Here is a 55,997-nt window from a genome sequence, read left to right on the forward strand (position 1 = left end):
CCCCCCGGCGCACGGGCTGCACCGAGTGCGGCGCGTGCATGACCGGGTGTCGCGTCGGGGCGAAGAACACGCTGGTGAAGAACTACCTCTACCTGGCCGAGCGCAACGGTGCCGAGGTGTGGCCGATGACCACGGTCAACCGGCTGGCCCGGGGCTCCGACGGCCGGTGGCGCATCGGGACCGAGCGCACCGGTTCCAAGCTCGGCAAGGGCGGGCGGGTGTTCACCGCCGACCAGGTCGTGATGGCGGCCGGGACCTGGGGGACGCAGAACCTCCTGCACCGGGCGAACGAGCGCGGCGACCTCCCGCTGCTGTCGGCGAAGCTGGGGGAGCTGACCAGGACCAACTCCGAGGCCATCACCGGCGCGCAGCGCTACCGGACCTCGCCGGATCAGGACTTCTCCCGCGGTACGGCGATCACCTCGTCGTTCCACCCCGACGAGGACACCCACATCGAACCCGTGCGCTACGGCAGGGGCAGCAATGCGATGGGGTTCCTGCAGACCCTGCAGACGACGGGCGCCGAGTCCACGCCGCGCTGGCGGCAGTGGCTGCGGACGGTGGTACGGCGCCCGCTGACGGCGCTGCGGCTGCTGTCGGTGCGGCGCTGGAGCGAGCGCACGGTGATCCTGCTGGTGATGCAGAGCCTCGACAACTCGCTGACCACCCGGCTGCGGCGGGGTCTGTTCGGGCGTCGCGGGATCACCTCGCAGCAGGGCCACGGGTCGCCGAACCCGACGTGGATCCCGGCGGGCGAGGAGGCCACCAAGCGGGTGTCCGACAAGATCGACGGGATCCCCGGGGGCACCTGGGGCGAGTTGTTCGACATCCCGCTGACCGCGCACTTCATCGGTGGGTGCCCGATCGGCGAGGACGCGGGCAACGGGGTGATCGACCCCTATCACCGGGCGTACGGGCATCCCTCGCTGTCGGTCGTGGACGGTTCGGCGATCACGGCGAATCTCGGTGTGAACCCGTCGTTGACGATCACCGCCCAGGCCGAGCGCGCCTTCGCGCTGTGGCCCAACAAGGGCGAGGCCGATCCGCGCCCGGAGCAGTCCGAGGGTTACCGCCGCGTCGAGCCGGTCCCACCGAAGAATCCCGCGGTCCCGGCCGAGGCCCCGGCCGCCCTGCACACGCCCCGGTGAATGCGAGGTGCGTGGTTCGGTTCGCGTGCCGGGTCCTGTGGCGGAACCTCAGCCGGGGCCCACCCGTAACCCGGCCGCCGCCCCCATGGAGGCGCGTTGCGCCACGGTCAAACCAGCAGCTGTCCTCGCGAGGCCCGCGCCTGAGGACCCGCCGGGTCGGTCCGCGTGCTCGGTGGGAAGCGGCTAACGCCGCTTGCCCGACGTCGAGCCCAGCTTGAGTGGGTGCTCCCGTCGATTCGTAGTTCTTTGGGGCGGCATGGTGACCCGAAGGGCCTGTGGAGCCGGTCACCTGGGACAATGGCCGTGGATTCCCGTACGGCCAGGAAGGTTCGACCACGTGTCCGGCACCCCAAGCAGCAGCCGCGCTCCGCAGACCCACACCGGCGAGGGGCCGGTTCTGGTGGTCGACTACGGCGCCCAGTACGCCCAGCTGATCGCTCGGCGGGTGCGTGAGACGCAGATCTACTCCGAGGTCGTGCCGCACGACACGCCGGTCGACGAGATCGTGCGTCGCGACCCGGCCGCGGTCGTGCTCTCCGGCGGTCCGGCCAGCGTCTACGCCGAGGACGCGCCGCGCGTCGACGGGCGGTTGTTCGACACCGGCATCCCGGTGTTCGGGATCTGCTACGGCTTCCAGGCGATGACCTCGGCCCTCGGCGGCACCGTCGAGCACACCGGCGTCAGCGAGTACGGGCGCACCGACCTGTCGATCACCGGGCAGGGCGGTGCGCTGCACGAGGACCTGCCCGGCCACCACCCGGTGTGGATGAGTCACGGCGACTCCGTGAGCAAGGCACCCGAGGGCTTCACGGTCACGGCGGGCAGCAGGGACACCCCGGTCGCCGCGTTCGAGGCTCCGGAGCGCGGGCTCGCCGGAGTGCAGTACCACCCGGAGGTGGCCCACTCGCCGCACGGTCAGGAGGTGTTGCGGCGGTTCCTGCACGACATCGCGGGCATCCGTCCGCGTTGGACCACCTCCTCGATCGTGGAGGACACGGTGGCCGCGATTCGTGAGCAGGTCGGTGACCGACGTGCGATCTGCGCGCTGTCCGGGGGAGTGGATTCGGCGGTGGCCGCCGCGCTGGTTCAGCGCGCCATCGGCGATCAGTTGACCTGCGTGTTCGTTGATCACGGTCTGCTACGTGCGGGCGAGCGGGCCCAGGTGGAGCGCGACTTCGTCGCGGCGACCGGAGTGCGGTTGGTCGTCGTCGACGCGGTCGATCGGTTCCTCGGCGAGCTGGCCGGGGTCGCCGACCCGGAGGAGAAGCGCAAGATCGTCGGGCGCGAGTTCATCCGCACCTTCGAACAGGCGGCCAGGGACTCGCAGGCCGAGGCCGGTGAGGCGGGCGAGCAGGTCGACTTCCTCGTGCAGGGAACGCTCTACCCCGACGTCGTGGAGTCCGGCGGCGGCTCCGGGGCCTCCACCATCAAGAGTCACCACAACGTCGGCGGCCTGCCCGAGGACCTGCAGTTCGGGCTCGTCGAGCCGCTGCGCGCGCTGTTCAAGGACGAGGTGCGCCGGGTCGGTCTGGAGCTCGGTCTGCCCGAGACGATCGTGCACCGCCAGCCGTTCCCCGGCCCCGGACTGGCCATCCGCATCATCGGCGAGGTCACCGCGCAGCGGCTGGAGACCCTGCGCGCGGCCGATTCCATCGCCCGCGAGGAGCTCACCGCCGCCGGGCTCGACCGCGACATCTGGCAGTGCCCGGTGGTGCTGCTGGCCGACGTGCAGTCGGTCGGAGTGCAGGGTGACGGGCGCACCTACGGTCATCCGGTGGTGCTGCGGCCGGTTTCCAGCGAGGACGCCATGACCGCGGACTGGACGCGGTTGCCCTACGAGGTGCTGGAACGGGTCTCCACGCGCATCACCAACGAGGTGCCCGAGATCAACCGGGTGACCGTCGACGTCACGTCCAAGCCCCCGGGCACCATCGAGTGGGAGTGACCGGCCGGGGGTGACCCGGTCGGCGGTTCACGATTCTGCCGGGGTGCGCCACCGCAGGTCGGGGAAGCGTCCGGAGCCCCTGTCGAAACTGATCACTTCCCCACCGTGTTCCTGTGCCAGGGCCGCCAGTGCGGCGCCGGGCATGAGGCTGCCGGTGGCTTCGCCTGCTTCGCACACCGCGTACAGGTGGTCGAGGTGCTCCTGCGATACCGCGTCCGCGGTGATGTCTCCCGGTCGGGCGCGTACGGCGCTGGTGAAGCGTGTCGCCTCGTCGAGCGGAGTGGGGACGGCGGAGATGCGCGTGTCCGTGGTCAACCGCAAGAACGACCACCACACCGACCACGGCACCGTGAAATGCTCTTTGCGTGACCACAGTTCGTTGAGCCAATGTCGAGCTGTCTCGTGATCGGGGTGATCCTGTCGGTGTCCTGGCAGGACCACGTTGACGTCCAGAACCTTCACCGGGAGCCCCCTCCGGGCCGCGTGGCGTCCTCATCGGTGAACAGTGCGGCGATGTCGCGCCCGGACCGCAGGTTGATCGTCGCGGGAGGTGGCGTGCCTCCGTCGAAGACGGGTACTTTCGGTGGCTCCGGTTGTTCGGACGAACTCATCAGTTCCCGACGCAGGCTTGCTTCGACGAACTGGCCCGGAGTCTGACCGCACTGCCGCGCGCGGTGCTTGGCACGCTCGAGTAGTCGTTCGTCGATCGACATTGTGGTGCGCACAGCATCAGTCCAGCGCATCAAGAGCATCAACCCCGCGTCTTTTTTTGATTACTGCGTGGATTGACCCTTCCGCGTCCAGCGAGGTGCCCGAGATCAATCGGGTGGCCGTCGACGTCACGTCCGAGCCCCGGGGGTGCCATCGAGCGGGAGGGGCCGGTAATCTGAAATCTGATACCGTTGTCCCATGAGGCTGATGACGGCGACGGAGGCGTCGCGGGGGTTCTCCTCCGTGCTCGATGAGGCCGAGCACGGAGAAACCATCGTGATTACCCGGGACGGGCGACGTGTCGCGGAAATCCGGCCGGCCAGTACGGGCAATGCTGACGCGTTGCGGGCGTTCGCTCGTGACTGGGGAGCTGAGCACGGCAGCGATCCCGAAGGCGCTCGTGCCGCGCCGGCGGAGTTGGACGCTCTCGACGATGTACTCACGGATGACTCGGACCGATGGAACGAGTAATCCTGGATACCGGTGTGCTCATCGTGGGGGAAGGGGATCACGGACGTTTCGAGACGCTGCTCGATGGCATCGAGGACGTCGCGATCGCGGGGGTCACTGTCGCGGAGTTCCTGACCGGGGTGCTGCGTGCCGACACCTCACACCGAGCCGCGCTGAGGAAGCGATGGTTACGCGGGATCGTGGAGCGTGCTCCGGTTCTGGAATACGGATATACGACGGGTGAGGCACATGCTCATCTGTTGGACCACGTGCGTGTCGCCGGTAGACCACGTGGCCGTCATGACCTGATTATCGCCGCACACGCACGTGAGACGGGGCGAGGTGTGCTCACCACCGACAGGAAGGGCCGTTTCGGTGATCTGCCCGGTGTGATCGAAGTGGAGCGCTGAACGGCTCTCCGACCCGTCCGACCTCTTCATCGGTCGCGACGGCGCAGCGACGCGGCGAGCACGAGGACGCCGCAGCCGAGCATGCCGATCGCCAGCACCCACTGCAGGCTCCACGGCACTCCGACCAGCACGTAGAGCGTGACGAGCAGGGCCAGCACGCCCGCGGTCAGGGTGATCGGGTCCGGCCCCGCGCGCCGATTGGTCGAGGTCTCTCGGGCAGCGGGAGTCTGATCAGTCACGGAGAACCTCCACATTGCCGGTGCCCGCGTGGAGATCGAGCACGAGTTGTCCTCCGCCGCGGCCGTCGGCACCTTCGTCGAAGGCCGCGGCGCTGACGCCGTCGCCCTGGCGCTCCTGCCCCAGGCAGTTCACGTTCCCCATGTCGGCGGAGCACTTCGCTCGGACGTCCACGTTCGGGGGCAGGTGGACGCTGATGTTTCCCGCACCGACGTCGCCGCCGGTGGTGATCGTGCGCCCCTCGGGGAAGCGCAGGTCGTCGAGATGCAGTTCGATGTTGCCCACCGATTTTCGGTAACTGTCCCGGAGTCCGGCGACATCTGCCGGGCGCACCTGCTGGTCACCGACCCCGTACCAGGTGTCCGTGGGCAGCGCGTTGAACGCCAGGGCCAGCACGGCCATCGGGACGGCCAGCACGATCAGACCACGGCCACCGCGCAGGAACGCTCCCGCGAGCATGCCGATGCCGAGCACTCCCAGTCCCGTGGCCGTGGTGATCACGGGAGGCAGGCTGAAGGCGGTCCCGAAGCCGAGGGCCAGCAGCGTGACCGCCAGGGTCACGAGCGTGACCGAGTGCCGGCGCGGGCGGGACGGTGCGGGATCGGGAGGGGAGTCATCGGGTTCGGGCAGGTCCCAGGCGAAGGAGGCTGTGCCGAGCGGATCCCAGGAAGGGGGTTCCTGCCGGTCGGGTTCGGTGGTCTCGGTGGATCCGGACCGCACCGTGGGATACACCCAGGTGTTGTTCGCCCCCTCGACCGTGGGTCCGGCCGTGGGTCCGGCCGTGGGTCCGGCCGATGATTCGGAGGGCGGTTCGGTCGCGGATTCGGCCGGCTCGTGATCCCCGTAGTTGCGGTGCAGCAGATACAGCGCCAGTCCACCGAGAACGAGCCCGACCAGCCCGGGTACGTCGCTGACGACGTACGAGCACGGAATCAGCAGCAGCGCGAGCAGCACGATCGTCGACGTGGACGTCGACGATCCCTCTTTCGGCAGCAGCAGCCATCCCAGCAGGTACAGCAGGATCCCCGCGCCGCCGTAGAAGGTCGTCACGACGAAGGCGACCCGCACCAGCACGGGATCGATGCCGTACCGGTGCCCGATGGCGGCCGAGACCCCGCCGAGCTTGCCGCCCCGACTCGGGCGCACCGGCCTGCTCGCCCAGAAATCTCGCAGCGTGTCCTCGACACCGGGTTTCGTCCCTGGCCTACTCATGTCACCCACTGTCCGAGGCCGCGTCCCTCCGGACATCGGGGGCCGCCCCTGAGACGACCTGTAAACATCACCCCCGTGCCCGGGGGTGTTCCCCGATGTTCCCGGGCACACGAGCGTGTGACCATCGACAGCGTGCACCCCCGGCTGAAGAGCAAGGTGAGGCGGACGGACCCGCGGCAGCGCCCGTCCGCGACCGTGCCGTACCGGCGTCCGGGATCGAGGCGGCGAGTCGCGCGCGGGGAGGGCCTGCCGGAGTCCGGCAGGCTCCGCAGGAGGCGCTCCGGGCGTGTGCTGGCGGGGGTTTCGGGAGGTGTGGCCGAGCACCTGGGCGCTTCCGTGTTCTGGGTGCGTGCGGTGTTCGTCGTGCTGGCCGCCCTCGGTGGGTCCGGGATCCTCGCCTACGGACTGCTGTGGATGTTCGTGCCGCAGAGCTCGGGGAACGAGCCGGAGCCGACGCCGAAGGAACGCCAGCAGGGTTTCGGGATGCTCGTGCTGGGCGTCGGCCTGGCGGTGACGATCACGTCGGTGGGGACCGGCGCGGTCTGGTTCGTCGGTCCGCTCGGCGTGGTGCTGGTCGGCGCGGCCGTGGTGTGGCGGGAGGCCGACGAGTCCCAGCGCGGGCGGTGGCGGCAGGGTGCTCGTATCGGCGTGGCCGAGGTGATGGTCGGGGGCGGTGGTCGCGCCGCCGTCCTCCGCATCGTCATCGGTGTCGGGCTCGCGGTGGTGGGCCTGGGGCTGTTCCTCGGCGGCAACGCCACCCTCGACGAGATGCGCTTCGCGCTGCTGGCCGTGTTGACCACGCTGGTCGGCGTCGCCGTCCTGACGGTGCCGTGGTGGGTGCGGCTGGTGCGGGATCTCAACGTCGAGCGCGCCGGCCGGATCCGGTCCCAGGAACGCGCCGAGATCGCCTCCCACCTGCACGACTCGGTGCTGCAGACGCTGGCGCTGATCCAGAAGCAGTCGGGGGACTCGCGCGAGGTGTGGCGGTTGGCCCGCGGCCAGGAGCGCGAGCTGCGGCACTGGCTGTACGGGTCGCAGGGGCACGGTCGCAGCGACGACGAGCGGGGAGACGGTGCCGCGACGTCGAGCCGGACGCTGTCGGAGGAGCTCGGCCGGGTCTGCGGTGAGGTCGAGGACACCTTCGCCATCACCGCCCAGCACGTCGTGGTCTCCGACTGCGACGTCGACGAACCGATCGCCGCGATGCTGGCCGCGGCCAGGGAGGCGCTGGTCAACGCCGCCAAGCACGCCGGGGTCGACGAGGTCAGCGTCTACGGGGAGGTCACCGACGACGCCGTCGAGGTGTTCGTGCGGGACCGGGGCGCCGGGTTCGATCCGGAACGGGTCGCCGTCGATCGGCACGGACTGGCCGACTCGATTCGGGGCAGGATGGAACGTAACGGTGGCAGTGCCAGGGTGCGGACCGCACCCGGCGCGGGGACCGAGATCCAGTTGGCTGTTCCCCGGCACTAGGTCGGGGACGACGAAGGAGGCGTGCGGTGACGAGTACGAACGACGAGGGCGGACCCCGGCCGGTCCGCGTGTACCTGGTCGACGACCACGCCTTGTTCCGCACGGGGGTGCGCGCGGAGCTGGCCGGAGCCGACGACAGGGTCGAGGTGATCGGCGAGGCAGGGTCGGTGGCCGAGGCGGTGGCCGGGATCGGCCACTTCGCCCCCGATGTCGTGTTGCTGGACGTGCACATGCCCGACGGCGGTGGCGCGGAGGTGCTGCGCCGGGTGCGCGAGAGCCACCCCGACGTGGTGTTCCTGGCGTTGTCGGTCTCCGACGCCGCCGAGGACGTCATCACGGTCATTCGTGGCGGTGCGCGCGGGTACGTGACGAAGACGATCTCCGGGCACGAGCTCGCGGAGGCGATTCTGCGGGTCGCCGGTGGGGACCCGGTGTTCTCCCCGCGGCTGGCCGGGTTCGTGCTCGACGCTTTCTCCCGGGGCACGAGCGCGGAGTCGGTCGGCGATCCCGAACTCGACCTGCTCACCCCTCGCGAGCGTGACGTGCTGCGGCTGCTCGCCAGGGGCTACGCCTACAAGGAGATCGCCTCCGAGCTGTTCATCTCGGTCAAGACGGTCGAGACCCACGTTTCCAGCGTGCTGCGCAAGACCCAGCTGTCCAACCGCTACGAGCTGTCCCGCTGGGCCACCGACCGCCGCCTGGTGTGATCGGCGGCCGAATCCGGAAGCGGTGATGCTTCCGGCGGCCCGGTCGTCACCTCCGGACGCACGGCGATCAGCACCCCGACGGCGAGGGCGACCAGCAGGGCGCCGAGCGCGGCGAGCGTCCAGCCGTCCGGGTGCGGCAGTGGCTGGCCGCGCAGCGCCTGCCAGGTGATGAGCAGGACCAGTCCCGCGTGACCGCTCGCGGCGATGCGCGTCGGGCGGAGCCTGACGAGGGGTCGCGAAGCCGCCGCGACCGGCGCGCGGCCAGTTCCAGGGCCAGTACCAGGAGTGGGAGGGCTTGCAGGGCGTGGATGCCGACGAAGTGCGGGATTCGCAGGTCACCACCGCTGAGGATCCACCCGGTGAGCGAAGTGGTCGTGCCGTCGGTGCCACCGACCCGCGCGCTCCGATGGCGGATGAGCCGTTCCCGGAGCGGATCGTTCGCAGCTGGTCGGGAGGCGGAACGACCAACGAGGAGCGCGACCGCCATCCCGAGAGTGAACCGGCGGTTCACGCCCTGGTCGCGGGGCGGGGCGTGCTGGTGGGGCGCTGCTCGCGAGCGGCGGTCCTGGTGCGGCTCAGGGCGACGCCGACCAGCACGACGACCATGCCCGCCACCACGCGCCACCCGAACCGCTCGTCGAGGACCAGCCAACCGAGCACGATCGAGACCACCGGCATCAGGTAGGTCACGGTGGAGGCGGTGGTGGCCCCCTCGTCGGAGATGATCCGGTAGTGCAGCGCGAACGCCAGGCCGGTGCCGAGGATTCCCAGCGTCGCGACGGCGAGCAGGGGCGCGAGTTCCGGCTCCACGGCGCGCATCCCGTTCACGGGCAGGGTCAGCAGTCCGAGTCCGGTGGCCGTGGTCAGCTGCATCGCCGCCAGTGCCAGCGAGGGCAGCTTCCGGCCCTCGTCGGACCCGGTGACGTAGTGTCCGATGTAGACGAACCCGATGCCGTAGCTCACCGCCGCCGCCAGGCACGCGAGCACGCCCCAGCCGAACAGTCCACCGCTGTTCCAGGGCGCCAGGATCAGCAGCACGCCCGCGAAGCCGAGCAGCAGTCCGGACAACCGCCGTGGCGACAGCGATTTCTCGGTCCCGAAGGCCACCCCGATCAGCAGGGTCCACAGCGGTGTCGTCGCGTTGAGGACACCGGTGAGCCCGGAGTCCACGGTCTGCTCTCCCAGCCCGAACAGCACCCACGGCAGGGCGTTGGCGAACAGCGCGGCGACGGTGATCCGCCCCCACAGCTTGCGCGAGTGTCCGCGAAGGCCGATTCCGCTCGCCGCGCACAGCAGCAGCAGGACCACGGCGCCGAACAGGATGCGCGCGAAGGCGACCTGGGTGGGGGTGAGCGCCTCCAGTCCGATCTTGATCAGGAGGAAGCTCGCTCCCCACATCAGCGCCAGTGCACCGATCCGCAGGTAGTTGGCCGGGTTGTTCACGGGGCCTCCCGAGTCGCCACGATGTTGCGGTTTCCACGGTGCGGGTTCACCAGAGGTAAGCACAAGTGAATACTGCTGTACTGACCTTTGAGCTCTGCTGTATCGTTGGTACATGTTGGATGTGCGTCGGATGCAGGTCCTGCGGGCGGTGGTCACCAGTGGTTCGCTCAGCGCCGCGGCGACCAATCTGGGCTACACGCCGTCCGCGATCAGCCAGCAGATCTCCGCGCTGGAGCGGGAAGCGGGTACGTCACTGCTGGAGAAGGTCGGACGCGGCGTGCACCCGACCCCGGCGGGCAACCTGCTCGCGGACCGGGCGGCGGCCCTCTCGGACCTGCTCGGCACGGCCGAGGCCGAGCTCGCCGACATCCGTTCGGGGCGTACCGGTCTGCTGCGCCTGCGGTTCTTCCAGAGCGCGAGCGTGGCGCTCGTCCCGCCCGCCGTGGCGAAGTTCCGCGCCGCGCACCCGGAGGTGCGACTGGACCTGCGGATGGTGGAGCGCAAGGTGCTCGACGAGGTCGCGGGTGGAGAGGCCGACATCGCCGTGCTCGTGGTGGGTAGGGAGGTCCCGGTGATGCACGGGGTGCGCGTGATCCACCTGGTGGACGAGCCCTACCGCGTCGTCCTGCCACGGGAAACACCCGTTGGCCGCCGAGGAGGCCGTGGACCTGACCCACCTGTCCGGGGAGTCCTGGGTGCACGGTGGCCTGCTGCCGGGGCCGTGCAGCGAGTCGCTGGAGGAAGCCTTCGCCGCGGCCGGTTTCACTCCGCACGTGGCCTTCGACGCGGACAGCCCCGCCGCCGCGCAGGGATTCGTCGCCGCCGGAATCGGGGGTCGCGCTGCTGCCGCGCCTGGGACTGGATCTCGTGCATCCGGATGTGGTCGTGCGGCCGGTGCGTCGTCCGGAGCCCGTCCGGCGCCTCTACGTCGGCGTTCGCGAGGCCGTCGCCGACCAGCCGGCCAGTCGGACCATGCTCGACGCCCTGTTCGAATCCGCCGGAACCTAGGGCGGAGCCCGGGGCGGCACGTCGTTACCCGGTTTCGCGCGAAACCGGGTAGCCACCACGGACGCCGGTGATGGTTATGGCTCTCCCCCTAGAGCGACTTCTCGGTGTTGATCCGGGGCTTGCCGTTCTCGACGACGATGCCCATGAGGTGGCGTTCGAGGCTCTTGTCGCCGTCCTCCGTCTTGTAGCGCAGGTTCACCACCACCTTGTTGCTCTTGATCGCCCTGGGCTTGCCGAGGACCTTGACGTCCTTGACCTCACCCCAGAACTCCTCGTACTCGTCCTTGCCGACCTGCCTGAGCTTCGGCCCCAACAGCGACCACGACTTGTCCAGTTCGTCGGGCACCAGCGAGAAGTACTTCTTGACGACGGCCTCCTTCTCGGCGGTGGAGACCTTCTTGGCCGGTGGTGCTGGGGGGCGCGCTGCTGGTGCTCGGCGGAGTGCTGCTCGTGGTGGGAGCCGAGGAGGTCGTGGTGGGGGCGGCCGAGGTCGTGGCCGGCGCACTCGTGGTCACGGGTGGAGGAGCCGGACGGGGTGAGGATGACGACTGCGCGTTCGAACGGTTCCGGAGAACCCCCGAAGGCGTTGGCGGCCAGGACGCCGATCAGGACGGCGGCCACGAGCGCGATCGCCCACACCGCGATGGTGCGTGATCGATTCCGCCCGCGCTCCTCGGGCGGGGCGGCCTGAACCGACCCGTGTCGGGTCGGGCCGCCGCACGGGCGCAGCGGCTAGCCGACCCGACACGGGTCGGTCAGGCCGCCCCGCCCGAGGAGCGCGGGCGGCGAATCGATCACGCACCATCGCGGTGTGGGCGATCGCGCTCGTGGCCGCCGTCCTGATCGGCGTCCTGGCCGCCAACGCCTTCGGGGGTTCTCCGGAACCGTCGAACGCGCAGTCGTCATCCTCACCCCGTCCGGCTCCTCCACCCGTGACCACGAGTGCGCCGGCCACGACCTCGGCCGCCCCCAACCACGACCTCCTCGGCTCCCACCACGAGCAGCACTCCGCCGAGCACCAGCAGCGCGCCCCCCAGCACCACCGCCAAGAAGGGTCTCCACCGCCGAGAAGGAGGCCGTCGTCAAGAAGTACTTCTCGCTGGTGGCCCGACGAACTGGACAAGTCGTGGTCGCTGTTGGGGCCGAAGCTCAGGCAGGTCGGCAAGGACGAGTACGAGGAGTTCTGGGGTGAGGTCAAGGACGTCAAGGTCCTCGGCAAGCCCAGGGCGATCAAGAGCAACAAGGTGGTGGTGAACCTGCGCTACAAGACGGAGGACGGCGACAAGAGCCTCGAACGCCACCTCATGGGCATCGTCGTCGAGAACGGCAAGCCCCGGATCAACACCGAGAAGTCGCTCTAGGGGAGAGCCATAACCATCACCGGCGTCCGTGGTGGCTACCCGGTTTCGCGCGAAACCGGGTAACGACGTGCCGCCCCGGGCTCCGCCCTAGGTTCCGGCGGATTCGAACAGGGCGTCGAGCATGGTCCGACTGGCCGGCTGGTCGGCGACGGCCTCGCGAACGCCGACGTAGAGGCGCCGGACGGGCTCCGGACGACGCACCGGCCGCACGACCACATCCGGATGCACGAGATCCAGTCCCAGGCGCGGCAGCAGCGCGACCCCGATTCCGGCGGCGACGAATCCCTGCGCGGCGGCGGGGCTGTCCGCGTCGAAGGCCACGTGCGGAGTGAAACCGGCCGCGGCGAAGGCTTCCTCCAGCGACTCGCTGCACGGCCCCGGCAGCAGGCCACCGTGCACCCAGGACTCCCCGGACAGGTGGGTCAGGTCCACGGCCTCCTCGGCGGCCAACGGGTGTTCCCGTGGCAGGACGACGCGGTAGGGCTCGTCCACCAGGTGGATCACGCGCACCCCGTGCATCACCGGGACCTCCCTACCCACCACGAGCACGGCGATGTCGGCCTCTCCACCCGCGACCTCGTCGAGCACCTTGCGCTCCACCATCCGCAGGTCCAGTCGCACCTCCGGGTGCGCGGCGCGGAACTTCGCCACGGCGGGCGGGACGAGCGCCACGCTCGCGCTCTGGAAGAACCGCAGGCGCAGCAGACCGGTACGCCCCGAACGGATGTCGGCGAGCTCGGCCTCGGCCGTGCCGAGCAGGTCCGAGAGGGCCGCCGCCCGGTCCGCGAGCAGGTTGCCCGCCGGGGTCGGGTGCACGCCGCGTCCGACCTTCTCCAGCAGTGACGTACCCGCTTCCCGCTCCAGCGCGGAGATCTGCTGGCTGATCGCGGACGGCGTGTAGCCCAGATTGGTCGCCGCGGCGCTGAGCGAACCACTGGTGACCACCGCCCGCAGGACCTGCATCCGACGCACATCCAACATGTACCAACGATACAGCAGAGCTCAAAGGTCAGTACAGCAGTATTCACTTGTGCTTACCTCTGGTGAACCCGCACCGTGGAAACCGCAACATCGTGGCGACTCGGGAGGCCCCGTGAACAACCCGGCCAACTACCTGCGGATCGGTGCACTGGCGCTGATGTGGGGAGCGAGCTTCCTCCTGATCAAGATCGGACTGGAGGCGCTCACCCCCACCCAGGTCGCCTTCGCGCGCATCCTGTTCGGCGCCGTGGTCCTGCTGCTGCTGTGCGCGGCGAGCGGAATCGGCCTTCGCGGACACTCGCGCAAGCTGTGGGGGCGGATCACCGTCGCCGCGCTGTTCGCCAACGCCCTGCCGTGGGTGCTGTTCGGGCTGGGAGAGCAGACCGTGGACTCCGGGCTCACCGGTGTCCTCAACGCGACGACACCGCTGTGGACCCTGCTGATCGGGGTGGCCTTCGGGACCGAGAAATCGCTGTCGCCACGGCGGTTGTCCGGACTGCTGCTCGGCTTCGCGGGCGTGCTGCTGATCCTGGCGCCCTGGAACAGCGGTGGACTGTTCGGCTGGGGCGTGCTCGCGTGCCTGGCGGCGGCGGTGAGCTACGGCATCGGGTTCGTCTACATCGGACACTACGTCACCGGGTCCGACGAGGGCCGGAAGCTGCCCTCGCTGGCACTGGCGGCGATGCAGCTGACCACGGCCACCGGACTCGGACTGCTGACCCTGCCCGTGAACGGGATGCGCGCCGTGGAGCCGGAACTCGCGCCCCTGCTCGCCGTCGCGACGCTGGGAATCCTCGGCACCGGCCTGGCGTTCGCGCTGCACTACCGGATCATCTCCGACGAGGGGGCCACCACCGCCTCCACCGTGACCTACCTGATGCCGGTGGTCTCGATCGTGCTCGGTTGGCTGGTCCTCGACGAGCGGTTCGGGTGGCGCGTGGTGGCGGGCATGGTCGTCGTGCTGGTCGGCGTCGCCCTGAGCCGCACCAGGACCGCCGCTCGCGAGCAGCGCCCCACCAGCACGCCCCGCCCCGCGACCAGGGCGTGAACCGCCGGTTCACTCTCGGGATGGCGGTCGCGCTCCTCGTTGGTCGTTCCGCCTCCCGACCAGCTGCGAACGATCCGCTCCGGGAACGGCTCATCCGCCATCGGAGCGCGCGGGTCGGTGGCACCGACGGCACGACCACTTCGCTCACCGGGTGGATCCTCAGCGGTGGTGACCTGCGAATCCCGCACTTCGTCGGCATCCACGCCCTGCAAGCCCTCCCACTCCTGGTACTGGCCCTGGAACTGGCCGCGCGCCGGTCGCGGCGGCTTCGCGACCCCTCGTCAGGCTCCGCCCGACGCGCATCGCCGCGAGCGGTCACGCGGGACTGGTCCTGCTCATCACCTGGCAGGCGCTGCGCGGCCAGCCACTGCCGCACCCGGACGGCTGGACGCTCGCCGCGCTCGGCGCCCTGCTGGTCGCCCTCGCCGTCGGGGTGCTGATCGCCGTGCGTCCGGAGGTGACGACCGGGCCGCCGGAAGCATCACCGCTTCCGGATTCGGCCGCCGATCACACCAGGCGGCGGTCGGTGGCCCAGCGGGACAGCTCGTAGCGGTTGGACAGCTGGGTCTTGCGCAGCACGCTGGAAACGTGGGTCTCGACCGTCTTGACCGAGATGAACAGCTCGGAGGCGATCTCCTTGTAGGCGTAGCCCCTGGCGAGCAGCCGCAGCACGTCACGCTCGCGAGGGGTGAGCAGGTCGAGTTCGGGATCGCCGACCGACTCCGCGCTCGTGCCCCGGGAGAAAGCGTCGAGCACGAACCCGGCCAGCCGCGGGGAGAACACCGGGTCCCCACCGGCGACCCGCAGAATCGCCTCCGCGAGCTCGTGCCCGGAGATCGTCTTCGTCACGTACCCGCGCGCACCGCCACGAATGACCGTGATGACGTCCTCGGCGGCGTCGGAGACCGACAACGCCAGGAACACCACGTCGGGGTGGCTCTCGCGCACCCGGCGCAGCACCTCCGCGCCACCGCCGTCGGGCATGTGCACGTCCAGCAACACGACATCGGGGGCGAAGTGGCCGATCCCGGCCACCGCCTCGGCCACCGACCCTGCCTCGCCGATCACCTCGACCCTGTCGTCGGCTCCGGCCAGCTCCGCGCGCACCCCCGTGCGGAACAAGGCGTGGTCGTCGACCAGGTACACGCGGACCGGCCGGGGTCCGCCCTCGTCGTTCGTACTCGTCACCGCACGCCTCCTTCGTCGTCCCCGACCTAGTGCCGGGGAACAGCCAACTGGATCTCGGTCCCCGCGCCGGGTGCGGTCCGCACCCTGGCACTGCCACCGTTACGTTCCATCCTGCCCCGAATCGAGTCGGCCAGTCCGTGCCGATCGACGGCGACCCGTTCCGGATCGAACCCGGCGCCCCGGTCCCGCACGAACACCTCGACGGCGTCGTCGGTGACCTCCCCGTAGACGCTGACCTCGTCGACCCCGGCGTGCTTGGCGGCGTTGACCAGCGCCTCCCTGGCCGCGGCCAGCATCGCGGCGATCGGTTCGTCGACGTCGCAGTCGGAGACCACGACGTGCTGGGCGGTGATGGCGAAGGTGTCCTCGACCTCACCGCAGACCCGGCCGAGCTCCTCCGACAGCGTCCGGCTCGACGTCGCGGCACCGTCTCCCCGCTCGTCGTCGCTGCGACCGTGCCCCTGCGACCCGTACAGCCAGTGCCGCAGCTCGCGCTCCTGGCCGCGGGCCAACCGCCACACCTCGCGCGAGTCCCCCGACTGCTTCTGGATCAGCGCCAGCGTCTGCAGCACCGAGTCGTGCAGGTGGGAGGCGATCTCGGCGCGTTCCTGGGACCGGATCCGGCCGGCGCGCTCGACGTTGAGATCCCGCACCAGCCGCACCCACCACGGCACCGTCAGGACGGCGACGCCGACCAGCGTGGTCAACACGGCCAGCAGCGCGAAGCGCATCTCGTCGAGGGTGGCGTTGCCGCCGAGGAACAGCCCCAGGCCCACCACCGCGAGCCCGACACCGATGACGATGCGGAGGACGGCGGCGCGACCACCGCCCCCGACCATCACCTCGGCCACGCCGATACGAGCACCCTGCCGCCACCGCCCGCGCTGGGACTCGTCGGCCTCCCGCCACACCACGGCCGCGCCGACCAGCACCACGCCGAGCGGACCGACGAACCAGACCGCGCCGGTCCCCACCGACGTGATCGTCACCGCCAGGCCGACGCCCAGCACGAGCATCCCGAAACCCTGCTGGCGTTCCTTCGGCGTCGGCTCCGGCTCGTTCCCCGAGCTCTGCGGCACGAACATCCACAGCAGTCCGTAGGCGAGGATCCCGGACCCACCGAGGGCGGCCAGCACGACGAACACCGCACGCACCCAGAACACGGAAGCGCCCAGGTGCTCGGCCACACCTCCCGAAACCCCCGCCAGCACACGCCCGGAGCGCCTCCTGCGGAGCCTGCCGGACTCCGGCAGGCCCTCCCCGCGCGCGACTCGCCGCCTCGATCCCGGACGCCGGTACGGCACGGTCGCGGACGGGCGCTGCCGCGGGTCCGTCCGCCTCACCTTGCTCTTCAGCCGGGGGTGCACGCTGTCGATGGTCACACGCTCGTGTGCCCGGGAACATCGGGGAACACCCCCGGGCACGGGGGTGATGTTTACAGGTCGTCTCAGGGGCGGCCCCCGATGTCCGGAGGGACGCGGCCTCGGACAGTGGGTGACATGAGTAGGCCAGGGACGAAACCCGGTGTCGAGGACACGCTGCGAGATTTCTGGGCGAGCAGGCCGGTGCGCCCGAGTCGGGGCGGCAAGCTCGGCGGGGTCTCGGCCGCCATCGGGCACCGGTACGGCATCGATCCCGTGCTGGTGCGGGTCGCCTTCGTCGTGACGACCTTCTACGGCGGCGCGGGGATCCTGCTGTACCTGCTGGGATGGCTGCTGCTGCCGAAAGAGGGATCGTCGACGTCCACGTCGACGATCGTGCTGCTCGCGCTGCTGCTGATTCCGTGCTCGTACGTCGTCAGCGACGTACCCGGGCTGGTCGGGCTCGTTCTCGGTGGACTGGCGCTGTATCTGCTGCACCGCAACTACGGGGATCACGAGCCGGCCGAATCCGCGACCGAACCGCCCTCCGAATCATCGGCCGGACCCACGGCCGGACCCACGGCCGGACCCACGGTCGAGGGGGCGAACAACACCTGGGTGTATCCCACGGTGCGGTCCGGATCCACCGAGACCACCGAACCCGACCGGCAGGAACCCCCTTCCTGGGATCCGCTCGGCACAGCCTCCTTCGCCTGGGACCTGCCCGAACCCGATGACTCCCCTCCCGATCCCGCACCGTCCCGCCCGCGCCGGCACTCGGTCACGCTCGTGACCCTGGCGGTCACGCTGCTGGCCCTCGGCTTCGGGACCGCCTTCAGCCTGCCTCCCGTGATCACCACGGCCACGGGACTGGGAGTGCTCGGCATCGGCATGCTCGCGGGAGCGTTCCTGCGCGGTGGCCGTGGTCTGATCGTGCTGGCCGTCCCGATGGCCGTGCTGGCCCTGGCGTTCAACGCGCTGCCCACGGACACCTGGTACGGGGTCGGTGACCAGCAGGTGCGCCCGGCAGATGTCGCCGGACTCCGGGACAGTTACCGAAAATCGGTGGGCAACATCGAACTGCATCTCGACGACCTGCGCTTCCCCGAGGGGCGCACGATCACCACCGGCGGCGACGTCGGTGCGGGAAACATCAGCGTCCACCTGCCCCCGAACGTGGACGTCCGAGCGAAGTGCTCCGCCGACATGGGGAACGTGAACTGCCTGGGGCAGGAGCGCCAGGGCGACGGCGTCAGCGCCGCGGCCTTCGACGAAGGTGCCGACGGCCGCGGCGGAGGACAACTCGTGCTCGATCTCCACGCGGGCACCGGCAATGTGGAGGTTCTCCGTGACTGATCAGACTCCCGCTGCCCGAGAGACCTCGACCAATCGGCGCGCGGGGCCGGACCCGATCACCCTGACCGCGGGCGTGCTGGCCCTGCTCGTCACGCTCTACGTGCTGGTCGGAGTGCCGTGGAGCCTGCAGTGGGTGCTGGCGATCGGCATGCTCGGCTGCGGCGTCCTCGTGCTCGCCGCGTCGCTGCGCCGTCGCGACCGATGAAGAGGTCGGACGGGTCGGAGAGCCGTTCAGCGCTCCACTTCGATCACACCGGGCAGATCACCGAAACGGCCCTTCCTGTCGGTGGTGAGCACACCTCGCCCCGTCTCACGTGCGTGTGCGGCGATAATCAGGTCATGACGGCCACGTGGTCTACCGGCGACACGCACGTGGTCCAACAGATGAGCATGTGCCTCACCCGTCGTATATCCGTATTCCAGAACCGGAGCACGCTCCACGATCCCGCGTAACCATCGCTTCCTCAGCGCGGCTCGGTGTGAGGTGTCGGCACGCAGCACCCCGGTCAGGAACTCCGCGACAGTGACCCCCGCGATCGCGACGTCCTCGATGCCATCGAGCAGCGTCTCGAAACGTCCGTGATCCCCTTCCCCCACGATGAGCACACCGGTATCCAGGATTACTCGTTCCATCGGTCCGAGTCATCCGTGAGTACATCGTCGAGAGCGTCCAACTCCGCCGGCGCGGCACGAGCGCCTTCGGGATCGCTGCCGTGCTCAGCTCCCCAGTCACGAGCGAACGCCCGCAACGCGTCAGCATTGCCCGTACTGGCCGGCCGGATTTCCGCGACACGTCGCCCGTCCCGGGTAATCACGATGGTTTCTCCGTGCTCGGCCTCATCGAGCACGGAGGAGAACCCCCGCGACGCCTCCGTCGCCGTCATCAGCCTCATGGGACAACGGTATCAGATTTCAGATTACCGGCCCCTCCCGCTCGATGGCACCCCCGGGGCTCGGACGTGACGTCGACGGCCACCCGATTGATCTCGGGCACCTCGCTGGACGCGGAAGGGTCAATCCACGCAGTAATCAAAAAAAGACGCGGGGTTGATGCTCTTGATGCGCTGGACTGATGCTGTGCGCACCACAATGTCGATCGACGAACGACTACTCGAGCGTGCCAAGCACCGCGCGCGGCAGTGCGGTCAGACTCCGGGCCAGTTCGTCGAAGCAAGCCTGCGTCGGGAACTGATGAGTTCGTCCGAACAACCGGAGCCACCGAAAGTACCCGTCTTCGACGGAGGCACGCCACCTCCCGCGACGATCAACCTGCGGTCCGGGCGCGACATCGCCGCACTGTTCACCGATGAGGACGCCACGCGGCCCGGAGGGGGCTCCCGGTGAAGGTTCTGGACGTCAACGTGGTCCTGCCAGGACACCGACAGGATCACCCCGATCACGAGACAGCTCGACATTGGCTCAACGAACTGTGGTCACGCAAAGAGCATTTCACGGTGCCGTGGTCGGTGTGGTGGTCGTTCTTGCGGTTGACCACGGACACGCGCATCTCCGCCGTCCCCACTCCGCTCGACGAGGCGACACGCTTCACCAGCGCCGTACGCGCCCGACCGGGAGACATCACCGCGGACGCGGTATCGCAGGAGCACCTCGACCACCTGTACGCGGTGTGCGAAGCAGGCGAAGCCACCGGCAGCCTCATGCCCGGCGCCGCACTGGCGGCCCTGGCACAGGAACACGGTGGGGAAGTGATCAGTTTCGACAGGGGCTCCGGACGCTTCCCCGACCTGCGGTGGCGCACCCCGGCAGAATCGTGAACCGCCGACCGGGTCACCCCCGGCCGGTCACTCCCACTCGATGGTGCCCGGGGGCTTGGACGTGACGTCGACGGTCACCCGGTTGATCTCGGGCACCTCGTTGGTGATGCGCGTGGAGACCCGTTCCAGCACCTCGTAGGGCAACCGCGTCCAGTCCGCGGTCATGGCGTCCTCGCTGGAAACCGGCCGCAGCACCACCGGATGACCGTAGGTGCGCCCGTCACCCTGCACTCCGACCGACTGCACGTCGGCCAGCAGCACCACCGGGCACTGCCAGATGTCGCGGTCGAGCCCGGCGGCGGTGAGCTCCTCGCGGGCGATGGAATCGGCCGCGCGCAGGGTCTCCAGCCGCTGCGCGGTGACCTCGCCGATGATGCGGATGGCCAGTCCGGGGCCGGGGAACGGCTGGCGGTGCACGATCGTCTCGGGCAGACCGAGCTCCAGACCGACCCGGCGCACCTCGTCCTTGAACAGCGCGCGCAGCGGCTCGACGAGCCCGAACTGCAGGTCCTCGGGCAGGCCGCCGACGTTGTGGTGACTCTTGATGGTGGAGGCCCCGGAGCCGCCGCCGGACTCCACGACGTCGGGGTAGAGCGTTCCCTGCACGAGGAAGTCGACCTGCTCGCCCGCCTCACCGGCCTCGGCCTGCGAGTCCCTGGCCGCCTGTTCGAAGGTGCGGATGAACTCGCGCCCGACGATCTTGCGCTTCTCCTCCGGGTCGGCGACCCCGGCCAGCTCGCCGAGGAACCGATCGACCGCGTCGACGACGACCAACCGCACTCCGGTCGCCGCGACGAAGTCGCGCTCCACCTGGGCCCGCTCGCCCGCACGTAGCAGACCGTGATCAACGAACACGCAGGTCAACTGATCGCCGATGGCGCGCTGAACCAGCGCGGCGGCCACCGCCGAATCCACTCCCCCGGACAGCGCGCAGATCGCACGTCGGTCACCGACCTGCTCACGAATCGCGGCCACCGTGTCCTCCACGATCGAGGAGGTGGTCCAACGCGGACGGATGCCCGCGATGTCGTGCAGGAACCGCCGCAACACCTCCTGACCGTGCGGCGAGTGGGCCACCTCCGGGTGGTACTGCACTCCGGCGAGCCCGCGCTCCGGAGCCTCGAACGCGGCGACCGGGGTGTCCCTGCTGCCCGCCGTGACCGTGAAGCCCTCGGGTGCCTTGCTCACGGAGTCGCCGTGACTCATCCACACCGGGTGGTGGCCGGGCAGGTCCTCGTGCAGCGCACCGCCCTGCCCGGTGATCGACAGGTCGGTGCGCCCGTACTCGCTGACGCCGGTGTGCTCGACGGTGCCGCCGAGGGCCGAGGTCATCGCCTGGAAGCCGTAGCAGATCCCGAACACCGGGATGCCGGTGTCGAACAACCGCCCGTCGACGCGCGGCGCGTCCTCGGCGTAGACGCTGGCCGGACCGCCGGAGAGCACGACCGCGGCCGGGTCGCGACGCACGATCTCGTCGACCGGCGTGTCGTGCGGCACGACCTCGGAGTAGATCTGCGTCTCACGCACCCGCCGAGCGATCAGCTGGGCGTACTGGGCGCCGTAGTCGACCACCAGAACCGGCCCCTCGCCGGTGTGGGTCTGCGGAGCGCGGCTGCTGCTTGGGGTGCCGGACACGTGGTCGAACCTTCCTGGCCGTACGGGAATCCACGGCCATTGTCCCAGGTGACCGGCTCCACAGGCCCTTCGGGTCACCATGCCGCCCCAAAGAACTACGAATCGACGGGAGCACCCACTCAAGCTGGGCTCGACGTCGGGCAAGCGGCGTTAGCCGCTTCCCACCGAGCACGCGGACCGACCCGGCGGGTCCTCAGGCGCGGGCCTCGCGAGGACAGCTGCTGGTTTGACCGTGGCGCAACGCGCCTCCATGGGGGCGGCGGCCGGGTTACGGGTGGGCCCCGGCTGAGGTTCCGCCACAGGACCCGGCACGCGAACCGAACCACGCACCTCGCATTCACCGGGGCGTGTGCAGGGCGGGCCGGGGCCTCGGCCGGGACCGCGGGATTCTTCGGTGGGACCGGCTCGACGCGGCGGTAACCCTCGGACTGCTCCGGGCGCGGATCGGTTCGCGTGCCGGGTCCTGTGGCGGAACCTCAGCCGGGGCCCACCCGTAACCCGGCCGCCGCCCCCATGGAGGCGCGTTGCGCCACGGTCAAACCAGCAGCTGTCCTCGCGAGGCCCGCGCCTGAGGACCCGCCGGGTCGGTCCGCGTGCTCGGTGGGAAGCGGCTAACGCCGCTTGCCCGACGTCGAGCCCAGCTTGAGTGGGTGCTCCCGTCGATTCGTAGTTCTTTGGGGCGGCATGGTGACCCGAAGGGCCTGTGGAGCCGGTCACCTGGGACAATGGCCGTGGATTCCCGTACGGCCAGGAAGGTTCGACCACGTGTCCGGCACCCCAAGCAGCAGCCGCGCTCCGCAGACCCACACCGGCGAGGGGCCGGTTCTGGTGGTCGACTACGGCGCCCAGTACGCCCAGCTGATCGCTCGGCGGGTGCGTGAGACGCAGATCTACTCCGAGGTCGTGCCGCACGACACGCCGGTCGACGAGATCGTGCGTCGCGACCCGGCCGCGGTCGTGCTCTCCGGCGGTCCGGCCAGCGTCTACGCCGAGGACGCGCCGCGCGTCGACGGGCGGTTGTTCGACACCGGCATCCCGGTGTTCGGGATCTGCTACGGCTTCCAGGCGATGACCTCGGCCCTCGGCGGCACCGTCGAGCACACCGGCGTCAGCGAGTACGGGCGCACCGACCTGTCGATCACCGGGCAGGGCGGTGCGCTGCACGAGGACCTGCCCGGCCACCACCCGGTGTGGATGAGTCACGGCGACTCCGTGAGCAAGGCACCCGAGGGCTTCACGGTCACGGCGGGCAGCAGGGACACCCCGGTCGCCGCGTTCGAGGCTCCGGAGCGCGGGCTCGCCGGAGTGCAGTACCACCCGGAGGTGGCCCACTCGCCGCACGGTCAGGAGGTGTTGCGGCGGTTCCTGCACGACATCGCGGGCATCCGTCCGCGTTGGACCACCTCCTCGATCGTGGAGGACACGGTGGCCGCGATTCGTGAGCAGGTCGGTGACCGACGTGCGATCTGCGCGCTGTCCGGGGGAGTGGATTCGGCGGTGGCCGCCGCGCTGGTTCAGCGCGCCATCGGCGATCAGTTGACCTGCGTGTTCGTTGATCACGGTCTGCTACGTGCGGGCGAGCGGGCCCAGGTGGAGCGCGACTTCGTCGCGGCGACCGGAGTGCGGTTGGTCGTCGTCGACGCGGTCGATCGGTTCCTCGGCGAGCTGGCCGGGGTCGCCGACCCGGAGGAGAAGCGCAAGATCGTCGGGCGCGAGTTCATCCGCACCTTCGAACAGGCGGCCAGGGACTCGCAGGCCGAGGCCGGTGAGGCGGGCGAGCAGGTCGACTTCCTCGTGCAGGGAACGCTCTACCCCGACGTCGTGGAGTCCGGCGGCGGCTCCGGGGCCTCCACCATCAAGAGTCACCACAACGTCGGCGGCCTGCCCGAGGACCTGCAGTTCGGGCTCGTCGAGCCGCTGCGCGCGCTGTTCAAGGACGAGGTGCGCCGGGTCGGTCTGGAGCTCGGTCTGCCCGAGACGATCGTGCACCGCCAGCCGTTCCCCGGCCCCGGACTGGCCATCCGCATCATCGGCGAGGTCACCGCGCAGCGGCTGGAGACCCTGCGCGCGGCCGATTCCATCGCCCGCGAGGAGCTCACCGCCGCCGGGCTCGACCGCGACATCTGGCAGTGCCCGGTGGTGCTGCTGGCCGACGTGCAGTCGGTCGGAGTGCAGGGTGACGGGCGCACCTACGGTCATCCGGTGGTGCTGCGGCCGGTTTCCAGCGAGGACGCCATGACCGCGGACTGGACGCGGTTGCCCTACGAGGTGCTGGAACGGGTCTCCACGCGCATCACCAACGAGGTGCCCGAGATCAACCGGGTGACCGTCGACGTCACGTCCAAGCCCCCGGGCACCATCGAGTGGGAGTGACCGGCCGGGGGTGACCCGGTCGGCGGTTCACGATTCTGCCGGGGTGCGCCACCGCAGGTCGGGGAAGCGTCCGGAGCCCCTGTCGAAACTGATCACTTCCCCACCGTGTTCCTGTGCCAGGGCCGCCAGTGCGGCGCCGGGCATGAGGCTGCCGGTGGCTTCGCCTGCTTCGCACACCGCGTACAGGTGGTCGAGGTGCTCCTGCGATACCGCGTCCGCGGTGATGTCTCCCGGTCGGGCGCGTACGGCGCTGGTGAAGCGTGTCGCCTCGTCGAGCGGAGTGGGGACGGCGGAGATGCGCGTGTCCGTGGTCAACCGCAAGAACGACCACCACACCGACCACGGCACCGTGAAATGCTCTTTGCGTGACCACAGTTCGTTGAGCCAATGTCGAGCTGTCTCGTGATCGGGGTGATCCTGTCGGTGTCCTGGCAGGACCACGTTGACGTCCAGAACCTTCACCGGGAGCCCCCTCCGGGCCGCGTGGCGTCCTCATCGGTGAACAGTGCGGCGATGTCGCGCCCGGACCGCAGGTTGATCGTCGCGGGAGGTGGCGTGCCTCCGTCGAAGACGGGTACTTTCGGTGGCTCCGGTTGTTCGGACGAACTCATCAGTTCCCGACGCAGGCTTGCTTCGACGAACTGGCCCGGAGTCTGACCGCACTGCCGCGCGCGGTGCTTGGCACGCTCGAGTAGTCGTTCGTCGATCGACATTGTGGTGCGCACAGCATCAGTCCAGCGCATCAAGAGCATCAACCCCGCGTCTTTTTTTGATTACTGCGTGGATTGACCCTTCCGCGTCCAGCGAGGTGCCCGAGATCAATCGGGTGGCCGTCGACGTCACGTCCGAGCCCCGGGGGTGCCATCGAGCGGGAGGGGCCGGTAATCTGAAATCTGATACCGTTGTCCCATGAGGCTGATGACGGCGACGGAGGCGTCGCGGGGGTTCTCCTCCGTGCTCGATGAGGCCGAGCACGGAGAAACCATCGTGATTACCCGGGACGGGCGACGTGTCGCGGAAATCCGGCCGGCCAGTACGGGCAATGCTGACGCGTTGCGGGCGTTCGCTCGTGACTGGGGAGCTGAGCACGGCAGCGATCCCGAAGGCGCTCGTGCCGCGCCGGCGGAGTTGGACGCTCTCGACGATGTACTCACGGATGACTCGGACCGATGGAACGAGTAATCCTGGATACCGGTGTGCTCATCGTGGGGGAAGGGGATCACGGACGTTTCGAGACGCTGCTCGATGGCATCGAGGACGTCGCGATCGCGGGGGTCACTGTCGCGGAGTTCCTGACCGGGGTGCTGCGTGCCGACACCTCACACCGAGCCGCGCTGAGGAAGCGATGGTTACGCGGGATCGTGGAGCGTGCTCCGGTTCTGGAATACGGATATACGACGGGTGAGGCACATGCTCATCTGTTGGACCACGTGCGTGTCGCCGGTAGACCACGTGGCCGTCATGACCTGATTATCGCCGCACACGCACGTGAGACGGGGCGAGGTGTGCTCACCACCGACAGGAAGGGCCGTTTCGGTGATCTGCCCGGTGTGATCGAAGTGGAGCGCTGAACGGCTCTCCGACCCGTCCGACCTCTTCATCGGTCGCGACGGCGCAGCGACGCGGCGAGCACGAGGACGCCGCAGCCGAGCATGCCGATCGCCAGCACCCACTGCAGGCTCCACGGCACTCCGACCAGCACGTAGAGCGTGACGAGCAGGGCCAGCACGCCCGCGGTCAGGGTGATCGGGTCCGGCCCCGCGCGCCGATTGGTCGAGGTCTCTCGGGCAGCGGGAGTCTGATCAGTCACGGAGAACCTCCACATTGCCGGTGCCCGCGTGGAGATCGAGCACGAGTTGTCCTCCGCCGCGGCCGTCGGCACCTTCGTCGAAGGCCGCGGCGCTGACGCCGTCGCCCTGGCGCTCCTGCCCCAGGCAGTTCACGTTCCCCATGTCGGCGGAGCACTTCGCTCGGACGTCCACGTTCGGGGGCAGGTGGACGCTGATGTTTCCCGCACCGACGTCGCCGCCGGTGGTGATCGTGCGCCCCTCGGGGAAGCGCAGGTCGTCGAGATGCAGTTCGATGTTGCCCACCGATTTTCGGTAACTGTCCCGGAGTCCGGCGACATCTGCCGGGCGCACCTGCTGGTCACCGACCCCGTACCAGGTGTCCGTGGGCAGCGCGTTGAACGCCAGGGCCAGCACGGCCATCGGGACGGCCAGCACGATCAGACCACGGCCACCGCGCAGGAACGCTCCCGCGAGCATGCCGATGCCGAGCACTCCCAGTCCCGTGGCCGTGGTGATCACGGGAGGCAGGCTGAAGGCGGTCCCGAAGCCGAGGGCCAGCAGCGTGACCGCCAGGGTCACGAGCGTGACCGAGTGCCGGCGCGGGCGGGACGGTGCGGGATCGGGAGGGGAGTCATCGGGTTCGGGCAGGTCCCAGGCGAAGGAGGCTGTGCCGAGCGGATCCCAGGAAGGGGGTTCCTGCCGGTCGGGTTCGGTGGTCTCGGTGGATCCGGACCGCACCGTGGGATACACCCAGGTGTTGTTCGCCCCCTCGACCGTGGGTCCGGCCGTGGGTCCGGCCGTGGGTCCGGCCGATGATTCGGAGGGCGGTTCGGTCGCGGATTCGGCCGGCTCGTGATCCCCGTAGTTGCGGTGCAGCAGATACAGCGCCAGTCCACCGAGAACGAGCCCGACCAGCCCGGGTACGTCGCTGACGACGTACGAGCACGGAATCAGCAGCAGCGCGAGCAGCACGATCGTCGACGTGGACGTCGACGATCCCTCTTTCGGCAGCAGCAGCCATCCCAGCAGGTACAGCAGGATCCCCGCGCCGCCGTAGAAGGTCGTCACGACGAAGGCGACCCGCACCAGCACGGGATCGATGCCGTACCGGTGCCCGATGGCGGCCGAGACCCCGCCGAGCTTGCCGCCCCGACTCGGGCGCACCGGCCTGCTCGCCCAGAAATCTCGCAGCGTGTCCTCGACACCGGGTTTCGTCCCTGGCCTACTCATGTCACCCACTGTCCGAGGCCGCGTCCCTCCGGACATCGGGGGCCGCCCCTGAGACGACCTGTAAACATCACCCCCGTGCCCGGGGGTGTTCCCCGATGTTCCCGGGCACACGAGCGTGTGACCATCGACAGCGTGCACCCCCGGCTGAAGAGCAAGGTGAGGCGGACGGACCCGCGGCAGCGCCCGTCCGCGACCGTGCCGTACCGGCGTCCGGGATCGAGGCGGCGAGTCGCGCGCGGGGAGGGCCTGCCGGAGTCCGGCAGGCTCCGCAGGAGGCGCTCCGGGCGTGTGCTGGCGGGGGTTTCGGGAGGTGTGGCCGAGCACCTGGGCGCTTCCGTGTTCTGGGTGCGTGCGGTGTTCGTCGTGCTGGCCGCCCTCGGTGGGTCCGGGATCCTCGCCTACGGACTGCTGTGGATGTTCGTGCCGCAGAGCTCGGGGAACGAGCCGGAGCCGACGCCGAAGGAACGCCAGCAGGGTTTCGGGATGCTCGTGCTGGGCGTCGGCCTGGCGGTGACGATCACGTCGGTGGGGACCGGCGCGGTCTGGTTCGTCGGTCCGCTCGGCGTGGTGCTGGTCGGCGCGGCCGTGGTGTGGCGGGAGGCCGACGAGTCCCAGCGCGGGCGGTGGCGGCAGGGTGCTCGTATCGGCGTGGCCGAGGTGATGGTCGGGGGCGGTGGTCGCGCCGCCGTCCTCCGCATCGTCATCGGTGTCGGGCTCGCGGTGGTGGGCCTGGGGCTGTTCCTCGGCGGCAACGCCACCCTCGACGAGATGCGCTTCGCGCTGCTGGCCGTGTTGACCACGCTGGTCGGCGTCGCCGTCCTGACGGTGCCGTGGTGGGTGCGGCTGGTGCGGGATCTCAACGTCGAGCGCGCCGGCCGGATCCGGTCCCAGGAACGCGCCGAGATCGCCTCCCACCTGCACGACTCGGTGCTGCAGACGCTGGCGCTGATCCAGAAGCAGTCGGGGGACTCGCGCGAGGTGTGGCGGTTGGCCCGCGGCCAGGAGCGCGAGCTGCGGCACTGGCTGTACGGGTCGCAGGGGCACGGTCGCAGCGACGACGAGCGGGGAGACGGTGCCGCGACGTCGAGCCGGACGCTGTCGGAGGAGCTCGGCCGGGTCTGCGGTGAGGTCGAGGACACCTTCGCCATCACCGCCCAGCACGTCGTGGTCTCCGACTGCGACGTCGACGAACCGATCGCCGCGATGCTGGCCGCGGCCAGGGAGGCGCTGGTCAACGCCGCCAAGCACGCCGGGGTCGACGAGGTCAGCGTCTACGGGGAGGTCACCGACGACGCCGTCGAGGTGTTCGTGCGGGACCGGGGCGCCGGGTTCGATCCGGAACGGGTCGCCGTCGATCGGCACGGACTGGCCGACTCGATTCGGGGCAGGATGGAACGTAACGGTGGCAGTGCCAGGGTGCGGACCGCACCCGGCGCGGGGACCGAGATCCAGTTGGCTGTTCCCCGGCACTAGGTCGGGGACGACGAAGGAGGCGTGCGGTGACGAGTACGAACGACGAGGGCGGACCCCGGCCGGTCCGCGTGTACCTGGTCGACGACCACGCCTTGTTCCGCACGGGGGTGCGCGCGGAGCTGGCCGGAGCCGACGACAGGGTCGAGGTGATCGGCGAGGCAGGGTCGGTGGCCGAGGCGGTGGCCGGGATCGGCCACTTCGCCCCCGATGTCGTGTTGCTGGACGTGCACATGCCCGACGGCGGTGGCGCGGAGGTGCTGCGCCGGGTGCGCGAGAGCCACCCCGACGTGGTGTTCCTGGCGTTGTCGGTCTCCGACGCCGCCGAGGACGTCATCACGGTCATTCGTGGCGGTGCGCGCGGGTACGTGACGAAGACGATCTCCGGGCACGAGCTCGCGGAGGCGATTCTGCGGGTCGCCGGTGGGGACCCGGTGTTCTCCCCGCGGCTGGCCGGGTTCGTGCTCGACGCTTTCTCCCGGGGCACGAGCGCGGAGTCGGTCGGCGATCCCGAACTCGACCTGCTCACCCCTCGCGAGCGTGACGTGCTGCGGCTGCTCGCCAGGGGCTACGCCTACAAGGAGATCGCCTCCGAGCTGTTCATCTCGGTCAAGACGGTCGAGACCCACGTTTCCAGCGTGCTGCGCAAGACCCAGCTGTCCAACCGCTACGAGCTGTCCCGCTGGGCCACCGACCGCCGCCTGGTGTGATCGGCGGCCGAATCCGGAAGCGGTGATGCTTCCGGCGGCCCGGTCGTCACCTCCGGACGCACGGCGATCAGCACCCCGACGGCGAGGGCGACCAGCAGGGCGCCGAGCGCGGCGAGCGTCCAGCCGTCCGGGTGCGGCAGTGGCTGGCCGCGCAGCGCCTGCCAGGTGATGAGCAGGACCAGTCCCGCGTGACCGCTCGCGGCGATGCGCGTCGGGCGGAGCCTGACGAGGGGTCGCGAAGCCGCCGCGACCGGCGCGCGGCCAGTTCCAGGGCCAGTACCAGGAGTGGGAGGGCTTGCAGGGCGTGGATGCCGACGAAGTGCGGGATTCGCAGGTCACCACCGCTGAGGATCCACCCGGTGAGCGAAGTGGTCGTGCCGTCGGTGCCACCGACCCGCGCGCTCCGATGGCGGATGAGCCGTTCCCGGAGCGGATCGTTCGCAGCTGGTCGGGAGGCGGAACGACCAACGAGGAGCGCGACCGCCATCCCGAGAGTGAACCGGCGGTTCACGCCCTGGTCGCGGGGCGGGGCGTGCTGGTGGGGCGCTGCTCGCGAGCGGCGGTCCTGGTGCGGCTCAGGGCGACGCCGACCAGCACGACGACCATGCCCGCCACCACGCGCCACCCGAACCGCTCGTCGAGGACCAGCCAACCGAGCACGATCGAGACCACCGGCATCAGGTAGGTCACGGTGGAGGCGGTGGTGGCCCCCTCGTCGGAGATGATCCGGTAGTGCAGCGCGAACGCCAGGCCGGTGCCGAGGATTCCCAGCGTCGCGACGGCGAGCAGGGGCGCGAGTTCCGGCTCCACGGCGCGCATCCCGTTCACGGGCAGGGTCAGCAGTCCGAGTCCGGTGGCCGTGGTCAGCTGCATCGCCGCCAGTGCCAGCGAGGGCAGCTTCCGGCCCTCGTCGGACCCGGTGACGTAGTGTCCGATGTAGACGAACCCGATGCCGTAGCTCACCGCCGCCGCCAGGCACGCGAGCACGCCCCAGCCGAACAGTCCACCGCTGTTCCAGGGCGCCAGGATCAGCAGCACGCCCGCGAAGCCGAGCAGCAGTCCGGACAACCGCCGTGGCGACAGCGATTTCTCGGTCCCGAAGGCCACCCCGATCAGCAGGGTCCACAGCGGTGTCGTCGCGTTGAGGACACCGGTGAGCCCGGAGTCCACGGTCTGCTCTCCCAGCCCGAACAGCACCCACGGCAGGGCGTTGGCGAACAGCGCGGCGACGGTGATCCGCCCCCACAGCTTGCGCGAGTGTCCGCGAAGGCCGATTCCGCTCGCCGCGCACAGCAGCAGCAGGACCACGGCGCCGAACAGGATGCGCGCGAAGGCGACCTGGGTGGGGGTGAGCGCCTCCAGTCCGATCTTGATCAGGAGGAAGCTCGCTCCCCACATCAGCGCCAGTGCACCGATCCGCAGGTAGTTGGCCGGGTTGTTCACGGGGCCTCCCGAGTCGCCACGATGTTGCGGTTTCCACGGTGCGGGTTCACCAGAGGTAAGCACAAGTGAATACTGCTGTACTGACCTTTGAGCTCTGCTGTATCGTTGGTACATGTTGGATGTGCGTCGGATGCAGGTCCTGCGGGCGGTGGTCACCAGTGGTTCGCTCAGCGCCGCGGCGACCAATCTGGGCTACACGCCGTCCGCGATCAGCCAGCAGATCTCCGCGCTGGAGCGGGAAGCGGGTACGTCACTGCTGGAGAAGGTCGGACGCGGCGTGCACCCGACCCCGGCGGGCAACCTGCTCGCGGACCGGGCGGCGGCCCTCTCGGACCTGCTCGGCACGGCCGAGGCCGAGCTCGCCGACATCCGTTCGGGGCGTACCGGTCTGCTGCGCCTGCGGTTCTTCCAGAGCGCGAGCGTGGCGCTCGTCCCGCCCGCCGTGGCGAAGTTCCGCGCCGCGCACCCGGAGGTGCGACTGGACCTGCGGATGGTGGAGCGCAAGGTGCTCGACGAGGTCGCGGGTGGAGAGGCCGACATCGCCGTGCTCGTGGTGGGTAGGGAGGTCCCGGTGATGCACGGGGTGCGCGTGATCCACCTGGTGGACGAGCCCTACCGCGTCGTCCTGCCACGGGAACACCCGTTGGCCGCCGAGGAGGCCGTGGACCTGACCCACCTGTCCGGGGAGTCCTGGGTGCACGGTGGCCTGCTGCCGGGGCCGTGCAGCGAGTCGCTGGAGGAAGCCTTCGCCGCGGCCGGTTTCACTCCGCACGTGGCCTTCGACGCGGACAGCCCCGCCGCCGCGCAGGGATTCGTCGCCGCCGGAATCGGGGTCGCGCTGCTGCCGCGCCTGGGACTGGATCTCGTGCATCCGGATGTGGTCGTGCGGCCGGTGCGTCGTCCGGAGCCCGTCCGGCGCCTCTACGTCGGCGTTCGCGAGGCCGTCGCCGACCAGCCGGCCAGTCGGACCATGCTCGACGCCCTGTTCGAATCCGCCGGAACCTAGGGCGGAGCCCGGGGCGGCACGTCGTTACCCGGTTTCGCGCGAAACCGGGTAGCCACCACGGACGCCGGTGATGGTTATGGCTCTCCCCTAGAGCGACTTCTCGGTGTTGATCCGGGGCTTGCCGTTCTCGACGACGATGCCCATGAGGTGGCGTTCGAGGCTCTTGTCGCCGTCCTCCGTCTTGTAGCGCAGGTTCACCACCACCTTGTTGCTCTTGATCGCCCTGGGCTTGCCGAGGACCTTGACGTCCTTGACCTCACCCCAGAACTCCTCGTACTCGTCCTTGCCGACCTGCCTGAGCTTCGGCCCCAACAGCGACCACGACTTGTCCAGTTCGTCGGGCACCAGCGAGAAGTACTTCTTGACGACGGCCTCCTTCTCGGCGGTGGAGACCTTCTTGGCGGTGGTGCTGGGGGGCGCGCTGCTGGTGCTCGGCGGAGTGCTGCTCGTGGTGGGAGCCGAGGAGGTCGTGGTGGGGGCGGCCGAGGTCGTGGCCGGCGCACTCGTGGTCACGGGTGGAGGAGCCGGACGGGGTGAGGATGACGACTGCGCGTTCGACGGTTCCGGAGAACCCCCGAAGGCGTTGGCGGCCAGGACGCCGATCAGGACGGCGGCCACGAGCGCGATCGCCCACACCGCGATGGTGCGTGATCGATTCCGCCCGCGCTCCTCGGGCGGGGCGGCCTGACCGACCCGTGTCGGGTCGGCAGCCGCTGCGCCCGATGCGGCGGCCCCCGTCGATCCGGCGGTCGTGGGAGCACCGACCCGGGTACTTCCACCCTCCTGGGCGGCGGGACGGGGGGAGGGAGCGGAGGCCTGCTGCCAGCCGTTGGCGGGGGTGTTGGGTATCGGCCGCCCGTCGGCCACGGCCTGGAGGATGGTCTGCGTCTGCGCCATCGTCGGCCGATCCACCGGGTCGGCGCGCAGTAGCTGCATCAGGGCCGCCGTCATCGGGCCGGCCTGCCTGGGTGGATCCACCTGCCCCCGCGCGACCCGGTGCAGCAGACTGATCGCGTTGTCGTCCACCCCGAACGGCGGGTGTCCCTCGATCGCCGCGTACAGCGTCGAACCCAGCGAGAACACGTCCGAGGCCGGAGCGGGATCGCGACCGAGAGCCACCTCCGGTGACAGGTAAGCGGGGGTACCCGCCAGAATGCCGCTCTTGGTGATGGCCACGTCGCCGATCGCGCGGGAGATCCCGAAGTCGGTGATCTTGGACTGCCCGTTGTCGCCGAGCAGGATGTTGCCCGGTTTGAGGTCGCGGTGCACGATGCCGGCCATGTGCGCGGCCGCCAGCGCGCTGGCGACCTGGGCACCGATGCGCGCGACCTCCAGCGGCGGCAGCACGCCGTGATCGCTGATCATCGAGGCCAGGCTCTGCGACGGCAGGTACTCCATGACCAGCACCGGCTGACCCTCGTCCTCGGCCACGTCGAAGACGGCGATCGCGTTCTGGTGTTGCAGACGTGCCGCGATGCGCCCCTCGCGCATCGACCGCTCACGGGCCTCCTGGGTCTCCGCGTCGGTGTATCCGGGCTGTAACAGCAGTTGCTTGACCGCGACGGTGCGCTGTAGGCGTTCGTCGACCGCGCGCCACACGACTCCCATGGCTCCGCTGCCGATGCGCTGGTGCAGTCGATAGCGACCGGTGATCAAACGACCCTCGGAGCTCACGGATATCTCCTGGTCTCGGCTGTGTAGGCGGCAGGATGGGGACCGGCCGGACCCCACGGGTCGGCTTCCTTCGGTCCCGCCAACGGTACTGGGCACACCGTGGGTAACCGCACGCTGGGCAGAACGGCCGGAGCCGGGCGGTACCGCGTCGGCACCGCCCGGCCGGAGCCCGTGTTCAGCTGGTGGCCGGGCCGGTCTTCACGGTGGGTGAAGACTTGCTGCCGGCCGCGTTGTTGTTGGTGCTGGATTTCTTGGTGCTGGTCTGGTTGCTGCCGGTGTCGGGAGGCGAGGTCGTCTCCTCCCCCGAGTCGCCCGCGGACGTGGGGGGACTCTGCGTGCCCGACGGCTCGGTGCTCGGCTGGGAGCTCGGCGTTTCGTCGCTGCTGGTGGTGGTCGGCTGCGAGGTGTTCTCCTCGGTGCTCGACGACCCGGTCCAGTCGTTGTCCGACGTCTCCTCGTCGTCGTAGTCCGAGGTCGTCCGGGGTGTGGTCTCGCTCGTCGTCGTGACCGGCGGAGGCAGCTGTTGGGTGGGGTTGCCCCCGTTGCCGGCGGGGTTGACTTGTCCGCCGTTCCCGTTGTCGCCTCCTCCCAGGAAGGCCGAGGCCACCAGCACCGCGACGACCGCGGTGGCAGCCAGGGCGATCCCCGAGACCACCAGCGGTCGCTTGCTGCGCCGTGTCTCCGTCAGCGCCGCGTCGCCACGCGTGTCCGACCCCATGTAGGAGGTGGCGTCCGGATACGCCTCCTTGGTGTAGGGATCGTCCTCGTAAGCCGTGGCACCGGCGACCATCGTGCCGTCCCTGCCGACCGCCTCGGTCGGCCCCGCGTCCGGCACGTTCGAGGCCGCGGCCTCTCCCGGCGCCATCGCGGGCGGGATCGGTGCGGGCATCGACGGTACCGAGGTCACGGCCTGACCGTCGGCGACCGCTTGCAGCATCTCGCGCACCTGGGCCATGTCCGGACGGTCCTCGGAGCGAGCCTGCATCATCGCCATCAGCGGGTCGTTCATCGGCCCGGAGTTCTGCGGCGGATCGATCCGACCCGCCGCCACGGAGTGCAGCAGCGCGAGGGTGTTCTCGCTCTGCCCGAACGGCGGGTGCCCCTCGATCGCCGCGTACAGCGTCGCGCCGAGGGAGAACACGTCCGAGGCCCCCGTGGGCTCCTGGCCGCAGGCCACGTCCGGTGACAGGTAGGCGGGCGTGCCAGCCAGCATCCCGGTCTTGGTGACCGCGACGTCGCCCTGGGCCCGGGATATCCCGAAATCGGTGATCTTGACCGTGCCGTCGTCGCCGAGCAGGATGTTGCCCGGCTTGAGGTCCCGGTGCACCACACCGGCTGAATGCGCGGCCCCGAGCGCCGACGCCACCTGGGCGCCTATCCGTGCCACCTCGCGGGGTGGCAGCGGACCGTGCTCGGACATCATCGCCGCGAGACTGGTGGATGGCAGAAATTCCATGACCAGCACTGGCTGGCCTTCGTCTTCGGCTACGTCGTAGACCGAGACCGCGTGCGCGTGCTGCAGGCGGGCCGCGATGCGCCCCTCCCGCATGGCTCGCTGCCGGGCTTCCTCGGCCTCACCCGGATCCAATCCGGGCTGCAGCAACAACTGCTTGACCGCGACCGTGCGGTGCAGGCGTTCGTCGAGACACTCCCACACCACGCCCATCGCGCCACTGCCGATGCGTCGCTGCACTCGGTAGCGTCCGGCGACCAGGCGACCTTCGTCGCTCACCGACGTCTCCCCGTACTGCTCTCGGTGTCGCGTGGGGCCGGGGCCTCCCTAGGCGGGAACCCGACAGTCACGCCGACACCGGCGGATTTGGTGGACCGGGTCCGGCCCTCCGACATGTACACGTTCACAAAGCGGCCGAGGTTGGCGGACAACTCATTCGGCCGCGATACGGCAGCCTAGCCCACGTCGATGTGGCGTAGGCCCGAAGTCGGCGAATTCGTCGAGCACGGATGTGAGGTATCCGATTACCGGAGGGGGCGGACGGCCCGTCACGGGACCCCTTCCGGTACCGCTCGTCGTTTCCGCAGTTGACCCCCGGCACTGGAGACCCTCGCCATCCCGACGTCCGGCCGGACGAGCCGACCGGGACGGCCGCCGACCGAGCCCTCTCGGGGCGCGGAGGGGGCGTGTCGGGGTGGAACAGACCGACACGGGCTCCGCCCGGAGTGACAGGTCGTTGCCGCATTGTTGTGAGAATACCCGCGAACGGGTCGGCCGGGTTGCACCATCCGGACTAAGCGGGCCCGGCGGAGCGGTTCGGGTGGGTCATCCGGCGGATGGTGGACCGCGTCGCGCGGTGACCAGACGCACGCTCCCGATCATCGGATGCGGTCCGGCCTTCACGGTCAGCGCGTGGCGCAGGAGCAGCCTGGTTCCGTCCGGGTACTCGGCGACGACCTCGGCCACCACCGAGCCGTCCTGACGAAGGTGCGGTCGCCGTGGCCGCACCGAGGCGAGTTCCTCCCACGAGCGCACCATCCGGTCGCGCTGTGCTCCCAGTACTTTCGGCGACACCAGTCGTACCGCGCGTCGTGGATCACTGCCGAGCAGCCGGTAGAAGCTCTCGACCAGTGCCAGCGCCGAATCCGCGCTACCGACCTGGGGATTGGCCTCGCACATCTCCGGCGGATGCGTGGGGGAAGGGCCGGAGGGGGTCGGCCGCTCGTCCGACACGCGGGAGTAGCCGCCGTTGTCGGCGAACGGCCAGTTCGCCCGGGCGAGCAGATCGGGGCGGAGTGCCTCGGCTCCGTCGATCGGTGCCGGTGGCGCGGTGGGGGGCGGGGAGTCGGTCGGAGACGCCGTGAGGATCGCTGAACCGGTCACCACCGAACCGCACAGCAGCAGCGCTCCCAGCACTCCGGTGGCGATGCGGCGGCGCGGCAGGGGCGGCTCCGCGGCGGAGTCCTCGGCGGTGTGGGTACGGGACGGCGGTTCGCCCGGCTCGGTCACGGTGACGGGGCCTCTCAGGGCATCGGGGTGTCGGATTCGATGAGCGGATCCGGCCCGGTGGTGAATCGCAGCTCGTGCTGCCGCGTGGTGACCGTGCCGTCGCGGGTGACGCGCAGGGTGGCCACCGTGCTCGCGGTCCGGGTCCTGGTGGTCCTGGTGCCGATCACGTCGACCGAGGTGACCCCCTCGTAGCGGGCGGCGAGGGTCGAGAAGCTCTGTTCCCGCGTGGTCAACGCGTAGGCGGACCGGAGGTCGCCCCGGTCTATGGCGGCGAAGTACGCCTCGGTGCGCTGCTCGAGCGACGGGACCAACGACATCGTGAGCAGGGACAGTGGCGCGGAGGACGCGGTCGTCGCGGGGGAGCTCGTTTCGGGGGCGGGGGTGCTGGGTGTGGGCTCGCTCGGCCCGGAGGAGCCGGTGCCGCTGTGCTCCGAGCCGGTGCTCCCGGGCGGGGGGAGAAGTGCCGCGGGATCGCGCTGACCGGTGCGGGTGGGGATTCCGTCGGAACGAATCACCGTCGCACCGGGAGACCGCGTAACGGTGGTGCTGCGGGGGGAGCGGCGCGGCGACGGTATTCCGGAGGAGTGCGAGGGCGTCGGTTCCTCCGTGCCGGAGGTGACGAGCCCGGAGGGCAGGGGCGGGTATTCGCCTCCGCGCGGCATTTCGGGCGGAACCCATCCCCGCACCGAGGATTCGCCCATCAGCGCTGCCGTCACGAACACCAGTCCCCCCAGCGTGGCCGCCGAGGAGGTCACCGCGAACCACGCGGCGTGGCGCCACGTGCGTGGAGGGGTCACCGAGGCCGGAACCGTGCCGAGATCGAACTCGTACAGTCCGCCGCTCGGATCGGTCTCCGCCGGTGTGTCCGAGGACCGCGGAAAAGGCGAAGCGGTGGCCGGTTGTTCGATTCGGCCGGTCCAGCCGGTGTTCTTGCCGCTGTGCATCGGGTCTCCTCCGAGCTGCTTCAGGCCGTGTCGACGAGCTGGAAGGTCTCTGCGAGGCGGTCCGCACCGAGTCCGTGCCGCTCGGCATCGGCGCGCAGCCGTTGCCGCGGCGTCGCTTCGAGAGCGGTGAACCCGGCGGTCTGCGCGTGGAGCGCCCGGAACGCCCGGAGCGCGGACAGCTTCGCGCGGAAGCCGACGTCGTCGGGACGCGCGGTGACCACCGGGACCCGCCGAACCCCGACGAGGGTCTCCACTCGGGGCGTGCTCATGGTCACAGGCTAGCCGCCGAAGAACGTGAATGCGTTGGGGGTTCGTTTCATCACACGTGGTGATGCGCGAAAGTGTGAACCCCGCGACGCGAGCGCCTCCGGTCAGTACCGGCCGCTGCGGAACCGCTCCTGGGAGGTGCGCAGCGCCTTGATCGAGGAAGCACCGCCCCCGGCGGCCAGCAGCATCGCGATGACGTCCGTTCCGCCCTCTCCGGTGGAGATCAGCATGGCCAGCAGGCTCACGCCGAGCGTGACTCCGGCCACCGGCATCCGTTTCTTGGCGAACTCGGCCGCCGGTTGGCCGCCGGGGCGCTTCCGCGCCGCGGTCGAGAGCATTCCGAGGTAGCCCGCGTGGCCCGCCGCGGCCAGCACCGCGGCGAGCGTGACTAGGAAGGCCACCAAACCCACAACAGCTGTTGTCATATCCCCAGTCTGCCCTTCTCCGAACCGTGACCGGTATGGGTGATATCCCCGATATCGGCGGGACGCGGGGCCGCGTGACGCGCCGAGCGGACAACGGGTGTTGACCGGTCGGATGAAAACTACCGCGTCTTGGCTATGGATCGGGGCCCACATCACCCTTAGGTTCTCGGCTATGACTGATAGCTCGGCCCCGGCTCCAGGACCCGGAGACCCCGGCCCCGGAGACGGGGGACAACTGACTGGCAGAAGAGCGGTCGTGACCGGTGCGGGCAGCGGCATCGGCGCGGCGGTGGCGCGCGGGCTCGCGGCGGCGGGAGCCACGGTTCTGGCCGTGGACCGCGACGCCGAGTCGGTGGAGGCGGTCGCCACCGAGATCGGCAGCAGCAGCGCGGTCGTGGACCTGTCCGACCCCGACGCCGCCGCTCAGGTGGGCGAGGACACCGACATCGTGGTCAACAACGCCGGAATGCAGCACGTCGCTCCGGTGCACCAGTTTCCCCCGGAGACCTTCGCGCGGATCCTGACGGTGATGGTGCAGTCGCCGTTCCGGATCATCCGCGCCGCCCTGCCCGGCATGTACACCCGGGGATGGGGGCGCATCATCAACATCTCCTCGGCGCACGGCTTACGGGCGTCGCCGTTCAAGAGCGCCTACGTCACCGCCAAGCACGGCCTCGAGGGGCTGTCCAAGACGGTCGCCCTCGAAGCCGCCACCCACGGGGTCACGTCCAACTGCGTCTGTCCCGGCTACGTGCGTACACCGCTGGTGGAACAGCAGGTGGCCGAGCAGGCGGTGCAGCATCGCGTCCCGCGTGAACAGGTGATCGAGGACGTGCTCCTGGCGCGTACTCCGGTCAAGCGGCTGGTCGAGCCCGACGAGGTGGCCGCACTGGCGGTGTGGCTGTGCGGTCCCGGGACCAGTTCGATCACCGGCTCGTCGTTCCCCATGGACGGAGGCTGGGGCGCCCACTGAGCGGGTCCGTCGGTCAGTGTCCGAGGCGACCGCGACCGAGGCGGAGGAGGATCATGGCGAGTTCGCGGCCCTCCTGGCCGAGTTCGCGGTAGCGGGCGAGGACGTCCATCTCGCGGTTGTAGACGATGCGGGGGCCGCCGGAGGCCATGCGGGCGGTGCCGACCTGGTGCGAGACCTCGGCGCGTCGTTTGATCAGCCGCAGGATTTCGGCGTCGAGGTAGTCGATCTCGTCGCGGAGCTCGGTGATGTCGGGCTGGGCGGACTGGTCGTCACCGGCCTGGTCCGAATCGCCGTTCTGGTCGTCGGCCGCGGGCCACCAGTGGTCGCCGGGGGCGGTGGTGCTCATGGGGATCCTTCCGGTGTGGTGGTGTCCATCGTGACCCGGAAGTGCGAAAACCCCGGGTCCGCGGACTCCGGGGCGTCGTGGTGGGCGTTCACGCGACGACGGGTACCGGAGTCCCGGTCCCGTAGAAAAACTGCCCGTCGTAGGTGAACACACACCCAGTCTGCCACAGCCCCCGTCGTTCCGGCCAAGAGGTGGACCGGCCTTCCCGTCAGGTGGATTCGATGGATCACCAGTTCGAGTGAACTTCCTCGTGGGGCGCACCAGCCGTCCGGAGGCTGGACTCATGAGCGTCGATCAGATCGAGGTGGCCTCGTGCGAGTTCCGAGCGGAGCGGTTGCGTACCGCCCGGATGATCAGCACCACGGCGATGCCACCGCCCAGGCAGGCGAACGCCGTGAAGCCCCAGCCGTAGCCCACCGTCCGTGCGGTTTCCCCCAGAACGACGGCCATGCCGGTGAGCGCGGTCGCCCACAGGGAGGCTCCGATCGTGGCCAGGCCCAGAAAGCGACCGAACGGCAGCCGCAGCGTTCCCACCAGCACCGGGACCACGGCGTGTACGAAAGCCACGAAGCGTGTGGTGATCAGCGCACGGGCGCCCGAGCCGTGCAGCACCGACTCGGCGGCCCGCCACCGTCGCTCGCCGACCTTGCGTCCCAACCACGTCGTGCGCAGGCCGGGACCGATCGCCCTGCCCAGCCAGTAACCACCGGTCTGGCCGATGACGTTGGCCAGCACGGCGGCGAGGAACAGGGGAAGCGTCCAGTGGGAACCGAGCACTCCGACGGCCAGCAACAGCACGGCGTCACCCGGCAGGATCATTCCGAGCAGCAGCGAGGTCTCCGCCGACAACACCACCAGCACGGTGAGCACGCAGTACCACGGATCGACCGTCGAAGCCCACGAGGCGAAGTCCCGCACCGCGGTGTCCGTGTGGATCAGTGTCATGGTCGAACTCGCTTCTCGGTCGGGGCCTCCGTGCCACCAGTGAATCAGCACGGCCGTCGCGATTCGTACGCAGCGTCGGGCGGGCGGTACTCTGGATGGTCGATGAGCACCCTCTTCGACCTTCCGCACGGCGGCTCCTCGTGGCCGCAAGAGAGCTCCGAGCCGCGAGCGGGTCGAGAGCACGACCCCGACCAGTTGCTGGCGGACCTGAACCCCCAGCAACGGGAAGCCGTCGTGCACGGTGGTTCGCCGCTGCTGGTCGTGGCAGGTGCCGGTTCCGGCAAGACGAAGGTGCTCACCCACCGGATCGCCTACCTGCTGGCCGCCCGCGGCGCCCATCCCGGTGAGATCATGGCGATCACCTTCACCAACAAGGCCGCCGTCGAGATGAAGGAGCGGGTCACCGATCTGGTCGGTCCGAGGGCCCGTTCGATGTGGGTCTCGACGTTCCACTCCATGTGCGTGCGGGTGCTGCGGCGGGAGGCGGAAACCGTGCGGGAGCTGCTCGCGGGAACGAGCAGCGATCCCCGGCTGAACTCCAATTTCTCCATCTACGACGCCGACGACGCCAAGCGGATGGTCACCCTCGTCGCCCGCGACCTGGAGCTGGACTCCAAGCGCTACCCGGTGCGCACGCTGGCCGCCGAGGTGTCGAACCTGAAGAACGAGCTGCTCACCCCGGCCGATGCCGCCGAGCGGGCCGGCAACGACCTGGAGCGCAAGGTCGCCGATGTCTACGCCTCCTACCAGCGGCGGTTGGCCGACTCCAACGCGCTGGACTTCGACGACCTGATCATGCGTACGGTGCAGCTGCTGCGGGCGTACCCCGAGGTGGCCGAGCACTACCGCCGCCGCTTCCGGCACGTGATGGTCGACGAGTACCAGGACACCAACCACGCCCAGTACGCCCTGGTTCGCGAGCTCGTCGGAACGCGGGACTCCGGCGGCGTCGAACCGGCCGAGTTGTGCGTGGTCGGTGACGCCGACCAGTCGATCTACGCCTTCCGCGGGGCGACGATCCGCAACATCGAGGAGTTCGAGCGCGACTACCCGCAGGCGCGCACGATCCTGCTGGAACAGAACTACCGCTCCACGCAGACGATCCTCTCCGCGGCCAACGCGGTGATCAGGGGCAACACCGGACGTCGGGACAAGCGGCTGTGGAGCGAGGCGGGCGAAGGGGAGCCCGTCGTCGGCTACGTCGCCGACAACGAGCACGACGAGGCGGCCTTCGTGGCCGGCGAGATCGACCGGCTGGTCGACGACGGCGAAGCCACGTTCAACGACATCGCGGTGTTCTACCGGACCAACAACCAGTCCCGGGTGTTCGAGGAGGTCTTCATCCGGCGCGGGTTGCCCTATCGGGTGATCGGCGGGGTGCGCTTCTACGAACGCCGCGAGGTCCGCGACGTTCTCGCCTACCTGCGAGTGCTGGACAACCCCGAGGACACCGTCAACCTGCGCCGGATCCTCAACGTGCCCAAGCGCGGAATCGGCGACCGGGCGCAGGCCGTGGTTTCCGTGTACGCCGAGCAGGAACGGATCTCGTTCGCCGCCGCGTTGCGCCGCGCCGCCGGTGAGGGGTTGCCGGGACTGAACACGCGCGCGCAACGCGCCATCTCCGGGTTCGTCGCGCTGCTGGACGAGCTGCGCGAGGCGGTGGCCCAGTCGGACGTCGCGGACGTGATCGAGACGCTGCTGGAACGCACCGGCTACCGGGGCGAGCTCGAAGCCAGCGATGACCCCCAGGACGCGGGGCGGGTGGAGAACCTCACCGAGTTGATCACGGTGGCTCGGGAGTTCAGCGAAATGCGGGCGCCCTCCGAGGAAACCTCCGCGGGGGAGTCCGAGGACGTCGATGCGGCCGTCCTCCCCGACGGTTCCCTCTCGGCGTTTCTGGAGCGGGTCTCACTGGTGGCCGACGCGGACTCGCTGCCGGACTCCGAAGAGGGCATGATCACGCTGATGACCCTGCACACCGCCAAGGGGCTGGAATTTCCCGTGGTGTTCTCCACCGGATGGGAGGACGGGGTCTTTCCGCACATGCGTGCGCTGGGCGAGCCCGCGGAACTGGCCGAGGAGCGGCGGCTGGCCTACGTGGGGATCACGCGCGCGCGGCGGCGGTTGTACCTGTCGCGAGCGCTGATGCGGTCGGCGTGGGGACAGCCGATGACGAATCCCGCGTCGAGGTTCCTGGGGGAGGTTCCCGAGGACCTGCTGCGGTGGCGACGGTCCGAAGCGGAGCGATCGGCTCCGCAGGTGCGAAGTAGCGGGAGCCGTGGCGGTGGAGGTTTCGACCGCGGTTCCGGAGGAGCGGGGAACGGACGTTCCTCGGCACAGTCCTTCAAGGACAGCGTGGCCATCAAGCTCGCGGTCGGTGACCGGGTCAACCACGACAAGTACGGCCTGGGCACGGTCCTGACCACCGAGGGCGAGGGTGCGCGGGCGACGGCGACCATCGACTTCGGAGCTTCGGGCACCGTACGTCTGATGCTCATCGGCAGCGTCCCCCTGACCAAGCTCTGATCAAGACCCCGAAGTGACGGGCCGGAGGTTGGGCGATTTTCGCGAAGATCGCCCGCCCCTCGTCCGAAGGAGCGCTCGTACACCGGTTTTGTCGGTGTCTTCGTGCGTAGCTTTCGCCATGACCGAGATTCCGACGGAAAAACCGACCGCGGCGTCGTACCGGACCGGCGAACCGATCTCGTTGCGCTGGGGCCTGGCTACCGCGTTCGGTGAGTACTCCTGGCACAACGGCCACACCGTTCTGCCCGCGAGCGAAGCGACGGCAACTGGCCGGTCGCCAGCTCCGGCAGCCACTACGAGACAGGCGGCCTGTTCGGAGGTGCGGATCTCTGCGGCGTGCCGCACGCAGTCGTCGGTGTGGCCGTGCCTCGGTGTCGTTGGGGGCGGGGTGTGCTGCCTCCTACACCGTCCCTGGAATGAGTGGTTTTGCGGATACTCCGAGCAGCGCGCTGCTCCTGCGGTGATCAGCGGACCATCCACCAGACTGAGGTGTTCTGATCACGCTGATGGATTATTTCCGGAGGTATGGAGTCTGGGAAGCCAACGGAGCTGCATGCGCTCGGAGCGGGAAGAGCGTCGTTCGGTGGCGGCGGATCTGTTTGAGCAGGGTGGTCGCGGTCAGGCCGAGATCGCCCGGCTGTCGGAGGTCACGCCGCAGGCGATCAGTGCCTGGCACCACCGCTGGCTCGCCGGATGCCGGGAGGCGCTGCACAGTCCGGGCACGCCGGGGGCGCAGTGTCGCTGGTACGGACAAGGGCGTGTCGGCCATGACCGTGGTTGAGTGGGAGAGTCCGTTGCCGTCGTTCGTGCTCGGTGTGCACGGTGTGCTGCGCTGGCACCGGTGGGTGGTCGACAGCGAGCGGCGGGGCGGTTTTCCGCAGCCGGACGAGGAGGCCGTGTTCGCCGTGACGGACACCGGGGCCGAGGCGTTGGGCCTGGTGGCCTACCCCACCTCGCCGAACCCGATGGCCCGGTGGAGCACGGAGGAGGCCGGCGGGGACTGGGCGCAGGACGGGCGCGTGCGGGAGATCGCCTGGATGCAGGCGAGACCCCTGAACCTCGCACATCAGGGGTGGCCGGTGTGGCCGGCGTTGGCGTGCATCGAGGACGGCCTCCGGCGTGTGGGCACGGTCGAACCGGCCGGGGTGCACGCCGTGCTGCCACTGCACCTGGGCACGCACCACCAGGAGCGGTTCACGGGCACCTACGAGTGGTTCGAGCTGGCCGAGGAGGCCACTGCCCGGCGTGAGTTCACGGTGTCGCTGTACACCGACGGCGACGGCGCGTTCGACCCGCAGGCGCTGTTGCAGGCGATCAACGAGCACGCGTCGATCCTGCTCGACGTCCAGCCGGTCGAACAGCCGGCTGCCGGGCCCGTGGACCCGGATCAGACCGAAGGCCGCTGGATGGTCGCCGGCGAGCTGCACGGTGTGCACTTCCGCTGCCGCGGGCCGGAGTGGAGCCTGGACATGGCCGCGTTCGTCACCGACGTCGTGGCCCACGCGGCAAAGCACGCAGGTGTGGCCCAGACCGTGCTGCTCACCGTGTTCCGCGCCGATGACGAAAACCGAACAGCGTAAGTCGGCTGCAAGGCAGACGCCCGGACCACGTCTTCCCCGACGTCTCGAGAGGTCGGCAAGGACGGAACCACCCCGCACACATGTTGGTGGGGTGCCGTTCAGGCGTGATCTTGACAACGGAACCGGGGCGGATTGGATCACGACTACGGGGCGACTTCGGCAGGCCGGCTCCCCGCCGGAGCACCGAGGTCGGCCCAGTACACCTCGCCGCGCTGGATCACCACTCGTCGTCGCTCTCGGCCGGACGCGTGTGCCCGGCCGTGTCCCGGCGTGAACCGCCACTTCGGCTCGCGCCGGAACTCGGCGGCGTGCGTCCGGGACGCGTCACCCCACGTCGCGGCGGCTGAACGCCGTCGTTCCGACGACCATCAGCCCCACGGCGAGCACCGTCAGGACGACGAGCGGGGTCGTGGTGAACTCGGCACCGGGCAGTCGCGGGGTGTGCGCGAACGGGGAGAGGTTCGAGACCCATTCGGGCAGTCGCAGCAGCGGCCCGAAGGTTCCGACGAAGACCACACCCGCCAGGGCGGCCCAGACCAGCCCGCCGGCCGCGGGTGCCAGGCCGAACAGGGCCACGGCGACTCCGACCAGGACCCAGACCGCGGGCAGGTGGGCCAGCGCCCCGAGCAGCACCGGGGCGGCGGCGGTGACGTCGCCCGTGGTGGCCGCGAACATCAGGCCCGCGCTCGCTCCGGCGAGGCCGACCACGAGCACGCTGCCGAGCAGCGTCGCGGCCAGGTGCCCGACCAGCCAGCGCGGCCGGTTCAGCGGTGTTCCCCCGAGCAATGGTTCGACGTGCCCGGCCGTCTCCTCGGAACGCGGCAACGACACCGCCTGCAGGGCGTAGCCGGTGCCGACCATCGCCATCAGGGACATGTACGTCGCGAGCAGGGCGTCCGTCGCGGCGCCCGCGCCGAGCCGGGTGAAGAAGCGGCGCGCCATCTCGTTCTCCGCGACGAAGGACGCCGCCTGGTCCGCCATCGACCCGATGAACAGCCCGAACACGACGAACCCGAGCACCCAGCCGGCGAGGAGGCCGCGCTGCAACCGCAGTGCCAGGCCGAAGGCACCGTTCAGCCGGGCCGACGCGCTCGTCCGAGCCGAGCGGGTTCGTACCAGTCCGGCCCCCTCGTCCCTTCGCGCCCTCAGCGCGTAGGCGGCGGCCACCGCCAGCGCGGTCAGCGCGCAGGCCGGAAGCAGCGGCCACCAGCGTCCGTCGACGTAGGCGCGAGTCGCCTGCGCCCAGCCGATCGGAGACAGCCACGACAGTGTCCCGTCCCCGAGGTCCCCCGCCGCGCGCAGCGCGAAGGCGGTCGCCAGCAGCGCTCCGGCCGATCCGGTGGCCGCGCGACTGTGCTCCATCACCTGCGCGGTCACCGCCGCCACACCGGTGAAGACCGCACCCACCGCGGTCACGGAAGCGCCGAACAGCAGTGATCCCGCCGCTCCGAGTGCGGGCAGGACGGTCGGAAGCCCCGCCGCGATGACGGCACCGAGCAGCACGTTGGCCCCGAGCACCACGACCAGTGCCGCGGTGGTCGCGGCGTGCCTGCCGACCACAGCGGCGCGAACGAGATCGCCGCGCCCGCTCTCCTCCTCGGCGCGCGTGTGCCGGACGACGAGCAGGATGCTCATCAGTGCGGACGCCACCGCCGTCAGCCCGCCCATCTCGTTGGCGGTCATGGCCCCGAAGGTGTAGTGGTCCAACCCGTACCCGGGACCGGTCATGATCACGGTCGCCGGGTTGTTCATCAGGGCGGCGCGGGCCTGCCGGGAGGCGGCGTCGGAGTAGGCCGCGGGGAACGAGGACACGCTTCCCAGCACGGTGCCGGCGATGCCCAGGACCCACACCGGAATGCGAACGCGGTCACGACGCAGGACCAACCGGATCAGCGCTCCGGTACCGGACAGTGCCGTCATCGTGTCACCGCCCGGTCGCCGTCCGACTGCTCGTAGTGCTTCAGGAACAGCTCTTCCAGGGTGGGCGGGCGGCTGGTCAGGCTGCGCACCCCGATCGAACCGAGCTGCCGCAGCACCGCGTCCAGGGCGGAGCTGTCCACCTCGCAGGACACGTGGTCGCCGTCGACGCTCAGGTCGTGCACGCCGGACAGCTCGGCCAACCCGTCGCCGGTACCGGCGAGTTCGGCCGAGATCGAGGTGCGGGTGAGGTGTCGGAGCTCGGACAGCGTCCCGGACTCGACCGTGCGGCCGTCGCGGACGATGGTCACCCGGTCGCAGAGCGCCTCCACCTCGGCGAGGACGTGGCTGGACAGCAGCACCGTGCGGCCGCTGCGGCGCTCCTCCCGGACGCACTCGCGGAACGCCTCCTCCATGAGCGGATCGAGCCCGGAGGTGGGTTCGTCGAGCACGAGCAGTTCCACGTCGGAGGCCAGCGCCGCGACGAGCCCGACCTTCTGGCGGTTGCCCTTGGAGTAGGTGCGGGCCTTCTTGCCCGGGTCGAGGTCGAACCGGTCCAGCAGTTCGGCCCTGCGCCGCGGGTCGATGCCGCCGCGCAGGCGGCCGAGCAGGTCGATCACCTCTCCGCCGGACAGCGTCGGCCACAGCGTGACGTCCCCGGGCACGTAGGCGAGGCGGTGGTGCAGGGACGTGGCGTCGCGCCAGGGGTCGCCGCCGAGGAGGTGGGCGCTGCCGGAATCCGCGCGCAGCAGGCCGAGCAGGATGCGGATCGTCGTGGTCTTCCCGGCCCCGTTGGGCCCCAGGAAACCGTGCACCTCGCCGGTGCGTACGCCCAGGTCCAGCCCGTCGAGCGCTCGGCTGCGCCCGTAGTGCTTGGTCAGGCCGCTCACCGCGATCGCGGTGCTCTCGTCGGTCGTCGTGGTAGGCACATCTGGGAAGCTACACTCTTTTTACAAATTCATGAATATTGGGAAGCAGATAAAATCCGTGACATGAGTGCGGAGCCCGACGAGAAGGACCAGGCGGTGCGGGACGAGGACGTGGTGGCGCGGTTCGTCGAACGCTTCGCGCTGGACCTGTCCGATGCGGGCATGCCGCGTATGGCTGCCCGGGTGTTCACGGGACTGCTCGTCTCGGAGGGAGGGCGGTGCACCGCCGCCGAGCTCGCCGAGCTCCTGCGGATCAGTCCCGCATCGGTTTCCGGTGCGGTGCGCTACCTGACGCAGGTCGGACTGGTCTCCCGCGAGCGCGATCCGGGGCAGCGACGTGACCACTACCGGGTGCACGACGACACGTGGTACGAGTCGCTCGCTCAACGGGACGAGCAGCTCGCTCACTGGGAACGAACCCTGGCCGACGGTGTCGAGGCGGTCGGCGCGGACAGCCGAGCCGGCAGGCGAATCGACGAGACCAGGGAGTTCTTCGCCTTCCTCCGGGACGAGCTACCGGCCCTGCTGGACAAGTGGCGGCGCCAGCGCGCCCGCGGTTCCGGCGACTGAGGCCGGAAGGCTCCGGGGAGGGCTTCAGCCCGCTCCGGGGACCTCGACGCCGTTCTCGTTGAGCCAGGGCAGCGGGTTGATCTTCTTGCCGCTCGGGTTCCACACCTCGAAGTGCAGGTGGGTGCCGGTGGAGAAGCCGCGGTTGCCCATCGTGGCGATCTGGTCGCCCGCGTCGACCTGCTCGCCCTCCTCGACCGTGATGCTGTTGACGTGGCCGTAGACGGTGATGGTGCCGTCCTCGTGCTCCACGCGAACCCACATGCCGAAGCCGCTGGCGGAGCCTGCTTCGATGACTTCGCCCTTGGCCACGGAGTTGATCGGCGTGCCCTTGTCGTTGGCGATGTCGATGCCGTAGTGCGTGCTGCCCCAGCGCCCGCCGTATCCGGAGGTGAACCTCCCGGTGGCGGGGACGACGTAGTCCGGCTTCTGGGCTTCCCGGATCGCGGCCCGCCGTGCGGCCGCGGCCTCCGCGCGCTGTTGGGCGATGCGCTGACTCTTGGCGAGCTTGGCCATCTCCGAGTCGGTGTCGGAGGTGTTGGCCACCGGCAGAACCTCGGGGGCCGGGGGCGCGCCGCCCTTGCCGGTGCGCGTCGTGCCGGAGTCGGTAGCAGTACCGGAGCCGGAGTTGGAGGCGGCGGACCCGAACGAGGCCGCGGCGTCCTGCCCGGATGCCAGCGGGGTGTACTCCCGGGGGCCGCCGTCGTTCTGTTCCTCGTCCGCGATCACGGACTGTCCGGCCGCGGCGAAGGCGCCCGCGGCGACGGCCGCCACGACGATCCGGCCGCGCACTGCCGAAGAGGGGGAGGATGGTCGGCGCGAGCCGTTCCCGGAGTCGTCCTCCTGGGCGTCCTCAAGCACCGGTGATGCGTTTCGGCCGCGGGGGGAGCGGTTGTGAGCCAATGCCTGCCCTTCCGTTTCGGGGGTAGCCCGATCACGTCACCGGGCGGGGGTCCCGGGGCCGGTCGGGGTAACCGGCGCATGTCTTCATTCGTGATCGGACCGTGACAACGGACCGGAGGAAGATAATCATCTCGCACCCTTAGGGGCAAATCCCGGGTGGGCACACCGGGGCCGTGAGCGGGTGCGGACGCGTGGGAACAGCATTGCTCACGGAAGGTGTTCCCGTGAACCGCTTCGGTGTTGCACAGTGCTACTACCTGCTGGTTTGTTTGTCCACCACAATCACTCTTTTGGGGAGAAGCGCGCCGCGACGCTGGGTGCTTGCCGTCGCAATGAGTGACGTAAATCACCGACAAAGTGGGTTTTTGTCGCCCTTTGTGGTTACTCCGTTCGGGGGTGTCACATCGTGACGAAGTTCGGGCGTCGTCCTCCGCGTCCCTCCCGGAGGGACGGACTCCGCGTCCTGGCCACGGCGCCATTACCCGTCCGGCGGAAATTCTCGGACCCGGGGTTGCGCTCGGTGTCCACGCTTCGTGAGCGGGACTCGTCGGCGGAGCAGTGGTGTCCGCACTGCTAGCGTCGGCGCGGTGAGTGTGCGGTCCGACAATCCGCCCGGTGACGTGCCTGCCGAGCCGACCGAGTCGATCGGGTCTCGTTCGGACGCGTCGGAGGGCGTGGCGAGCAATCGGCTGGGCGTCGCGGTGACCCTGGCGGGCATCGGTGCGCTGCTGACGGGACTCGCTGTCCTGTTCGGCCTGGTACGACCGGCAGCGCCACCCGTTTTCACCTCCTGGCCGCTCCTGCTGGTGCTGGCCGCGTTGCCGCCACTGTCGGCCGCCGCGTTCGCGCGGGCACAACGCCCCGTCTCGGCGGCTGCGCTGCTCGTCGGTCCCGCCGCGCTGGCTGTGGGCAGGCTGGTAGTGGACGTGCAGCTCGTGGTCGACGCGGGACTGGCCGCACGTCCCGCCCTGCTCCTGCCGCGCACGCTGACCGCGCTGACGCCGTCGGTCGGCGTCTGGCTGCTGCTGGCCGGGCACGTGGTCACCGTGCTCGCCGGAGTGCTCGCCTTCGGTGCCGTCGGTGGCGATCACTCGGCGTCCGCCGGTCGCGTCAGCGCGGGAGCAACGCGCCGACCGGGGTTGCTGACAGCCGTGCTGCTCGTCACGATCCCGACCGCCGCCGGTTTCCTCGTGAAGTCCTTCGCCTCCGACGATCCGTACCTGGTCCCGAAGTCCGCTGTGGAGGCACCGCTGCCGGTGCTGTCGGGATGCCTGTTGCTGGCGGTGGCGCTGCCCGTCGCGAGTGGTTTCCTGGTCGACCTGGCTGCCCCGGCTTTCGCCCGCGGAGGTTTGCTGGGGCTGGCCTTCGCGACGGCCGGAGTGAGCGTGCCGCCGTTGTCGGCGGCTCTGCTGGTGCGGGACCTGTCGCCGAGCTGGGGCGCGGTGGTCGGCACGGTCGGAGCCGTGTTGCTGGGATTGCTGGCCGTCCCCGCCGGACGCGGCAACACCCGCGAACGGCTCGGTGAAGTGCGGTTGCCCTCGCTGCGCGGCCTGCTGCTGAGCGCCGCCCTGTTGTCCACGCTGGCCGGTCTGTTGGCCGCGGGCGGTGCACTGCTGCCACAGCTGCACATGCCCGCCGGAGCGCCCGATGTGACGCCGTACTCGGCGCGCATGTCGGCCCCGGCCGGGGCGGTGCTGATCCTGCTCGGTGCCGGGTTGTGCCATCCCCGGCTGGCGGAGCGGGTTCGTCCGGCGCTCGCGGTCGGCTGGGTGCTCGTGCCGTTGGCGAGCGCGCCCACGTTGGAGACCGTGCTCGCCACTACGCAGGCCACCGGCGCCGAGGTCGGTTTCGGAGCCTGGGCGTCCGGCCTGGCCGTCCTGCCCGCCGCCCTGGCCGGATCGGTCGCGGCCGTGGCCGGGGGTGTGGAGCGCGACGAGGTCGACCTCACCGAGCGATCGGCACGCCGTGACCTGATCGTCCCCGCTGTGTTGGCGGCGCTGCTGGCGCTCGGCGCGTTCAGCCTGCCGGTGATGCGGGCGCCGGGGTACACGCCACCTGGGGTGTTCACCGATTTCAGCACGACGTCGTGGGGGTTGGTGGCCGCGCTCGCGGCCGTGCTCGGTGCCGTGGGGCTGGCTCCGGTGTGCCGGCCTCGCCGGGTGGTGGCATTGTTGTCCGGGGCGGCCGCGGTGGTGCTGCTGCGAGTGCTGGAGCTGCCGTTGACCGCCGGCCGCGTGGCGGACCCCGTTCCTGGGACGGGCCTGTGGTTCGGTCTGGGCTGCGTGGTGTTGCTCGGGGCCGCGATCGGTGTGGTGCTTCGCCGGGACGAGCCCGCGTCGGACGCGTAGCGCGTCCGGACGACCGCCGGACAACCGGTGGTGTGGCGGCGAACTGTCTTTCTCGTCACTTTCCGGGCCCGCGTGGACACGTCCAGCGGGCGGAACCGGTTCGCTGGATCGATTCACCACGTCGTGATCGGCGGTTTCGGGTGAGTGAGTTCACCGGGTGCGCCGCCCCAAGCGTCATCGCAGGTCGATATGGTCACTGACGTCCGACACCGACGTCGCAGGAGAGTCGAGTGGACCTCTACGAGTACCAGGCGAAGGAGCTCTTCGCCTCCCACGGAATACCGACATTGCCGGGTTCCGTGGCAACGGATCCGAACGGGGCCAAGGCGGTCGCCGAGGAGCTCGGCGGCCCAGTGGTCGTCAAGGCCCAGGTGAAAGCCGGAGGACGGGGTAAGGCCGGCGGCGTGAAGCTGGCCGAGGACCCCGACGAAGCCCAGTCCAAGGCCGAGGGAATCCTCGGGCTGAACATCAAGGGTCACATCACGAGACAGGTGCTGGTCACCGTCGCGTCCGACATCGCCGACGAGTACTACCTCTCCTTTTTGCTCGACCGCGCCAACCGCAACTTCCTGGCGATGGCATCGGTCGAGGGCGGAATGGAGATCGAGGAGGTCGCGGCGACCAAGCCCGAGGCGCTGGCGCGCGTGCCCATCGACCCGATCAGGGGCGTGGACGACGCCACGGCTCGCGAGATCGTCGAGGGCGGCAAGCTCCCCGCCGAGCTCACCGATCAGCTCGTGCCCATCATCAAGCAGCTCTGGGAAGCCTTCGTCGCCGAGGACGCGACGCTGTTCGAGATCAACCCGCTGGTCAAGGACCCGCAGGGCAAGGTTCTCGCGCTGGACAGCAAGGTCACCCTCGACGGCAACGCCGACTTCCGCCACCCGGCTCACGCCGAGCTGGTCGACGAGGCCGCCCAGGACCCGCTGGAGGCCAAGGCCAAGGCCAAGGACCTCAACTACGTCAAGCTCGACGGTCAGGTCGGCATCATCGGCAACGGTGCGGGCCTGGTCATGTCCACGTTGGACGTCGTGGCCTACGCCGGTGCCGACCACCAGGGCGTCAAGCCGGCGAACTTCCTGGACATCGGTGGCGGAGCCTCCGCCGAGGTGATGTCGGCCGGTCTGGACGTCATCCTCGGTGACCCCGACGTCAAGTCCGTGTTCGTCAACGTCTTCGGCGGAATCACCGCCTGCGACGCGGTGGCCAGCGGCATCGTCCAGGCACTGCGGATCCTCGGTGACGAGGCCACCAAGCCACTGGTGGTCCGGCTCGACGGCAACAACGTCGAAGAGGGCAGGCGGATCCTGGCCGAGGCCAACCACCCGCTGGTCACGCTGGTGGAAACCATGGACGGCGCGGCCGACAAGGCCGCCGAACTGGCTGCGGGGGCGTAAGCGATGGCTATTTTCCTCAACGAGAACAGCAAGGTCATCGTCCAGGGCATCACCGGCTCGGAGGGCACCAAGCACACTGCTCGGATGCTGCGTTCCGGCACGAACATCGTCGGTGGCGTCAACGCCCGCAAGGCCGGGCAGACGGTGGAGATCGAGGGCCAGCAGCTGTCGGTGTTCGGCAGCGTCGCCGAGGCGATGAAGGAGACCGGCGCCGACGTCTCGGTGCTGTTCGTGCCGCCGAAGTTCGCCAAGGACGCCGTGATCGAGGCCGTCGACGCCGAGATCCCGCTGGCCGTGCTGATCACCGAGGGCATTCCGGTGCACGACGCGGCGTACTTCTGGTCGCACGCCACCGCCACGGGCAACAAGACCCGCATCGTCGGTCCGAACTGCCCCGGCGTCATCTCGCCCGGCAAGTCCAACGCGGGCATCATCCCGGCCGACATCACCTCCGGTGGCAAGATCGGCCTGGTCTCCAAGTCCGGCACGCTGACGTACCAGATGATGTACGAGCTGCGTGACATCGGCTTCTCCACCTGCGTGGGCATCGGTGGCGACCCGATCATCGGCACCACCCACATCGACGCGCTCCAGGCGTTCGAGGACGACCCGGAGACCGAGGCGATCGTGATGATCGGCGAGATCGGTGGTGACGCCGAGGAGCGGGCGGCCGAGTACATCAAGTCCCACATCACCAAGCCGGTCGTGGGCTATGTGGCCGGTTTCACCGCCCCGGAGGGCAAGACCATGGGACACGCGGGCGCGATCGTGTCCGGTTCCTCCGGTACCGCCGACGCCAAGAAGGAAGCTCTGGAGGCCGCCGGGGTGCGGGTCGGCAAGACTCCCAGTGCCACCGCGGGGCTCATGCGCTCCGTGTTCAACGGCTGAGCAACACCGGACCACATCGGTCGCAACGTCCGGGTGGAGCGGTGATTTCGCGGGAAGTCACCGTCCCACCCGGACGTTCGTGTCGGCCGCGTGCGAAATCGGTGCCTGCCGGCGCCACAGGTCTCCTGTGGTCCCACGGCAACGATTCGGTAGCGTCGTGGCGTGTCCCTTGTCAGGGCAGCACTCGCGTGTCGTGACTCCAGCTCAGGAGGAAACCCATCCCATGTCCGCGCCGTATCCGGCGCCGCAACCGGCGCCACAGCAATCGGGACAGTCGGCCGGTGGGCCGTACCTGAAGTACCTGCTCAAACTCGCGGCCGCGGGACTCGGCCTGATCACCTACCTGCTGGGCTTCTTCGACGGCCAGACGTCGAACATGCTCATGGGCGTGACGGGGCTGGCGCTGATCGGTACGGCCATCCTGGCGGGCATGGCGGTACTGCCGAAGATGCCCGACACGTTGCCGGCGGCCGCCCCGCTCAGCGGTTACGCGACGCTCGCGCTGCTGCAGGCGGTCATCGGTGGCTCCTCCGGAGCCGGTAGCCCGAGCGCCGTACTCATCGTGGTGTTGATCGTGGCGGTGCTGCAACTCGGTGCCGTGGTCGGTGTGCTGCTGCTCGACGCCGGGATCATCACCGCTCCCGCGCCCAAGCCCGCCCCGCCGGCGCCGTTCGGTCAGCCCGCTCAACCCGGCTCGTTCGGCCAGCCCCCGCAGGGGCAGCCGCAGCCCGGTGGTTGGGACCCGCAGTCCGGCGGGCAGCCCCAGCCCGGCCAGTACGGTCAACCACCCCAGTACGGCCAACCACCCCAGTACGGTCAGCCGTTCCCGGGGCAGCCGCAGCCCGGTGGTTGGGACCCGCAGTCCGGCGGGCAGCCCCAGTACGGCCAACCGCCCCAGCAGCCCGGCGGCTGGAACCCCCAATCCGGCGGTTTCGCCGCTCCCGGCCAGTACGGCCAGCCGCCCCAGCAGGGGCCGCAGGGCGGCCCGCAGGGCACCCAGCACATGCCGCACCCCAGCAACTCCCCGCGCGAGTACTGAGCCGCCGGTGAGTGCTGGCCCACTCGGGTGGGACCTGGTGGCCGGCTCCACACCGCCGGCGCTTAGCCTGCGATGTGGCATCGTTTCCACCCGTATCCGGGAGTCACGCTGAACACCTCCACGTCGAGTACCCACGAGCAGGAATCGACTCGGGAGATCCGGCCTCGCGAGCCGGCGCGGGTCGTCGTGCTGGTTTCCGGGACCGGCAGTCTCATGCGGGCGCTGCTGGAGGCGACGAAGGATCCGGACTACCCCGTCCGCGTGGTCGCCGTGGGGGCCGACCGGGAAGGCGTCGAGGGCCTCACGCACGCCGAGAACGAAGGGGTGCCGACGTTCGCTCACCGGCTGGGTGACTACGCCAGCAGGGAAGAGTGGGACGGCGCGCTCGCCGAGTCCTGTGCGGCCTACGAGCCCGACCTGGTGGTCTCGGCCGGCTTCATGAAGCTCGTCGGCGAGCGTTTCCTGGCTCGCTTCTCCGGACGCTACCTCAACAGCCATCCCGCCCTGCTGCCGTCGTTTCCCGGTATGCACGGGGTTCGGGACGCGCTGGACTACGGCGTCCGGGTCACCGGGTGCACCCTGTTCGTCGTGGACGCCGGAGTCGACACCGGGCCGATCCTGGCTCAGCGGGCGGTCGAGGTGCGCTCCGACGACGACGAGCACGGCCTGCACGAACGGATCAAGGCCGTCGAGCGGCGACTACTGGTGGAAACCCTCCAAGATCTGGCGCGGCACGGGTGGACCGTGCGGGGACGAAAGGTGAGTATCGGCGTGACCACGAACTCGCAGGACAGGCGGCCGGTTCGCCGTGTGCTGATCGGCGTGTCGGACAAGGCGGGGCTGCTGGAGTTCGCCACCGGCCTGCACGCCGCCGGAGTGGAGATCGTCTCCACGGGCGGCACCGCGAGGACCATTTCGGACGCCGGGGTGCCCGTCACGTCGGTGGATGAGGTCACCGGTTTTCCGGAGGCGCTCGACGGCCGGGTCAAGACGCTGCACCCGCGGGTGCACGCGGGCCTGCTGGCCGACACCCGACGCGAGGAGCACGTCGAGCAGCTGGAAAACCTCGACATCGCGTCGTTCGACCTGCTGGTGGTCAACCTGTACCCCTTCGTGCGGACGGTGGAGTCCGGCGCGGGCGCGGAGGAGATCGTCGAGAACATCGACATCGGTGGCCCGGCGATGGTGCGGGCGGCGGCCAAGAACCACTCCAACGTGGGGGTCGTGGTCGACCCGGTCCGCTACGAGTGGGTGCTGGAGCAGGTTCGCCGGGGTGGCTTCACGCAGGAGGAGCGCACCGAACTGGCGGCCGAGGCGTTCCGCCACACGGCCTCCTACGACGTCGCGGTGGCCGAGTGGATGAGTCGCCGGACGGCTCCGGCCGACGAGACCTTCCCCAGCTGGATGGGTCGGACCTGGCAGCGTCGTTCGGCGCTGCGCTACGGCGAGAACCCGCACCAGCCCGCCGCGCTGTACGTCTCCGGTGGGGAAGCCAGCGGACTCGCCGCGGCGGCGCAGGTGCACGGCAAGGAGATGTCCTACAACAACTACGTGGACGCCGACGCGGCATGGCGTTCCGCGCACGACCACGCCAATCCGTGCGTGGCCGTCATCAAGCACGCCAACCCCTGCGGGATCGCGGTCTCGGACCAGGAGCAGGACATCGCCGTGGCGCACCGCAAGGCTCACGAGTGCGACCCTGTGAGCGCCTTCGGCGGCGTGATCGCCGCCAACCGCGAGGTTTCGGTGGCGATGGCCGAGCAGATCGCGGAGGTGTTCACCGAGGTCGTCGTGGCTCCCGGCTACGCGGAGGGCGCGGTGGACGTGCTGATGCGGAAGAAGAACGTGCGCATCCTGACCGCGCAGCCTCCCCGGCCCGGTCGCGTGGAGATGCGG

Annotated in this window: 57 protein-coding genes and 2 pseudogenes (1 of these 59 running past the window's edge); 31 read left to right on the forward strand and 28 right to left on the reverse strand. The window is 69.9% G+C overall.

Annotated features, from left to right (window positions below; all coding sequences use genetic code 11):
* Positions 1–1,148: FAD-dependent oxidoreductase (locus FHX42_RS00005; RefSeq protein ID WP_182542053.1), on the forward strand; the 1,148-nt coding region annotated here is incomplete at its 5' end.
* A gap of 337 nt (positions 1,149–1,485) precedes the next feature.
* On the forward strand, positions 1,486–3,093 hold the full coding sequence (guaA, locus tag FHX42_RS00010) for a glutamine-hydrolyzing GMP synthase (RefSeq protein ID WP_182542054.1): 1,608 nt from the start codon (positions 1,486–1,488) through the stop codon (positions 3,091–3,093).
* Positions 3,094–3,120: 27 nt separating this feature from the next.
* On the opposite strand, the gene FHX42_RS00015 is transcribed toward guaA (FHX42_RS00010), so the two are convergent.
* Positions 3,121–3,555, reverse strand: a complete 435-nt coding sequence (locus tag FHX42_RS00015) for a TA system VapC family ribonuclease toxin (RefSeq protein WP_182542055.1) — start codon at positions 3,553–3,555, stop codon at positions 3,121–3,123.
* Positions 3,552–3,818, reverse strand: a complete 267-nt coding sequence (locus FHX42_RS00020) for an antitoxin (protein ID WP_182542056.1) — start codon at positions 3,816–3,818, stop codon at positions 3,552–3,554. The genes FHX42_RS00015 and FHX42_RS00020 overlap by 4 nt, the downstream gene beginning before the upstream one ends.
* A gap of 193 nt (positions 3,819–4,011) precedes the next feature.
* On the opposite strand from FHX42_RS00020, the gene FHX42_RS00025 reads away from it, so the two are divergent.
* Positions 4,012–4,275, forward strand: coding sequence for a type II toxin-antitoxin system Phd/YefM family antitoxin (locus tag FHX42_RS00025; RefSeq protein WP_235986930.1), 264 nt, complete (start codon positions 4,012–4,014; stop codon positions 4,273–4,275).
* On the forward strand, positions 4,263–4,664 hold the full coding sequence (locus FHX42_RS00030; RefSeq protein WP_182542058.1) for a PIN domain-containing protein: 402 nt from the start codon (positions 4,263–4,265) through the stop codon (positions 4,662–4,664). Before FHX42_RS00025 ends, FHX42_RS00030 begins: the two co-directional genes overlap by 13 nt.
* A 26-nt stretch (positions 4,665–4,690) precedes the next feature.
* Here FHX42_RS00030 and FHX42_RS00035 read toward each other — a convergent pair whose 3' ends face one another.
* Both FHX42_RS00035 and FHX42_RS00040 read right to left on the reverse strand, forming a co-directional pair.
* Entirely contained in the window at positions 4,691–4,903 is a 213-nt protein-coding gene (locus tag FHX42_RS00035; RefSeq protein WP_235987131.1) for a hypothetical protein, read from the reverse strand.
* The gene (locus tag FHX42_RS00040; RefSeq protein ID WP_182542060.1) at positions 4,896–6,113 is read right to left on the reverse strand and encodes a PspC domain-containing protein; all 1,218 of its coding nucleotides are present in this window, start codon (positions 6,111–6,113) and stop codon (positions 4,896–4,898) included. Before FHX42_RS00040 ends, FHX42_RS00035 begins: the two co-directional genes overlap by 8 nt.
* A gap of 117 nt (positions 6,114–6,230) precedes the next feature.
* Here FHX42_RS00040 and FHX42_RS00045 point away from each other — a divergent pair, with 117 nt between their 5' ends.
* Together FHX42_RS00045 and FHX42_RS00050 are read left to right on the forward strand one after the other, a co-directional pair.
* The gene (locus FHX42_RS00045; RefSeq protein WP_407926186.1) at positions 6,231–7,586 is read left to right on the forward strand and encodes an ATP-binding protein; all 1,356 of its coding nucleotides are present in this window, start codon (positions 6,231–6,233) and stop codon (positions 7,584–7,586) included.
* A 26-nt stretch (positions 7,587–7,612) separates the two neighbouring features.
* A complete protein-coding gene (locus FHX42_RS00050) occupies positions 7,613–8,293 on the forward strand; it encodes a response regulator (protein WP_182542061.1) in 681 nt (226 codons plus the stop codon).
* Positions 8,294–8,800: 507 nt separating this feature from the next.
* Here FHX42_RS00050 and FHX42_RS00055 read toward each other — a convergent pair.
* On the reverse strand, positions 8,801–9,736 hold the full coding sequence (locus tag FHX42_RS00055; RefSeq protein WP_328795808.1) for a DMT family transporter: 936 nt from the start codon (positions 9,734–9,736) through the stop codon (positions 8,801–8,803).
* 112 nt (positions 9,737–9,848) lie between these two features.
* Here FHX42_RS00055 and FHX42_RS00060 point away from each other — a divergent pair.
* Positions 9,849–10,744, forward strand: a pseudogene (locus FHX42_RS00060) (LysR family transcriptional regulator).
* Positions 10,745–10,832: 88 nt separating this feature from the next.
* Here the strand turns inward: FHX42_RS00060 and FHX42_RS00065 are convergent.
* Positions 10,833–11,090: a hypothetical protein gene (locus tag FHX42_RS00065; RefSeq protein WP_182542063.1), complete on the reverse strand. Its 258-nt coding sequence runs from the start codon at positions 11,088–11,090 to the stop codon at positions 10,833–10,835.
* Positions 11,091–11,149: 59 nt separating this feature from the next.
* Between FHX42_RS00065 and FHX42_RS00070 the strand changes: the two genes are divergently transcribed.
* Positions 11,150–11,398, forward strand: a complete 249-nt coding sequence (locus FHX42_RS00070) for a hypothetical protein (RefSeq protein WP_182542064.1) — start codon at positions 11,150–11,152, stop codon at positions 11,396–11,398.
* Between the two features lie 155 nt (positions 11,399–11,553).
* Positions 11,554–12,105, forward strand: coding sequence for a hypothetical protein (locus FHX42_RS00075; RefSeq protein ID WP_182542065.1), 552 nt, complete (start codon positions 11,554–11,556; stop codon positions 12,103–12,105).
* 87 nt (positions 12,106–12,192) lie between these two features.
* On the opposite strand, the gene FHX42_RS00080 is transcribed toward FHX42_RS00075, so the two are convergent.
* Entirely contained in the window at positions 12,193–13,086 is an 894-nt protein-coding gene (locus tag FHX42_RS00080) for a LysR family transcriptional regulator (RefSeq protein ID WP_182542066.1), read from the reverse strand.
* Positions 13,087–13,198: 112 nt separating this feature from the next.
* On the opposite strand from FHX42_RS00080, the gene FHX42_RS00085 reads away from it, so the two are divergent.
* Positions 13,199–14,134, forward strand: coding sequence for a DMT family transporter (locus tag FHX42_RS00085; protein ID WP_328795808.1), 936 nt, complete (start codon positions 13,199–13,201; stop codon positions 14,132–14,134).
* Positions 14,135–14,641: 507 nt separating this feature from the next.
* Here the strand turns inward: FHX42_RS00085 and FHX42_RS00090 are convergent.
* Positions 14,642–15,322, reverse strand: coding sequence for a response regulator (locus FHX42_RS00090; protein ID WP_182542061.1), 681 nt, complete (start codon positions 15,320–15,322; stop codon positions 14,642–14,644).
* A 26-nt stretch (positions 15,323–15,348) separates the two neighbouring features.
* Positions 15,349–16,704: an ATP-binding protein gene (locus FHX42_RS00095; protein ID WP_407926186.1), complete on the reverse strand. Its 1,356-nt coding sequence runs from the start codon at positions 16,702–16,704 to the stop codon at positions 15,349–15,351.
* 117 nt (positions 16,705–16,821) lie between these two features.
* On the opposite strand from FHX42_RS00095, the gene FHX42_RS00100 reads away from it, so the two are divergent.
* Positions 16,822–18,039 (forward strand): PspC domain-containing protein, encoded by a 1,218-nt coding sequence (locus tag FHX42_RS00100; protein WP_182542060.1) that lies wholly within the window; start codon positions 16,822–16,824, stop codon positions 18,037–18,039.
* Entirely contained in the window at positions 18,032–18,244 is a 213-nt protein-coding gene (locus FHX42_RS00105; protein WP_235987131.1) for a hypothetical protein, read from the forward strand. The genes FHX42_RS00100 and FHX42_RS00105 overlap by 8 nt, the downstream gene beginning before the upstream one ends.
* 26 nt (positions 18,245–18,270) lie before the next feature.
* On the opposite strand, the gene FHX42_RS00110 is transcribed toward FHX42_RS00105, so the two are convergent.
* Positions 18,271–18,672 (reverse strand): PIN domain-containing protein, encoded by a 402-nt coding sequence (locus FHX42_RS00110; protein WP_182542058.1) that lies wholly within the window; start codon positions 18,670–18,672, stop codon positions 18,271–18,273.
* Positions 18,660–18,932, reverse strand: coding sequence for a type II toxin-antitoxin system Phd/YefM family antitoxin (locus FHX42_RS00115; protein WP_182542057.1), 273 nt, complete (start codon positions 18,930–18,932; stop codon positions 18,660–18,662). Before FHX42_RS00115 ends, FHX42_RS00110 begins: the two co-directional genes overlap by 13 nt.
* 184 nt (positions 18,933–19,116) lie before the next feature.
* On the opposite strand from FHX42_RS00115, the gene FHX42_RS00120 reads away from it, so the two are divergent.
* Both FHX42_RS00120 and FHX42_RS00125 read left to right on the forward strand, forming a co-directional pair.
* Entirely contained in the window at positions 19,117–19,383 is a 267-nt protein-coding gene (locus FHX42_RS00120) for an antitoxin (protein ID WP_182542056.1), read from the forward strand.
* Entirely contained in the window at positions 19,380–19,814 is a 435-nt protein-coding gene (locus FHX42_RS00125; RefSeq protein ID WP_182542055.1) for a TA system VapC family ribonuclease toxin, read from the forward strand. Before FHX42_RS00120 ends, FHX42_RS00125 begins: the two co-directional genes overlap by 4 nt.
* 27 nt (positions 19,815–19,841) lie before the next feature.
* On the opposite strand, the gene guaA (FHX42_RS00130) is transcribed toward FHX42_RS00125, so the two are convergent.
* Positions 19,842–21,449: a glutamine-hydrolyzing GMP synthase gene (guaA, locus tag FHX42_RS00130; protein WP_182542054.1), complete on the reverse strand. Its 1,608-nt coding sequence runs from the start codon at positions 21,447–21,449 to the stop codon at positions 19,842–19,844.
* Positions 21,450–22,214: 765 nt separating this feature from the next.
* Here guaA (FHX42_RS00130) and guaA (FHX42_RS00135) point away from each other — a divergent pair.
* Positions 22,215–23,822: a glutamine-hydrolyzing GMP synthase gene (guaA, locus tag FHX42_RS00135; RefSeq protein WP_182542054.1), complete on the forward strand. Its 1,608-nt coding sequence runs from the start codon at positions 22,215–22,217 to the stop codon at positions 23,820–23,822.
* A 27-nt stretch (positions 23,823–23,849) separates the two neighbouring features.
* Here the strand turns inward: guaA (FHX42_RS00135) and FHX42_RS00140 are convergent, their stop codons facing one another.
* Together FHX42_RS00140 and FHX42_RS00145 are read right to left on the reverse strand one after the other, a co-directional pair.
* Positions 23,850–24,284, reverse strand: a complete 435-nt coding sequence (locus FHX42_RS00140) for a TA system VapC family ribonuclease toxin (protein ID WP_182542055.1) — start codon at positions 24,282–24,284, stop codon at positions 23,850–23,852.
* Positions 24,281–24,547 (reverse strand): antitoxin, encoded by a 267-nt coding sequence (locus FHX42_RS00145; protein WP_182542056.1) that lies wholly within the window; start codon positions 24,545–24,547, stop codon positions 24,281–24,283. The genes FHX42_RS00140 and FHX42_RS00145 overlap by 4 nt, the downstream gene beginning before the upstream one ends.
* Before the next feature lie 193 nt (positions 24,548–24,740).
* Between FHX42_RS00145 and FHX42_RS00150 the strand changes: the two genes are divergently transcribed.
* Together FHX42_RS00150 and FHX42_RS00155 are read left to right on the forward strand one after the other, a co-directional pair.
* Positions 24,741–25,004: a type II toxin-antitoxin system Phd/YefM family antitoxin gene (locus FHX42_RS00150; RefSeq protein ID WP_235986930.1), complete on the forward strand. Its 264-nt coding sequence runs from the start codon at positions 24,741–24,743 to the stop codon at positions 25,002–25,004.
* Entirely contained in the window at positions 24,992–25,393 is a 402-nt protein-coding gene (locus FHX42_RS00155; RefSeq protein WP_182542058.1) for a PIN domain-containing protein, read from the forward strand. Before FHX42_RS00150 ends, FHX42_RS00155 begins: the two co-directional genes overlap by 13 nt.
* Before the next feature lie 26 nt (positions 25,394–25,419).
* On the opposite strand, the gene FHX42_RS00160 is transcribed toward FHX42_RS00155, so the two are convergent.
* Complete coding sequence (locus tag FHX42_RS00160) at positions 25,420–25,632, reverse strand: hypothetical protein (RefSeq protein WP_235987131.1); 213 nt, start codon at positions 25,630–25,632, stop codon at positions 25,420–25,422.
* On the reverse strand, positions 25,625–26,842 hold the full coding sequence (locus FHX42_RS00165; protein ID WP_182542060.1) for a PspC domain-containing protein: 1,218 nt from the start codon (positions 26,840–26,842) through the stop codon (positions 25,625–25,627). The genes FHX42_RS00160 and FHX42_RS00165 overlap by 8 nt, the downstream gene beginning before the upstream one ends.
* Before the next feature lie 117 nt (positions 26,843–26,959).
* Here FHX42_RS00165 and FHX42_RS00170 point away from each other — a divergent pair, with 117 nt between their 5' ends.
* Together FHX42_RS00170 and FHX42_RS00175 are read left to right on the forward strand one after the other, a co-directional pair.
* A complete protein-coding gene (locus tag FHX42_RS00170) occupies positions 26,960–28,315 on the forward strand; it encodes an ATP-binding protein (RefSeq protein WP_407926186.1) in 1,356 nt (451 codons plus the stop codon).
* 26 nt (positions 28,316–28,341) lie between these two features.
* Positions 28,342–29,022 carry a response regulator gene (locus FHX42_RS00175; RefSeq protein ID WP_182542061.1) on the forward strand — a complete coding sequence of 227 codons (681 nt, stop codon included), beginning with the start codon at positions 28,342–28,344 and terminating at the stop codon, positions 29,020–29,022.
* A 507-nt stretch (positions 29,023–29,529) separates the two neighbouring features.
* Here the strand turns inward: FHX42_RS00175 and FHX42_RS00180 are convergent.
* Positions 29,530–30,465 (reverse strand): DMT family transporter, encoded by a 936-nt coding sequence (locus tag FHX42_RS00180; protein WP_328795808.1) that lies wholly within the window; start codon positions 30,463–30,465, stop codon positions 29,530–29,532.
* 112 nt (positions 30,466–30,577) lie between these two features.
* Here FHX42_RS00180 and FHX42_RS00185 point away from each other — a divergent pair, with 112 nt between their 5' ends.
* Positions 30,578–31,471 (forward strand): LysR family transcriptional regulator, encoded by an 894-nt coding sequence (locus tag FHX42_RS00185; protein ID WP_182542066.1) that lies wholly within the window; start codon positions 30,578–30,580, stop codon positions 31,469–31,471.
* An 87-nt stretch (positions 31,472–31,558) separates the two neighbouring features.
* Here FHX42_RS00185 and FHX42_RS00190 read toward each other — a convergent pair whose 3' ends face one another.
* From FHX42_RS00190 to FHX42_RS00215, 6 genes are all read right to left on the reverse strand, one after another.
* Complete coding sequence (locus tag FHX42_RS00190; RefSeq protein WP_182542067.1) at positions 31,559–33,145, reverse strand: serine/threonine-protein kinase; 1,587 nt, start codon at positions 33,143–33,145, stop codon at positions 31,559–31,561.
* Positions 33,146–33,320: 175 nt separating this feature from the next.
* Complete coding sequence (locus FHX42_RS00195) at positions 33,321–34,877, reverse strand: serine/threonine-protein kinase (protein WP_182542068.1); 1,557 nt, start codon at positions 34,875–34,877, stop codon at positions 33,321–33,323.
* A gap of 546 nt (positions 34,878–35,423) precedes the next feature.
* Positions 35,424–36,107, reverse strand: coding sequence for a hypothetical protein (locus FHX42_RS00200; RefSeq protein ID WP_182542069.1), 684 nt, complete (start codon positions 36,105–36,107; stop codon positions 35,424–35,426).
* Positions 36,108–36,121: 14 nt separating this feature from the next.
* Entirely contained in the window at positions 36,122–37,051 is a 930-nt protein-coding gene (locus tag FHX42_RS00205; RefSeq protein WP_182542070.1) for a hypothetical protein, read from the reverse strand.
* Positions 37,052–37,071: 20 nt separating this feature from the next.
* Positions 37,072–37,320 carry a hypothetical protein gene (locus FHX42_RS00210; RefSeq protein WP_182542071.1) on the reverse strand — a complete coding sequence of 83 codons (249 nt, stop codon included), beginning with the start codon at positions 37,318–37,320 and terminating at the stop codon, positions 37,072–37,074.
* A gap of 102 nt (positions 37,321–37,422) precedes the next feature.
* Positions 37,423–37,743, reverse strand: coding sequence for a hypothetical protein (locus tag FHX42_RS00215; RefSeq protein ID WP_182542072.1), 321 nt, complete (start codon positions 37,741–37,743; stop codon positions 37,423–37,425).
* 172 nt (positions 37,744–37,915) lie between these two features.
* On the opposite strand from FHX42_RS00215, the gene FHX42_RS00220 reads away from it, so the two are divergent.
* Positions 37,916–38,716 (forward strand): 3-hydroxybutyrate dehydrogenase, encoded by an 801-nt coding sequence (locus FHX42_RS00220; protein ID WP_182542073.1) that lies wholly within the window; start codon positions 37,916–37,918, stop codon positions 38,714–38,716.
* A 13-nt stretch (positions 38,717–38,729) separates the two neighbouring features.
* On the opposite strand, the gene FHX42_RS00225 is transcribed toward FHX42_RS00220, so the two are convergent.
* Together FHX42_RS00225 and FHX42_RS00230 are read right to left on the reverse strand one after the other, a co-directional pair.
* A complete protein-coding gene (locus FHX42_RS00225; RefSeq protein ID WP_235986866.1) occupies positions 38,730–39,062 on the reverse strand; it encodes a chorismate mutase in 333 nt (110 codons plus the stop codon).
* Positions 39,063–39,356: 294 nt separating this feature from the next.
* Positions 39,357–40,007 (reverse strand): DedA family protein, encoded by a 651-nt coding sequence (locus FHX42_RS00230; RefSeq protein WP_182542074.1) that lies wholly within the window; start codon positions 40,005–40,007, stop codon positions 39,357–39,359.
* Between the two features lie 102 nt (positions 40,008–40,109).
* Between FHX42_RS00230 and pcrA the strand changes: the two genes are divergently transcribed.
* From pcrA to FHX42_RS00245, 3 genes are all read left to right on the forward strand, one after another.
* Positions 40,110–42,533 carry a DNA helicase PcrA gene (gene pcrA / locus FHX42_RS00235; RefSeq protein WP_182542075.1) on the forward strand — a complete coding sequence of 808 codons (2,424 nt, stop codon included), beginning with the start codon at positions 40,110–40,112 and terminating at the stop codon, positions 42,531–42,533.
* 553 nt (positions 42,534–43,086) lie between these two features.
* Positions 43,087–43,314 (forward strand): helix-turn-helix domain-containing protein, encoded by a 228-nt coding sequence (locus FHX42_RS00240; RefSeq protein WP_182542076.1) that lies wholly within the window; start codon positions 43,087–43,089, stop codon positions 43,312–43,314.
* Positions 43,301–44,113, forward strand: a complete 813-nt coding sequence (locus FHX42_RS00245; RefSeq protein WP_182542077.1) for a hypothetical protein — start codon at positions 43,301–43,303, stop codon at positions 44,111–44,113. The genes FHX42_RS00240 and FHX42_RS00245 overlap by 14 nt, the downstream gene beginning before the upstream one ends.
* 324 nt (positions 44,114–44,437) lie before the next feature.
* Here the strand turns inward: FHX42_RS00245 and FHX42_RS00250 are convergent, their stop codons facing one another.
* Both FHX42_RS00250 and FHX42_RS00255 read right to left on the reverse strand, forming a co-directional pair.
* Positions 44,438–46,033: an ABC transporter permease gene (locus tag FHX42_RS00250; RefSeq protein ID WP_182542078.1), complete on the reverse strand. Its 1,596-nt coding sequence runs from the start codon at positions 46,031–46,033 to the stop codon at positions 44,438–44,440.
* The gene (locus FHX42_RS00255; RefSeq protein WP_328795809.1) at positions 46,030–46,959 is read right to left on the reverse strand and encodes an ABC transporter ATP-binding protein; all 930 of its coding nucleotides are present in this window, start codon (positions 46,957–46,959) and stop codon (positions 46,030–46,032) included. The genes FHX42_RS00250 and FHX42_RS00255 overlap by 4 nt, the downstream gene beginning before the upstream one ends.
* Before the next feature lie 63 nt (positions 46,960–47,022).
* Between FHX42_RS00255 and FHX42_RS00260 the strand changes: the two genes are divergently transcribed.
* Positions 47,023–47,529: a GbsR/MarR family transcriptional regulator gene (locus FHX42_RS00260; RefSeq protein ID WP_182542079.1), complete on the forward strand. Its 507-nt coding sequence runs from the start codon at positions 47,023–47,025 to the stop codon at positions 47,527–47,529.
* A gap of 24 nt (positions 47,530–47,553) precedes the next feature.
* On the opposite strand, the gene FHX42_RS00265 is transcribed toward FHX42_RS00260, so the two are convergent.
* The gene (locus FHX42_RS00265) at positions 47,554–48,387 is read right to left on the reverse strand and encodes a M23 family metallopeptidase (RefSeq protein WP_328795810.1); all 834 of its coding nucleotides are present in this window, start codon (positions 48,385–48,387) and stop codon (positions 47,554–47,556) included.
* Between the two features lie 629 nt (positions 48,388–49,016).
* On the opposite strand from FHX42_RS00265, the gene FHX42_RS00270 reads away from it, so the two are divergent.
* The 6 genes and pseudogenes from FHX42_RS00270 to purH all read left to right on the forward strand — a co-directional run.
* Positions 49,017–50,777, forward strand: a complete 1,761-nt coding sequence (locus tag FHX42_RS00270) for a hypothetical protein (protein ID WP_182542081.1) — start codon at positions 49,017–49,019, stop codon at positions 50,775–50,777.
* 230 nt (positions 50,778–51,007) lie between these two features.
* A complete protein-coding gene (gene sucC / locus FHX42_RS00275; RefSeq protein WP_182542082.1) occupies positions 51,008–52,174 on the forward strand; it encodes an ADP-forming succinate--CoA ligase subunit beta in 1,167 nt (388 codons plus the stop codon).
* A 3-nt stretch (positions 52,175–52,177) separates the two neighbouring features.
* Positions 52,178–53,062: a succinate--CoA ligase subunit alpha gene (sucD, locus tag FHX42_RS00280; RefSeq protein WP_182542083.1), complete on the forward strand. Its 885-nt coding sequence runs from the start codon at positions 52,178–52,180 to the stop codon at positions 53,060–53,062.
* A 223-nt stretch (positions 53,063–53,285) separates the two neighbouring features.
* On the forward strand, positions 53,286–54,101 hold the full coding sequence (locus tag FHX42_RS00285; protein WP_182542084.1) for a DUF5336 domain-containing protein: 816 nt from the start codon (positions 53,286–53,288) through the stop codon (positions 54,099–54,101).
* A gap of 72 nt (positions 54,102–54,173) precedes the next feature.
* A pseudogene (gene purN, locus FHX42_RS26120) lies at positions 54,174–54,869 on the forward strand (phosphoribosylglycinamide formyltransferase); the annotation flags it as partial.
* Positions 54,870–54,872: 3 nt separating this feature from the next.
* A protein-coding gene (purH, locus tag FHX42_RS00290) for a bifunctional phosphoribosylaminoimidazolecarboxamide formyltransferase/IMP cyclohydrolase (RefSeq protein ID WP_328795949.1) crosses the window boundary here: on the forward strand, positions 54,873–55,997 show its 5' portion. Its footprint extends 450 nt past the window's final position; the window shows 1,125 of its 1,575 coding nt (coding positions 1–1,125); it begins with the start codon at positions 54,873–54,875; its stop codon lies beyond the right edge, outside the window.

Origin of the sequence: Halosaccharopolyspora lacisalsi, from assembly GCF_014137975.1 — a bacterium.
Lineage (GTDB): Bacteria > Actinomycetota > Actinomycetes > Mycobacteriales > Pseudonocardiaceae > Halosaccharopolyspora > Halosaccharopolyspora lacisalsi.

Coding starts and splice junctions, on each gene's coding strand:
- pcrA (WP_182542075.1), top strand. CDS start 40,110: ATGAGCACCCTCTTCGACCTTCCGCACGGCGGCTCCTCGTGGCCGCAA.
- FHX42_RS00260 (WP_182542079.1), top strand. CDS start 47,023: ATGAGTGCGGAGCCCGACGAGAAGGACCAGGCGGTGCGGGACGAGGAC.
- FHX42_RS00210 (WP_182542071.1), bottom strand. CDS start 37,320: ATGAGCACGCCCCGAGTGGAGACCCTCGTCGGGGTTCGGCGGGTCCCG.
- FHX42_RS00185 (WP_182542066.1), top strand. CDS start 30,578: ATGTTGGATGTGCGTCGGATGCAGGTCCTGCGGGCGGTGGTCACCAGT.
- FHX42_RS00230 (WP_182542074.1), bottom strand. CDS start 40,007: ATGACACTGATCCACACGGACACCGCGGTGCGGGACTTCGCCTCGTGG.
- FHX42_RS00245 (WP_182542077.1), top strand. CDS start 43,301: ATGACCGTGGTTGAGTGGGAGAGTCCGTTGCCGTCGTTCGTGCTCGGT.
- FHX42_RS00215 (WP_182542072.1), bottom strand. CDS start 37,743: ATGACAACAGCTGTTGTGGGTTTGGTGGCCTTCCTAGTCACGCTCGCC.
- FHX42_RS00220 (WP_182542073.1), top strand. CDS start 37,916: ATGACTGATAGCTCGGCCCCGGCTCCAGGACCCGGAGACCCCGGCCCC.
- FHX42_RS00030 (WP_182542058.1), top strand. CDS start 4,263: ATGGAACGAGTAATCCTGGATACCGGTGTGCTCATCGTGGGGGAAGGG.
- FHX42_RS00205 (WP_182542070.1), bottom strand. CDS start 37,051: ATGCACAGCGGCAAGAACACCGGCTGGACCGGCCGAATCGAACAACCG.
- FHX42_RS00155 (WP_182542058.1), top strand. CDS start 24,992: ATGGAACGAGTAATCCTGGATACCGGTGTGCTCATCGTGGGGGAAGGG.
- FHX42_RS00040 (WP_182542060.1), bottom strand. CDS start 6,113: ATGAGTAGGCCAGGGACGAAACCCGGTGTCGAGGACACGCTGCGAGAT.
- FHX42_RS00115 (WP_182542057.1), bottom strand. CDS start 18,932: ATGAGGCTGATGACGGCGACGGAGGCGTCGCGGGGGTTCTCCTCCGTG.
- FHX42_RS00250 (WP_182542078.1), bottom strand. CDS start 46,033: ATGACGGCACTGTCCGGTACCGGAGCGCTGATCCGGTTGGTCCTGCGT.
- FHX42_RS00225 (WP_235986866.1), bottom strand. CDS start 39,062: ATGAGCACCACCGCCCCCGGCGACCACTGGTGGCCCGCGGCCGACGAC.
- FHX42_RS00110 (WP_182542058.1), bottom strand. CDS start 18,672: ATGGAACGAGTAATCCTGGATACCGGTGTGCTCATCGTGGGGGAAGGG.
- FHX42_RS00165 (WP_182542060.1), bottom strand. CDS start 26,842: ATGAGTAGGCCAGGGACGAAACCCGGTGTCGAGGACACGCTGCGAGAT.
- FHX42_RS00100 (WP_182542060.1), top strand. CDS start 16,822: ATGAGTAGGCCAGGGACGAAACCCGGTGTCGAGGACACGCTGCGAGAT.
- sucD (WP_182542083.1), top strand. CDS start 52,178: ATGGCTATTTTCCTCAACGAGAACAGCAAGGTCATCGTCCAGGGCATC.
- FHX42_RS00240 (WP_182542076.1), top strand. CDS start 43,087: ATGCGCTCGGAGCGGGAAGAGCGTCGTTCGGTGGCGGCGGATCTGTTT.
- FHX42_RS00025 (WP_235986930.1), top strand. CDS start 4,012: ATGACGGCGACGGAGGCGTCGCGGGGGTTCTCCTCCGTGCTCGATGAG.
- FHX42_RS00285 (WP_182542084.1), top strand. CDS start 53,286: ATGTCCGCGCCGTATCCGGCGCCGCAACCGGCGCCACAGCAATCGGGA.
- FHX42_RS00080 (WP_182542066.1), bottom strand. CDS start 13,086: ATGTTGGATGTGCGTCGGATGCAGGTCCTGCGGGCGGTGGTCACCAGT.
- FHX42_RS00150 (WP_235986930.1), top strand. CDS start 24,741: ATGACGGCGACGGAGGCGTCGCGGGGGTTCTCCTCCGTGCTCGATGAG.